This is a genomic window from Variovorax terrae (assembly GCF_022809125.1).
Taxonomy (GTDB): domain Bacteria; phylum Pseudomonadota; class Gammaproteobacteria; order Burkholderiales; family Burkholderiaceae_C; genus Variovorax_A; species Variovorax_A terrae.
The window spans coordinates 2,908,490-2,964,238 of record NZ_JALGBI010000001.1 but is presented as its reverse complement, the minus strand read 5'-3'; the positions used below and the strand labels follow the sequence as shown (position 1 = coordinate 2,964,238).

The following is a 55,749-nucleotide window of genomic DNA, read 5'->3' as shown; positions in this document are numbered from 1 at the left end:
ATCAATGAGGCCGGTGCCGAAAATACTCTGTCAACAAAAACATAAAGTCCCGCCAATGTACTTCCGTAATATAATGGAAGGAGAAAGATCGGAGTCTGGCTTGATGCAAAGTTAATTATATCGGCTGGAAGATCATATTTGGCGAAATTCAAGTTCTCTTTGAAGCTTGTTCTAATATTGTTCAGGAAGGTAGATCGCTGAAAGGGTAATTTTTCAAGCGTGATTTTCCGAGCCAGGATCATCTGGGATACATAGGTTCCCAAGAAATAGCCAGCCACCAAACCTACGCTAGCAAAGAATAAGAGGCATTGAACGATGTTTGTGAGAAAGGCTACGATAAATTTATTGTGAGCTAAAACACTGTACATGCCCTTGCGGCTAGCTAGTTGGGTAAAAAATTTCGTGCTAGATAGAAAAAAAGCAGAAAACCCAGCAAAAATCATCCATGAAGGTAGATGGCCCAGGAGGAAAGCTATGGCCATTCCCGCAGTAACTAGTACCGCACCTATTGCCGAGAATGCAATGCCTGTTCGGCACAGTGTCTCAGCTTTTTCATCGCTTTGACTGGTGACTACGGCAAATTCCAGGCGCGCCGTAAAGAGCATCGATAATATGGTTGTTATCGATACGAATAGCCCTAAATCTGCAAACCTTTCCGGCGGATAAAGCCTGGCTACCAAGGTTGCGAATAGAAAACTGATGCCATGAGCTCCGATATTTCCGGAGAACAGTATTTTAAAGTCTCGAGAGAACGTGCTTTTTTTCAATTGTCTCTCATTCAATTCTAGAAAGGCTATCTGCGAAGTGTTGAGCGAATGTTGTAGAGTGCTTTGGTAAAGTTATTCTTGTGTTTCCATATTTTTGAATAAGCGGTACGTGATGGACCAAAGCCGCGAAAATAAAACTCGATGGGCTTTATCATTGAACCTTCGAAATCAAACTTCCGTCCCCCATCTAGGGCACCTTTAATTGCTTCCCATAAGCAGAAAGTGAGAGCATTACTTTCTCGTAGAAGAGGATCAGATCCTGACATCAAATAATAGCTATAGTTCGCATCATTAACTATATACGCTGCAGCATGAATATTTCCCTGTGAGTCTTTTCCAAAATAAATTTTTCTTGCTCCGCGTGCTGCGCATGCGGTATCAAGGCGTCGTACTAGATCTTTTCTGTACGGTAAAGATCTGCCTTGCCGTAAAAAAGTCTTTTCATGCAAAATCAAAAATTGCTCAATGTCGTCGCTCTGAAAAACAGAAACTCCACCTTCATGCTCCCACTTCTTTATTGCATTTTTTATTCTCGGTTGCATGTTTTTGAAAACAAGATCTTTTGTTTCTTGCTCTCTAATGATGTATGTATATAAAGTTGTCTGCTCAAAATTTTGCCAATATAACGGTAGCCAGTTCGAAAATGAATGATGCATGCGTTGCATGAAGTAATCGTGCTTAGGAAGCATTCCTACAAGCTCATCTATCACTGCAGCCTCTTTTGAGCTTGCTGTGTTCACCCTGATTTTTTCGCTAATCCATGGACCCAGGGTTTGTGTCAAGGAAGGCATTCGAATTAGTCGAAATGGGCCTGTTTTATCTTGGACATAAGGCAATATTGCAATGCTGCTGCCATTGCTTTTTATCTCTGCTTTTCCCCAGCGGCCGGGGGCAACAGCATCTAGCCACCACGACTCTTCAAAGATTGAATTGGTAAAGCTCTGTGCTATGTTCTCGGTTTTCGTTCTAATAGCTACCGTCTCACAACACTGCTTTGATATTTCCATTTTCTTAAGTGTATTTCAAATCAATATCGGAGTGCATGGAGATTTTCACCTCAAGAGTTTTTGAGAGAATTTCTCAATTCACATTAAAATCGCTTACCGAAATTCTTCAAGTATTGCTGCGATTTTTGTTGCTGAATTCCCATCTCCATATGGCTTCTGAGCGAATAAATCCTCATCAAAATTTGAATTCAATAATGCTTTTGAAATTTTCTCGGATGATGCTCCTGTCAATGTATTAATACCAATGTCAACAAGCTCTGTCCACTCAGTCTCATCTCTAAGAGTAATGCACGGTTTTTGATGAAAGTAGGCTTCTTTTTGAACACCTCCTGAATCCGTGACTATTAGTTTGCAGTTTTGCTCAAGCCAGATCATTTCCAAATAACCAACTGGCTCCATAATATAAACATTGCGAGGAATTGGAATGCCAAATTCATTCAATTTTTTCCTCGTTCTTGGGTGGAGTGGGAGCACCACAAGTGCATCGATGCTTCCTAATCCTTCAAAGATGGACCGGAGGCGAGATGGATCATCCGTATTCTCAGCTCGATGAATAGTGCAGAGTATAAATTTGTCTCTTGAGATGCCTTCGAGCTTTTCCGGCATCTTAGAGAGTTTTGCGTAGAAAATGGCGGCGTCATACATGACGTCACCAACAATGTGGATAGAGTTTTGGGGCCTTCCTTCAGATTCCAGGTTTTTCCGTGCTTTATCTGTCGGGGCAAATAGTATATCTGATATATGATCGGTTACTATCCGGTTAATCTCTTCTGGCATTTTTCGATTGAAAGATCTTAGCCCTGCCTCTACATGAGCAATAGGTATTTGGAGTTTCACTGCCGCCAGCGCTCCTGCAAGCGTTGAATTGGTATCTCCGTAAACTACCATTAACTCGGGTTTTTCTTTGATTATTAGCGCTTCAATTTTTTCCAGCTGTCGCCCTGTCATTTCTCCGTGACTTCCTCCTCCAATTCCTAAATTGTAGTGGGGCGTAGGAATGTGCATTTGCTTGAAGAAAATATCTGACATATTTTCATCATAATGCTGACCTGTGTGAATAATTACTTCTTGAAATACAGCGCGCGCAGCAAGAGCGCGCGATAGCGCCGCTGCCTTGACAAGCTGAGGGCGAGCACCAACAATTGTAATAATCTTCCGCATGCTTATAATTGATTCTCAAACTCTTATGAAAATGGCTGACTATGGATTGCTGTGCATGATATGACTTACGAGATTTTCCTGATTGCAATCGAGAAGGTGATTTGAAGGCAATCTAGCAAATGGCCGCCACGATCCGGGTTTGATCTTTTTCGTTCAAATAGGGATGCATGGGTAAACTAAGTACCTGCTCTGCTGCTGTATCACCTACTGGAAGATCGATTTCTTTGTCTTCCACTGCCGGTTGCTTATTCAATGGAAGGGGATAATGAACCACAGTTGGTACACCAGCTAATTTCAGGCGCTCCTGCAGGAGTTCTCTGCTCTTGACACGAATTGTATATTGAGCATAAGTACTTTTATTATATGGTTCAATATACGGGGTGGCTTCAATATTTGCCTGTTTGAGTTGATTGCTGTATTCTGTGGCTACTTTTTGCCGGGCAGCGATTTCTTCGTCAAATATTTCCAGCTTCGACAGTAAAACTGCGGCTTGAATTGTATCTAGTCGACTATTAACACCGACGCAGACGTGGTGGTATCGGCGATCCTGCCCATGGCGTGCTATTTGTCTTATTTTTTTTGCAAGGAAATCATTGTTCGTGAAAATGGCTCCGCCATCTCCGTAGCAGCCTAGTGGTTTGCTGGGGAAAAAGCTCGCGCAGGCGATGGTTGAGAGATTGCAGCTTTTGCGTCCTTTGTATGTTGCACCGAAACTCTGTGCAGCGTCTTCAATGACAGGAATTCCGTGCCGTTCGGCAATTGCGTTGATGACGTCAAAGTCGGCGCATTGACCATACAGGCTGACCGGGATGATTGCTCTGGTCCGAGGGGTAATCGCCGCTTGCAATAAGGCGGGGTCCAGGTTGTAGGTTCGAGGGTCAATATCTACATACACAGGTCTGGCGCCGAGCAAAGCGACAGTTTCTGCGGTGGCAATGTAAGTAAAGCCGGGGGTAATGACTTCATCGCCTGGACCGATGCCCAGGGCCATTTGCGCTATCTGAAGTGCATCAGTGCCGTTGGCGACCGAGATGCAGTATTTGGCACCCGTGTAAGCCGCCAGCTTTTCCTCTAGCTCGCTCACCTCGGGTCCCAAGATGTATTGACCATGGGCCAATACCCGCTGGATTGCAGCGTCGATCTGCTCCTTGATGCGTGCTTGCTGAGTTTTAAGATCAATGAACTCAATCATAGGTTTATGTGGGTAGTTTGACTAGTGTGGTGCCACTTAAAATGTAGGAGGCACCCGTATGTTTGCAGATGACCTTGCCTTCGCCGCGCAGCGGTAGTTCAAGCCGCTCGCCAAATTCGCTCATCCAGCCAATCTGATGGGCAGAGACGCCCACCACGAGGGCATACGAGGGCACATTTCTGTTAACCACTGCGCCAGCGCCAACAAAGGCGTATTCGCCTATGGTTGTGCCACAGACAATGGTGCAATTGGCTCCAAGGGTGGCGCCTCGTTTAACCAACGTGTCGCGGTACTCGTTTTTGCGTTCAACCAAGGCTCGCGGGTTATAGACGTTGGTAAAAACCATACTAGGTCCGCAGAACACTCCGTCCTCAATCGTGACGTTGTCGTAAACACTGACGTTGTTCTGAATTTTGCAGCGGTCGCCAATGATGACCTTGTTGGCGATGAAGACATTCTGCCCAAGAGACACCTCTTTGCCGATGCGAGCTCCGGCGCAGACGTGAACGAAATGCCAGATCCGTGAGCCTTCTCCGATTCGGGCTCCTTCGTCAATAATGGCGCTGGGATGGACGGAGTAGGACATCACACCATCAAATGGTTGAGGAACGGGTGATGATCCCCTTGCATGCCGGTGGGCTTGGCATGGCGAATGCTGGCTACGGTTTCAATGGCTGTTCGATTGGCTTCTAGGCCAAAGCCTCGGCCCGCAAGAATTTCTTCGTAGCTGCGGACGTGCAGGTCGGTAAAACCGCCAGAAAACTCGATTTCCTGACCGTCTATGGTGATGGAGCGATAGGTCCGCTGGCCTGCTTGCAATTGAGTGGCGGGTACATCTTGCACATCGACAGACAGGAACCAGCGTACGCGTGCATTCTCGTATTCAAGGTATCCAGCCGCTCTGGTGTCGGATGTGTAGTGCACCACGTTGTTTTGGAGGTTGCCAAAGATGAAGTGGAGCATGTCGAAGAAATGCACCCCGATGTTAGTCGCGATACCACCAGATTTCTTGATGTCGCCCTTCCACGATTGCAGGTACCAGTGGCCACGCGAGGTGATGTAGGCTAGGTCTACCTCGTGCTTGGTATTCCGCTTTTCAGATTGCACCTTCTCTCGCAGGGCGACAATGGCGGGGTGCACGCGGAGTTGCAGGATGGTATTGATTTTCTTACCCGTGGCTTGTTCGATTTCGAGTAGGCCATCGATATTCCACGGGTTGAGCACCAAGGGTTTTTCGCAAATGGCATCGGCTCCAGCGCGTAGAGCGAAGCGCATGTGCGAATCGTGCAGGTAGTTGGGAGAGCAGATCGACACATAGCTCACGCGCTTGTCATGGTTGCCACGATGCAGCTTGTCGATATGCCGATCAAATCGCTCGAATTCAGTGAAGAAGTCAGCATTGGGAAAGTAGCTGTCAATAATCCCGACAGAGTCATTGGGGTCGAGAACCGCGACCAAGTCGTTGTGCGTGGCTTGGATAGCCTGCATATGGCGAGGGGCGATATAACCAGCCGCACCGATGAGAGCAAAGTTTTTCATGTCAGCTTTAAGTGTCAGAACGGGGAAATTACGTTTGTGTATTTCTGATGTACCACGGCATGGCTTGTTCAATGCCGGCCTGTATATGGTGTGTTGGCGAGTATCTCAGCAGGTTGATGGCTTTGGAAATGTCCGCCTGACTATGGCGGATATCACCAGGGCGGAAGTCGCGGTGGACGGGCTTTGCGTCTGATCTGACCCCATGAATTGCCAGGCTGTTGCGCAGCAAGACGAACAGGGCATTCAGGGTGGTGCGGCCGCTGACCGCCACGTTGTAGACCTGATTACGTGCTTGTGTCTTTTGTGCGGTAGCGGCTAGCAGGTTTGCTTGCACAGCGTTGGCCACGTAGCAGAAGTCGCGACTGGTTTCACCGTCGCCATTGATGTACACCGTCTGATTGCTCAGGAGCGCGGCGGTCCATTTGGGGATGACCGCGGCATAGGCGCCTTCAGGATCTTGTCGAGGGCCAAACACGTTGAAGTAGCGCAGGCCGACGGTATCGAAACCGTAGCAACGGGCGAAAATGTCGGCGTACAACTCGTTGACGTATTTTGTGACAGCGTAGGGACTGAGGGGTTTACCGATGGTGCCTTCGACCTTGGGCAGGCCGGGGTGATCGCCGTAGGTGCTGCTGCTGGCCGCATAGGTGAAACTCTTGGCCCTGGCGTCGCGGGCTGCAACCAGCATATTCAGGAAGCCGCTGATGTTGGCAGCGTTGGTGGTGATGGGATCGGCCAAACTGCGTGGCACGCTGCCAAGCGCGGCTTGATGCAGCACATGGTCAATCCCTTCGCACGCCCGTTGACAATCAACCAACTCACGAATATCACCCGGGATGAAGCTGAAATTGGCCCACTGCGTTGTTGTCACAAGGGTTTGCACTTCGTCAAGGTTGCGCTGATAACCGGTGGCGAAGTTATCGAGGCCGACCACGCGCTGGTTTAGCTTGAGCAAGGTCTCCAGCAGGTTGCTGCCTATGAAACCCGCTACGCCAGTCACTAACCAAGTACGGGGGGCTTCGGTTGCTAGTTTGATTTTGAGTTCGTCGTAGGCTGTAGCGTATGCCATCGCGTCGCTCACAACCTGCCGTCTGCCACACCCAATGGCAGAAGGCTTTTCACGTCATACAGCACGGCGCCGGGCTGACCCAGGCGCTTGATGCCTGCTTCCCCGAGCTCAGCAAACTCGCGGTGGCCTACCGCCAGCACCACGGCGGCATAGTGACCATTGAGGGGGAGTTCGCGCAGGCACTGCAGGCCGTATTCATGCTCAGCTTCGGCTACGTCGATCCACGGATCGAAGATGTCAACCTGGGCGTTGTAGCTCTTCAGCGTGCGCACGATGTCCACCACCTTGGTATTACGCAGGTCGGGGCAGTTTTCCTTGAAGGTCAATCCGAGAACCAGGATCTTGCTACCTAGCACCGGGAGATTCTTGCGCAGCATCAGCTTGATGGTCTCGTCCGCAACGTGGCTGGCCATGTTGTCATTGATGCGGCGTCCGGCGAGGATCACCTGAGGCGAATAACCCACCTGCTCGGCTTTGTGCGTTAGGTAGTACGGGTCCACGCCAATGCAGTGGCCACCTACCAGTCCGGGGCGGAAGGGCAGGAAATTCCATTTGGTGCCCGCCGCTTGGAGAACCTCTAAGGTATCGATGCCCAGTTTGTGGAAGATAAGGCTCAACTCGTTCATCAGCGCAATGTTCACGTCCCGCTGGATGTTCTCGATCACCTTGGCTGCCTCGGCCACCTTGATACTGCTGGCCTGATGGGTGCCAGCCGTGATGATCTGCGCATACAGGTCGTTGACTGCATTTGCAACTGCAGGTGTGCTGCCGCTGGTGATCTTGCGGATAGTGGGCAGACGGTGCTGTTTATCGCCGGGGTTGATGCGCTCGGGGCTGTAGCCGCAAAAGAAATCAATGTTGAACTTCTTGCCACTGAATTTTTCAAGTACGGGGACACATACCTCCTCGGTGGCGCCTGGGTAGACGGTGGATTCGTAGATAACCACTGCACCTGATCGCAGGGCCCGGCCCACAGTTTCGCTGGCTTTGACCAGTGGTGTCATGTCGGGGCGGTTGGCCTGGTCCACCGGCGTGGGTACAGTGACGATGAAGACTTGGCAGGTGCTCAGATCTTCTGCGGTACTGCTGAAACTCAGATGGCGGGCCGTCCGCAGTTCTTCTGCGCTGACTTCCAATGTACTGTCTTGGCAGGTTCGCAACTCGCCGATGCGAGCCGCATTGATGTCAAATCCAATAACTTGACGGGTCTTGCCAAATTCAACGGCCAGGGGCAAGCCCACATAACCCAAGCCAATGATGGCGATTTTTGCTTGCGATAACTCCATGATCTCCGGGGAAGCTTTCTCTAATGGACTGGTTAGTTCGAGGTATTGCTGGCAGTTTTCGACCCGGGCGAAGCCATGGTATGTGGTGCGAAGCACCAGCGGAACTGCGTGAGTCGGGCGTAGAGGGCTGCATAGGAAAATGCAGCCAAACATGCGCCAGTGATGAGGGCCGGGGTGTTATCAAAAAAAACAATGGCCCACGCACTGGGCAAGGCTGCGCAGAGCCAGGCCAGTGGGCTGGTCAAGCCGTTCTGCAGAACGCGGTCCAACTTGGGAAATGCCAGGCACACAATGCGGCGGTGCAAAAAGTGATGCAAGTGCGCGCGGTCGGGCTCACCCGGATGGTGGCCCTTGCGTCGCATGCGCCGGCGTACCGAGAACATCACTTCGATCACTGGATAAGCGCATACCAGCAGCGTGGTCCAGGCGTTGATTTCCGGGTGGCGCATGGGCAGCAGCACAGCCAGCCAGGCGAGAATGAAGCCCAGCAGGTAGGCGCCTCCATCGCCCAGAAAGATCTTGCCAAAAGGCCAGTTCACGGCGCCAAAGCCCAGGGACACCGCCGCTGCTGCAAAGGCCACGGTGGCCAGCGCCGTATCGTCAACTTGAAGAGCAATCAGCCCCAGGGCAGCCAGCATGATGGCAACGGCACCCGCGGCCAAGCCGTTGAAGCCATCGATGATATTCACCGCGTTGGCCACGCCGCCGACGGCAAATGCCGTGAACAGTACCGCCAACGGTGTGAATGCCAGCAGGGCGTCCACGCCCGAGAGGCCGGTATTGCGCATGGCCACACCCGTGATGGCCCAGGCCAAGACACCGCTGCACATGGTGGCCAACAGGCGGGGCAATACGCCCACCTTCTTGGTGAGGTCTTCATACAGGCCCGCGGCAAAGGCGGGAAGGCCGGCCACCAGCATGGGGTGCAGGATGGCCTCCACGGCGGGCGTTGCCAGGCAGTAGGCGGCAAGCAACCCCACCATGATGCCGACGCCGCCGATGCGGGGCGTGGGGGCGGTATGCAGCTTTTGCACGCCGAAATTGCTGTCCATGCTGTAGTGGCCATGCCAGCGCTGTGTCAGCACGAGGATCAGGCTGGTGAGAAAGGCCCCGGCGAAGGCGTAGAAGAAGAAAGAGAGAGACATGGCGGTGCGCAGTCAGAAAGAAGGCGCGCCGAAGCAAGGAGCGCGGTAGCTCAAGGGCCAATGGCTGGCCGCTGTGCAATGGATTGACTTTGGTCTTGAACGAGGTCGGGCTGTGCTGAGGGTGATGGAACGGCCCACTTGTTGTTGGCACCGATCCGGGCACGACCTGTTGAGTGTGGACTCGAAATCAGTCATGCCCACAGTGTGATGAAGTCCTGGCCGTACTCGCAACTGCATGTTCTCGCAGTCATGCGCTGCTGCGCAGCGAGAATCATCAGGTTGTCGGGGGCTCATGTCGGCATTCCACTTGGGGCGTTCAGGCGACCATGGGCCTGCAGCGCTCGCACATGCTGTTTCCTGATCTGCAACTGACGGGAAAAAGATGGGGCGGTGGACAGATACATGGTTGGCGCACTAAAAAACAAATTGTAACAATCGTACAACACGGGTGTGACAATTTATTACCGATCGCAATGCTTGCATAGTAGGCGAAAGATATCTTCAGATCTCTGAAAACTCCGTGAGAAATTCACGTCTTGGGTGCTTTCTGCCAGCTTTACAAGCTGATGTTCTGCCGCGGGTCAGTTTCTCGACAGGAATGCAACGTGGGCCGGGACGAGAAGGGTTGAATTCTTGCCAATCCGGAGGCCTTCGGGTAGATCTGTGCGCCTAGGCTCCGGCGCTCCGTGGTGTGAGCAAATGCGCAACCGAGTTTCGTCAAGTTCTTCACGCTTGTGAATAGTCCAAAGTGACTAGTGCGGAGGGCGCGCACGCTCGCGGCCTGTGGGTCGTTGGGTGACCGCTATGGCTCGGTAGGCGTTGGGCCCTGGGTTGCGCTTGCGCGCATTCGCCGAGGGCAGAGCCGCTGGGTGCTCCGTCCCCGGCGGGGGAGGGGGCGAAGGCTCAGGTGCTGGAAGGCGGCGCTGCCTCGAAGGGCAGCGTCATGTTGCGCAGGTCGCGCCGCGTTTCCACCAGGATCAGCGGCCCCTCATCCAGCACCACCGGGGCGGGACGCTCGCGTGGCACTCGCACGGGCTTGGGCTCGGCGGCGATGGCTGCTTGTGCAGAGGCGATCTTGTCGGCGTCGGAATTGACCCAGACTAGGCCCGAACCCTCGGCCACCTGGGCCAGGTCGGCCACGGGGAGCTGGAAGGACTGGACTTTGGGCAGGCCGGCAGGAACGGCGGGCGCCGGTGCCTGCACGGGGGCCGGCGCGGCCTGTGCGACAGGGGCGGCTACCGGTGCCGGCGCTTCGACGCTGCGGGCAGCAGCAGGCGCCTCTGCGTCGAGCGGGAGCGCGGCCTGGGCCGGCGCTTCCTGTGCCACGGGGCGTACGGCATCGAAGTAGCTGCTGCGCACGGGCTCGGCCGCTGCGCGCTCGGCACCCTCATCCGTGGTGCTGCCTTCTTCGGTGCGCGGCTGTTCGCTGCGCTCGCGGCGGTCGCGTCCATAGCGGTCGCGCGAACGGCGTTCACGGCGCTCGTCGCCTTCGGGGCGTTCCCGCTGGCCGTCGGCGCGCGGCGTGTCGTTGCCGCTGTCGGACGGCGTGCCTTGCGGGGCAGTGCTGTCCTGGGTGGCGGCAGAGGCTGCTGCAGCGGCAATGGCGGTGGTGGCTGCGACGGCGGCACCGGCGGCCAGGGCCTCCGGGCTGTTGCCGGCGGCATCACCACTGCGCGGACCGCGCTCGCCGCGGCGTTCGCCACGCTCACCCCGTTCACGGCGGCCTTCACCGCGCTCGCGGCGTTCGCCGCTGCGCGGCGGCCGGTCTTGCCGCTGCTCGCCGGATTGGGTGTCAGATACGGCGGAGGTCCCCGTCGCCTGGACATTGTTTGCTACGGTTTCTGTAGCGGCCGTGCGGTTGTCGGCGTCGCGCCGTTCGCGCGGGCCCTGGCGGTCGCCCCGGCCTTCGCGGTCCTGGCGCTCGCCACGGCGCTCGCCGTCACGGTTGCCACGGCCTTCGCCGCTGCGTGCCGGCTGGCCTTCTGCGCCCTCGGCTCGGCCCTCACCCCGGCGTCCATCGCGGCGCTCGCCGTCGCGCCGGCGCTCACCGCCGCGGCCTTCGCCCCGGCGTCCATCGCGGCGCTCGCCGTCACGGCCGCCGCGGCCTTCGCGTTTTTCTTCCTTCTTGGCGCCTTGCGCGGCCGGTGCGGGCGCGGGGGCCGGTGCGGGCTTGGCGCCGAACAGGTTCTTGATCCAGCCGAAGAAGCCGGTTTCCGCGGGGGCGGCCACGGGGGCCGGAGCGGCTGCCTGCTGCGGCTTGACCGGTTCGGGCTTGGGCACGGCCACCGGCGCGGGCGCGTCGGGCAGCACACCCTTGATCACGGGGGTCTGCTTGTTGGTGGGCTCCTGCGAGCGGCGCGTGACGGAGGTCGGGTCCTCGATCTCGTCGGCCATCTTGTAGCTGGCCTCGATGTTGTCCAGGCGCGGGTCGTCGTGCTTGAGGCGCTCGAGCCGGTAGTTCGGCGTTTCCAGCGTCTTGTTGGGCACCATCAGCACGTTGATGCGCTGCTTGAGTTCGATCTTGGCGATCTCGGTGCGCTTTTCGTTGAGCAGGAAGGAGGCCACTTCCACCGGCACCTGGCACAGCACGGAGGCGGTGTTGTCCTTCATGGACTCTTCCTGGATGATGCGCAGGATCTGCAGCGCCGAGCTTTCGGTGTCGCGGATGTGGCCGGAGCCGCCGCAGCGCGGGCAGGGGATGGAGGCGCCTTCGCTGAGGGCGGGGCGCAGGCGCTGGCGGCTCATTTCCATCAGGCCGAACTTGCTGATGGTGCCGAACTGCACGCGCGCGCGGTCTTGCCGCAGCGCATCGCGCAGGCGGTTTTCGACGTCGCGGCGGTTGCGCGACTCTTCCATGTCGATGAAGTCGATGACGATCAGGCCGCCCAGGTCGCGCAGGCGCATCTGGCGGGCCACTTCGTCGGCGGCTTCGAGGTTGGTGCGGGTGGCGGTCTCTTCGATGTCGCCGCCCTTGATGGCGCGGGCCGAGTTCACGTCCACCGAGACCAGCGCCTCGGTGTGGTCGATCACGATGGCGCCGCCGCTGGGCAGCTGCACGGTGCGGGCGTAGGCCGATTCGATCTGGTGCTCGATCTGGAAGCGGCTGAACAGCGGCGCGTCGTCGCGGTAGCGCTTCACGCGGGCGGCATGCTCGGGCATCACGTGGGCCATGAACTGCTGGGCCTGGTCGTAGATGTCGTCGGTGTCGATCAGGATGTCGCCGATGTCGTTGTTGAAGTAGTCGCGGATCGCGCGGATCACCAGCGACGACTCCTGGTAGATCAGGAACGCGCCCTTGCCGCCCTTGGCCGCGCCGTCGATGGCGCCCCAGAGCTTGAGCAGGTAGTTCAGGTCCCATTGCAGCTCGGGCGCGGTGCGGCCGATGCCGGCGGTGCGCGCGATGATGCTCATGCCGTTGGGATATTCCAACTGGTCCATGGCTTCCTTGAGCTCGGCCCGGTCGTCGCCCTCGATGCGCCGGCTCACGCCGCCGCCGCGCGGGTTGTTGGGCATCAGCACTACATAGCGGCCGGCCAGCGAGATGAAGGTGGTGAGGGCCGCGCCCTTGTTGCCGCGCTCTTCCTTCTCGACCTGCACCAGCAGCTCGTTGCCTTCCTTGATCACGTCCTGGATCTTGGCTTGGCTGACGGGCACGCCCTGGGCGAAATACTGCTTGGAGATTTCCTTGAACGGCAGGAAGCCGTGGCGGTCTTCGCCGTAGTCGACGAAACAGGCTTCGAGCGAGGGCTCGACGCGCGTCACGACCGCCTTGTAGATGTTGCCCTTGCGCTGCTCGCGTCCCTCGATCTCGATTTCATAGTCGAGCAGCTTCTGTCCGTCCACAATCGCCAGGCGGCGTTCTTCTGCCTGGGTGGCGTTGATCAGCATCCGTTTCATGATGCGTTCCCCTTGGTTTTCAAAAACATCAAACAGGCCCTGGATGAGCCAACGATGCCTGAACTGACGCCTGAGAAACGAAAGGAATTGCCGAAAGAGCCTGAGACTGCCAGAGCACTAGCTCAGCAGTCGGGGCGTGGGCGCGTGGATGGGGGCGAGGGGATGAGACTGTGGGATTGCTACAGAGTTTGTAGCGCCCCGCGCCCGGGGGGCGCGGACTTTGGGCGATTTCATGCCTGAAAGCGGGGGCAGCAGCCACCGCAGGCAGGTTTGAATCAGCGCCATCAACACAAGAGTTCTCGCTTCGATCCGTTCACGAGCAGCGTGCTTGCGAACTTGGGTATTCCGTATTCAGTGTTTCAAAATGCGTCGGCTCGAGCCGGCGGACTGCGAGCCACTGTCGGCGTTGGCCTTCAGTTTGCCGGCAATGCGCCTGGTGGCATCGACCTCCCAGCGCAGCCGTTGGCAGTGTGTGGACTAAACTCCAGACAAATCAACCACTTACGGCGTTACGCTAGTGAAACACATTATAGGGGGCAATCCGCCGCCTGCAACGCCCCAGGCCAAATTGCTGGCCGTCGATGAGGAATCGGCCGGCCAGCGGCTGGACAATTTCCTGATCCGCCACCTCAAGGGCGTGCCCAAGACCCATGTTTACCGCATCATCCGCAGCGGCGAGGTGCGCGTGAACAAGGGGCGGGCGGCGGCCGACACCCGGGTCGCGGCGGGCGACCTGGTGCGCCTGCCGCCGGTGCGGGTGTCCGACAGGGCCGCCGACAAGCTGGACAAGCCGGCGCCGGCGCGCGAATTTCCCATCCTGCTCGAAGACGAGCACCTGATCGCCCTCGACAAGCCGGCCGGCGTGGCGGTGCACGGCGGCAGCGGCGTGAGCTTCGGCGTGATCGAGCAATTGCGGCAAGCCCGGCCGGGCGCGAAGTTCCTGGAGCTGGTGCACCGGCTGGACCGCGAAACCAGCGGCATCCTGCTGGTGGCCAAGAAGCGCAGCGCGCTCACCGCACTGCAAGACCAGTTCCGCGAGCGCGAAACCGGCAAGACCTATCTCGCGCTGGTGGCCGGCGCCTGGCCCGCCAACCGCAAGGTGATCGACCAGCCCCTGCACAAATACCTGCAGGCCGATGGCGAGCGCCGCGTCAAGGTGGTGGCCAAGGACGATCCCGACGGCATGCGCTCCGTCACGCTGGTGAAGGTGGCGCAAAAGCTCGAGGGCTTCTCCCTGCTCGAAGTCACCATCAAGACCGGCCGCACGCACCAGATCCGGGTGCACCTCGCATCGGCCGGCCACGGCATCGCCGGCGACGACAAGTACGGCGATTTCGAACTCAACAAGGCGCTGCAGAAACAGGGGCTCAGGCGCATGTTTCTTCATGCGTGGCGGTTACAGTTCAATCATCCGGCCAGCGGCGAGCGCGTCGAACTGCTGGCGCCTTTGCCTTCCGAGCTTGAAGCCTTCGTTGCCCATGTCACGTCCACGCCGCTATGACCTGATTGCCTTCGACTGGGACGGCACGCTGTTCGATTCCACCCGCATCATCGTGCGCTGCATCCAGGCCGCGGTGCGCGACGTGGGCGGCACCGTGCCCAGCGACCATGCCGCGGCCTACGTCATCGGCATGGGCCTGATGCAGGCGCTGGCCTACGCGGCGCCCGACGTGCCGCCCGAGAAATATCCCGAACTCAACGCGCGCTACCGCCATCACTACCTGGCGCGACAGAACGACATCAGCCTGTTCGACGGCGTGCTGCCGCTGCTGGCGGACCTGCGCGCGCGCCACCACTGGCTGGCCGTGGCCACCGGCAAGAGCCGGCGGGGGCTCGACGAAGCCTTGCAGGCCGTGGAACTGCGGGGCATGTTCGACGGCTCGCGCACGGCCGATGAAACCGCCGGCAAGCCCGACCCGCGCATGCTGCACGAGCTGATGCGCGAATTCGGCACCGAGCCCGAGCGCACGCTCATGATCGGCGACACCACGCATGACCTGCAGATGGCCGTGAACGCCGGCTGCGCCAGCGTGGGCGTGAGCTACGGCGCGCACGAGCCCGACGCGTTCGAGGTGCTGCAGCCGCGCTTCGTGGCCCATTCGGCGCGCGAGCTGCACCAGTGGCTGCTGGACCACGCCTGAACCCGCCCATGGCCGCCATCGCGCTGTGCAACGCCGCCGACCTGGTCGAAGGCCGCGACGCCGTGCCGTTCGATGTGGTCTATGCCGGGCAGACCTGCCGGGCCTTCGCCATCCGTTTCCAGGGCCGGCCGCATGCCTACCTGAACCGCTGCACCCACGTGGCGATGGAGCTGGACTACCAGCCCAACCGTTTTTTCGATGACAGCGGCCAATGGCTGCTGTGCGCGACCCACGGCGCGGCCTATCGGCCCGACACCGGCGCCTGCGCGGGCGGCCCCTGCCGCGGCGGGCTGGTGCGCATCGAGCTGGCCGAGCATGACGGCGTGGTGCACTGGCATACTGCGTACAACCTCCAACCTGTCGAGTTCTGACATGACCGATCCGAATCAGCCCGAAAACCCGTCTTCAACGTCCGGACAGCCCGAGGTCCGCGTCGAGCCGACACGGGATGCTCCTAAAAAAGGAGCATCTCCGACCGAACGCCCCGGCTGGGAGCGCGCCACGCTGGAGCGGCTGGCGTTCGCCTCGCTCAACGAGCAGCGCGCCACGCGGCGCTGGAAATCCTTCGTGCGGCTGGCCTGGCTGGCGTTCTTCGTGTTCGTGGTGTGGGCGCTGCTGTACCGCGGCACGCCCAGCACCGACAAGAGCACGCCGCACACGGCCGTGGTCGAGATCAAGGGCGAGATCGCCTCGGGCGGCGACGCGAGCGCCGAATTCGTGGTGGCGGCCATGCGCAGCGCCTTGGAAGACGACGGCTCGCAGGCGCTGGTGCTGCTGATCAACTCGCCCGGCGGCAGCCCGGTGCAGGCCGGCATCATCAACGACGAGATCCGGCGTCTCAAGACCAAGTACAAGAAGCCGGTGTACGCCGTGGTGGAAGAGTCGTGTGCCTCGGCGGCCTACTACATCGCGGTGGCGGCCGACCAGATCTTCGTGGACAAGGCCAGCATCGTCGGCAGCATCGGCGTGCTGATGGACGGCTTCGGCTTCACCGGCCTGATGGACAAGCTCGGCATCGAGCGCCGCCTCATGACGGCCGGCGAGAACAAGGGCTTCCTCGACCCGTTCAGCCCGCAGACCGAAAGGCAGCGCGCCTATGCCCAGACCATGCTCGACCAGATCCACCAGCAGTTCATCGGCGCAGTCAAGGCCGGGCGCGGCAAGCGGCTCAAGGAAACGCCCGAAACCTTCAGCGGCCTGTTCTGGAGCGGCCAGCAGGCGGTGGAGATGGGCTTGGCCGACCAGCTCGGCAATCTGGATTTCGTGGCCCGCGAGGTGGTCAAGGCCGACGAGATCATCGACTACACGCGCCGCGAGAATGTCGCCGAGCGTCTGGCCAAGAAATTCGGCGCGGCCATGGGCGAGGGCGCTTTCCGGGCCATGAAGGCGGCGACGGTTTTGCGCTGAAACTGCAGTGGCGATGGTCGGCCGGGGTTTATTTATGGAATATAGGCGATTGAATACTTGATCAATCCTATAATCAAAACCCTCCGAACTTGTGATTTTAAAATATGGCTACTTATCTGGAATTGAAAGCGCAGGCCGATGCCTTGTATCAGCAAGCCGAGGAATTGCGCGACAAGGAGCGGTCTCAAGCCATCGCCGATATTCGCGAGAAAATGGCGAATTTCGAGATTACCCTGAAGGAACTGGGTTTGGATGGTAAACGTGCCAGTGCCAAGCCGGCCGCCAGCGCGGTCAAGACGCGCAAGCCGGTGGCCATCAAATACCGCGGCCCGGCTGGGCAGACCTGGACCGGGCGCGGCCAAAAGCCGGTATGGCTGGCCGAGCTGATCAAGCAGGGCCGCAAGCCCGAGGAATTCCTGATCTGAAAACCGTCGGTGCCTCTAGGGGGCACCGATGAGGAAGATACAGGGGTTTTGCAGGTCGATGCGGGTATTTTCGGCCTGCCATTTCGAAACCCTGGCCATGTGAATGGCGGCCTGCGGCAAAGTCAGGCCCGAGGCCAGGCCGAGCCGGGTTTCCCGCCCCAGTTGCCGCACCAGAGATTCCCACAGGCCCGCATTGCGATAAGGGGTTTCGATGAATAACTGGGTTTGCCCGGTTTTCAGGGCTAGCAATTCCAGTTCCCTGATTCTCCGGCTGCGCTCGGCGGCATCTTGCGGCAAATACCCCACAAAAGCGAAATTCTGGCCATTCAGGCCGCTGGCCGCCAGCGCCAGCAGCAGCGACACCGGGCCGACCAGCGGCACGACCTCGACGCTCAGATCGTGTGCGGCCCGCACCACCGACGAGCCCGGGTCCGCCACCGCAGGCATGCCGGCTTCGCTGGCCAGCCCCATGTCGTGACCCTGCAAGGCGGCCGCCAGCAAGGGCCTGGCGTCGAAGCTGCCGGTGTGGTCTCCCTTCTTGTGCACCTCGCGCGGCAATTCCTGGATCTGCAGCGCCTGCAGCGGCTGGGACAATGGTTGCAGCTCGTTGACGCGCTTCAGATAGGCGCGCGTCGACTTGGCGTTCTCGCACACCCAGTACCCCAGCCGCGCGGCGACTTGCAGCGTGCCAAGGGGCAGCACGTCCTGCAGCGGTGTCTGCACCTCGCAGCCGAAATCCAGCGGCGCCGGCACAATGTAGAGCCTGCCGGGTGCGGGGGCGCCCATCACAGCACCTTCACGCCCGCGGCGCGGATCATGCGGCAGGTGCGGATCAGCGGCAGGCCCACCAGCGCGCTCGGGTCGTCGTTGTCGATGGCCTCCAGCAGAGCGATACCCAAGCCCTCGCTCTTGGCGCTGCCCGCGCAGTCATACGGCTGCTCGGCCTGCAGGTAAGCCTCGATCTCCGCGTCCGTCAGGTCGCGAAACGTCACCCGGACCGGCGCAATGTCCGATTGCTCGAAGCCGCTGGCCTGGCACACCACGGCCACGGCGGTCTGGAAGATCACCGTCTGGCCGCGCATGCGGCGCAACTGCGCGGTGGCGCGCTCATGTGTGCCGGGTTTGCCCAGCGGTTCGCCGGCCAGGTCGGCGACCTGGTCGGAGCCGATCACCACGGCCTGCGGAAACCTGGCGGCCACGGCACGTGCCTTGGCCAGTGCCAGGCGGCTGGCCAGCGCCTGCGGGGTTTCGCCGGCCAGCGGGGTTTCGTCAACCTCGGGGGAGACCACGTCGAAGTCGAGGCGCAGGCGCGACAGGAGTTCGCGCCGGTAGCGCGAGGTGGAGCCCAGGATCAGGGCGCGGGGGGCAAGAGCATCGGTCATGCGGCGATTCTCTTACACTGCCCGCATGAAGAACGAGTTTGATGCTGCCCGGCTGGATGTGAAGGCGTTCGCGCAGGATGGCGGCGAGTTGTCCGGGCAGGACGCGCTGGGGCGCTACGAGCGCCTGATGGCCGAGACGCGGGGGCAGGGCGGTGATTCGCTGCTTGGCTGGACGGCTTCCGGCGAGCTGAAGCCGGTGCTGGGAGCGCCGGGGGAGATCTGGCTGCATCTGCGGGCCGAGGCCACGCTGCCGCTGACCTGCCAGCGCTGCCTGGGGCCGGTGCAATGGCCGGTGGTGGCCGAGCGCAGCTTCCGCTTCGTCGCCGACGAAGCCGCGGCGCTGGCGCAGGACGACGAGGCCGAGGAAGACCTGCTGGTGCTCAGCCGGGCCTTCGATCTGCGTGGCCTGATCGAGGACGAAATCCTGATGGCGCTGCCGCTGGTGCCGCGCCACGACATCTGTCCCACCGACGTGAAGCTGGCGGTGGCGGACGAGGCTTTCGAGGACGAGACCCAAGCCAAGCCCAACCCATTTGCCGTTCTGGCGAAGCTGCAGGGCCGCAAACCCAGTTAAATCAAGCAGTTGGGTTATAATCGAGGGCTTCGCGCGAAGACCTGCCAGGATTGGCTGTATCCGGGGCGACGCGCTTTTCACCAACCAGATACACACCCAGGAGCGGATCATGGCCGTCCAGCAGAACAAAAAGTCACCTTCCAAGCGCGGCATGCACCGCTCGCACAACGCACTCAACGTGCCGGGCATCGCCGTGGAACCCACCACCGGCGAAACCCATCTGCGCCACCACATCAGCCCGAACGGTTTCTACCGTGGCCGCCAGGTGCTGAAGAGCAAGACCGAAGCCTGATCACCCGTGATCCACCACAGGGGCCCGGTGCTACGCCAGTTGTGTAGCCACGGGCCTTTGTTTTAAGACTGCCCAACATCCCGGACCGCTCTGATCCTCCCATGATCACACTGGCTGTCGATTGCATGGGGGGCGACCACGGACCTCGCGTCACGCTGGTCGCGTGCCGGCAGTTTCTTGAACACCATGCCGATGCCGAACTCCTGCTGGTAGGCCTGCCTGCCAGCCTGGGCGCGTTGGTGCATCCGCGCGCCCGGATCGTTCCGGCCACCGAAGTGGTGACCATGGATGACCCCGTCGAGGTGGCCCTGCGCAAGAAGAAAGACTCTTCGATGCGCGTGGCGATCCGCCAGGTCAAAGACGGTGCGGCCCACGCAGCGGTGTCGGCAGGCAATACCGGTGCGCTGATGGCCATTGCGCGCTACCTGCTCAAGACCCTGGATGGCATCGACCGGCCCGCCATCGCGGCGCTGATGCCCAACGCCAAAGGTGAGGCCACCACGGTGCTTGACCTGGGCGCCAACGTGGATTGCACGGCCGAGCATCTGTTGCAGTTCGCGGTCATGGGCTCGGCCCTGGTGTCGGTGCTCAAGAACGACGCCACGCCGTCGGTGGGCCTGCTGAACATCGGCGAAGAAGTCATCAAAGGCAACGAAACCATCAAAAAAGCAGGTGAATTGCTTCGATCAGCTGGCAACTCCGGTGATTTGAATTTCTTTGGAAATGTTGAAGGCAATGATGTCTTCAAGGGCACGACCGAGATCGTGGTCTGCGATGGCTTTGTCGGCAACGTGGCACTGAAGGCCAGCGAAGGGTTGGCCAGCATGATCGTCGGTTTCCTGAAGGCGGAGTTTTCCCGCAACATTTTCACGAAAATTGCGGCCATCATTGCCTATCCGGTGTTATCTGCTTTGAAAAAGAAGATGGACTACCGACGCTACAACGGTGCGGCGCTGCTTGGCCTGCGCGGGCTGGTGTTCAAGAGCCATGGCTCGGCCGACGCGTTTGCTTTTGAGCAGGCCCTGAACCGCGCGTATGATGCAGCCCGAAACAACCTGCTCGACCGCGTTCAGACCCGCATTGCCCGCGCCGCACCGCTTTTGATGCCAGCGGCACCCGCAGTGCAGCCTGCCGAGGCGGCAACCTCCGACTGATGAGACGTTATTCCCGCATCACCGGCACCGGCAGCTACCTGCCACCGCGCCGAGTGACCAATGCTGCGCTGGCGGCCGAACTGGCCGCCAAAGGCGTTGAGACCTCCGATGAGTGGATCGTCGAGCGCACCGGCATCCGGGCTCGCCATTTCGCCGAGCCTGACGTGACCAGCAGCGACCTCGGCGCCGAGGCGGCCCGCCACGCGCTGCAGGCCGCCGGCCTCGAGGCCGGGGACATCGATCTGATCATCGTCGCCACGTCCACGCCGGACATGGTGTTCCCCTCCGCAGCCTGCATCCTTCAGAACAAGCTCGGCATCGCCGGCTGCGCGGCGTTCGATGTGCAGGCCGTGTGCAGCGGCTTCGTCTATGCGCTGACGGTGGCCGACGCGATGATCCAGACCGGCGCCGCCAGCAAGGCACTGGTGATCGGTGCCGAGGTGTTCTCGCGCATTCTCGATTTTTCGGACCGCACCACCTGCGTGCTGTTCGGCGACGGCGCCGGCGCCGTGGTGCTGGAGGCGTCCGACACGCCCGGCATCCTGGCCAGCGACCTGCATGCCGACGGCAAGCACGTGGGCATCCTGTGCGTGCCGGGCACCGTCTCGGGCGGGCGGGTGCTGGGCGACCCGTTCCTCAAGATGGATGGCCAGGCCGTGTTCAAGCTGGCGGTGGGCGTGCTCGAAAGCGCGGCCCGCACCACGCTGGCCAAGGCCGGCCTGACTGATGCCGACATCGACTGGCTGATTCCGCACCAGGCCAACATCCGCATCATGCAGAGCACCGCCAAGAAGCTGAAGCTGCCGCTGGACAAGCTGATCGTCACCGTGGATCAGCATGGCAATACCTCGGCCGCCTCGATTCCGTTGGCGCTCGATGCGGCGGTGCGCAGCGGCAAGATCCAGAAGGGTGACACGCTCATGCTCGAAGGCGTGGGCGGTGGCTTCACCTGGGGTGCCGTGCTACTGAATTTGTAGCATCAAAAGACCATCCGGCCTGGACATCGGGCCTATTTCCTGAAAATCTGACGATACAAGCATGAAACCGTTCGCTGTTGTCTTTCCCGGCCAGGGCTCGCAGTCCGTCGGCATGCTGGACGCCTGGGGCGACCATCCCGTGGTGGCTGAAACGCTGCGCGAAGCCTCCGATGCGCTGGGCGAGGACGTGGCCCGCCTGATCGCCGAAGGTCCGAAGGAGGCCCTGGCGCTGACCACCAACACCCAGCCGGTGATGCTGGTGGCCGGCGTGGCCGCCTACCGTGCCTGGATGGCGGAAACCGGCGTCGCGCCGGCCGTGGTGGCCGGCCACTCGCTGGGCGAGTATTCGGCGCTGGTGGCCTCGGGCGTGCTCACGCTGTCGCAGGCCGCGCCGCTGGTTCGTTTTCGCGCCGCCGCCATGCAGGAGGCCGTGCCGGTGGGCGTGGGCGCCATGGCCGCCATCCTCGGCATGGAGGCCGCCAAGGTGATCGCGGGCTGCGCCGAGGCGGCGGCAACGTTCGGGCCGGATTCGCGCGAAGTGGTGGAAGCCGTGAACTTCAACGATCCGGCGCAGACCGTGATCGCCGGCAGCAAGGCCGCCGTCGAAAAAGCCTGCGAAGTGCTCAAGGCGAATGGCGCCAAGCGCGCCCTGCCGCTGCCGGTGTCGGCGCCGTTCCATTCGAGCCTGATGCGGCCCGCGGCCGAGAAGCTCGAGGAAAAGCTGGCGTCGGTGGACTTTGCCGCGCCGCAGATCCCGGTGATCAGCAACATCGACGTCGCGCTGGAAGTCGACGCCGACCGCATCCGCGACGCGCTGTACCGCCAGGCCTTCGGGCCGGTGCGCTGGGTGGAGTGCGTGCAGGCGATCAAGGCGCGCGGCATCACGACCGTGGTCGAGTGCGGCCCCGGCAAGGTGCTGGCGGGCATGGCCCGGCGCATCGATGCGGAACTCACAGGCCTGGCGCTGTTCGACCCCGCCACGCTGGCGGAAACCCGCGGAGCGCTGGCATGAGCGAGGTGAAATTCGAAGGCCAGGTGGCGCTGGTGACGGGCGCCTCGCGCGGCATTGGCGCGGCGATCGCGCTGGAGCTGGCGCGCAAGGGCCTGAAGGTCATCGGCACGGCCACCAGCGATGAGGGCGCGGCCCGCATCAGCCAGGCGCTGGCCGCGTTTCCCGGCTGCAGCGGCGCGTCGCTCGACGTCAACGACGGTGCCGCGGCCGAAGCGCTGATCGACGCCATCGCCAAGGAACATGGCGGCCTGCAGGTGCTGGTGAACAACGCCGGCATCACGCGCGACATGCTGGCCCTGCGCCTGAAGGACGAGGACTGGGACGCGGTGCTCGACACCAACCTCAAGGCCGTGTTCCGCATGAGCCGCGCCGTGATGCGCACCATGATGAAGCAGCGCTACGGGCGCATCATCAGCATCACCAGCGTGGTCGGCGCCTCGGGCAACCCGGGCCAGGCCAACTACGCGGCGGCCAAGGCCGGCGTGGCCGGCATGACGCGCGCCCTGGCGCGCGAGCTGGGCAGCCGCAACATCACGGTCAACTGCGTGGCGCCGGGCTTCATCGAGACCGACATGACGGCCAGCCTGCCCGACGAGCAGCAGAAGGCGCTGCTGGGCCAGATCCCGCTGGGGCACCTGGGCAAGCCGTCGGATATCGCGCACGCGGTGGCGTATCTCGCCAGCCCGCAGGCCGCCTACGTGACGGGGCAGGAGCTGCACGTCAACGGCGGCATGTTCATGTCATAACGAAGAGTCACCATCAGGGAATCTCAGCCGGCATGTCCGCCCGGCAGCCAGACCGGAGTTCACCCTCCGGCCCGGCTAAAATCGCGGATTCATTTACAACCCTCCGAGGGAACCATGAGCGATATCGAAGCACGTGTCAAAAAAATCATTGCCGAACAACTCGGCGTGGAAGAGTCTCAAGTCACCAATGAAAAGGCCTTTGTGGCCGACCTCGGTGCCGACTCTCTCGACACGGTGGAACTGGTGATGGCGCTGGAAGACGAATTCGGCATCGAGATCCCGGACGAGGACGCCGAGAAGATCACCACGGTGCAGAACGCCATCGACTACGCCAACAGCCACCAGAAAGCCTGAGGCAGGGAACCATCGCATGAGCCGTCGCCGCGTCGTAGTGACCGGCCTGGGTTGCGTCAGCCCCGTGGGCAACACGGTCGCCGATTCCTGGGCCAACCTCATCGCCGGCCAGCCCGGCATTGACTTCATCACGAAGTTCGATGCGTCGAACTTCGCCTGCAAGTTCGCGGGAGAGGTCAAGGGGTTCCAGCTGGAGGAGTACATGACCGCCAAGGAAGCGCGGACGATGGACACCTTCATCCATTACGGCGTGGCTGCCGCCATGCAGGCCGTGGCGGATTCGGGCCTCCCCGTCGGCGACCAGCTGGGCGAGGAGCAGTCCACGCGCATCGGCTGCGTCATCGGCTCCGGCATCGGCGGGCTGCCGCTGATCGAGGACACCCACACCGAGATGGTCAACCGCGGCCCGCGCCGCATCACGCCGTTTTTCGTGCCGGCCTCGATCATCAACATGATCTCCGGCCATGTGTCGATGAAGTTTGGCTTCAAGGGCCCGAACATCGCCATCGTCACCGCCTGCACGACCGGCCTGCATTGCATCGGCGACGCCGGCCGCATGATCGAGTACGGCGATGCCGACGTGATGATCGCGGGCGGCTCGGAAGCAACGGTTTCGCCGCTGGGCATCGGCGGCTTTGCCGCGATGCGCGCGCTGTCCACCCGCAACGACGACCCGAAGACCGCGTCGCGTCCGTGGGACAAGGACCGGGACGGCTTCGTCCTGGGCGAGGGCGCGGGCGTGATGGTGCTGGAAGAGTACGAGCACGCCAAGGCGCGCGGCGCGAAGATTTACGGGGAGCTCGCCGGCTTCGGCATGAGCGCCGACGCCGGGCACATGACTGCCCCCAACATGGACGGCCCGCGCCGCGCCATGCTCGGCGCGCTGCGCAATGCCGGCATCAACCCCGACCAGGTCGATTACCTGAACGCGCACGGCACCTCCACGCCGCTGGGCGACATCAACGAATCCAATGCCATCAAGGCGGCGCTGGGCGACCATGCGAAGAACATGGTGGTCAGCTCCACCAAATCGATGACCGGCCACCTGCTGGGCGGTGCCGGCGGCATCGAGTCGGTGTTCACCGTGCTGGCGCTGCACCACCAGAAGGTGCCGCCCACGATCAACATCTTCAACCAGGATCCCGAGTGTGACCTGGACTACTGCGCCAACACCGCGCGCGACCTGAAGATCGACGTGGCCGTGAAGAACAACTTCGGCTTCGGCGGCACCAACGGCACGCTGGTCTTCAAGCGGCTTGCCTGAGCGGCCCGCTCAAGCGCCTTCCCGGCTTTCCGGTCCCGGCCCCCTTCCATGCACAGCGCCCCCTCGGTCACCTACCCGGTGGGGCGTTCGCGCTGGGCCGGGCGGCTGGCGCTCGCGCTCTGGCTGGCCGGCGCGGGTGCGGCGGCGCTGTGGCTGCTGCAGCCGGGGGCGGCCGGCTGGCGCCAGGCGCTGGCCCTGGCCGCCGTGCTGGCGGCCGGAGCCGCCGCCCTGCAGGCCTGGCGCACGGCGCCGCAGGGCGAGCTGCACTGGGACGGCCGGCAATGGCTCTGGAGCCGGCGCGGCGGGCCGCAGCAACCCGGGCTCGTGACGGTGCACCTCGACCTGCAGCGCTGCCTGCTGCTGCGCCTGCAGATTCTTGACGGCCGCGTCCGGTGGCTCTGGCTGGAGCCGTCGTTCCAGCCCGGGCGCTGGAACGACCTGCGCCGCGCGGTCTACTCGCGCGCCAGCCGGCAGGCCCCGGCCGACCTCCGCGACCGCCAGGCGGCCGCCCGTCCATGACCGCCGCTCCGCCCCTCGTTCCGCCGCCGCCTGCCGACAGCGACCTGCTGCTGGTCGAGCGCGCGGTCGCGGGTGACCAGCGGGCGTTTGAACTGCTGGTCATCAAGTACCAGCGCCGCATCGAGCGGCTGATCGGCCGGATGGTGCGCGACGTCGACCTGGTGGAGGACATCGCCCAGGAAACCTTCATCCGCGCCTACCGCGCGCTGGCCCAGTTCCGCGGCGAAGCCCAGTTCTACACCTGGCTGTACCGGATCGCGGTGAATACGGCCAAGAAAACCCTGGTAGACCTCAAGCGCAACCCGGTTATCACCGAGAGCGCGTTGCGCTCGGTGGATGACGACGATGAAACTTCCCGCCACGAGAACGAACTAACCAGCTCGGAAACACCCGATACGGTGCTGGCGGCCAAGGAAATCGCCGAAGCGGTGAACGCCGCGATGGAGGCTCTGCCCGAAGAGCTGCGCCAGGCGGTGACGCTGCGTGAAATCGAAGGTTTGAGCTATGAAGAGATCGCGGGTCTGATGAATTGCCCGATCGGGACCGTGCGCTCGCGGATTTTTCGGGCGCGTGAGGCCATCTCGGCCAAGGTCAGGCCCTTGCTGGAAAACCAGTCGGGCAAAAGATGGTGAACGCTTTGCGTGAGCAGGTGACGAGCATGAACATGAATGATGCCCTCGAGAATTGTGAGTCTGTCTCCGCGCTGGCCGACGGCCAGCTGCGCGGAGATGAGTTCGCGCGCGCCGTGCAGCTGGCGGCGCACGATGCCCAGGCGCAGGCGGCCTGGCGCACCTACCACCTGATCGGCGACGTGCTGCGCTCCGGTGAGCTGGCTGCCTGCGGCCGCGATGCCGCCTTCGTGCAGCGTTTCCAGGCCCGGCTGCAGCGCGAGCCGCTGCCGGCCGCGGCCATGCCTGCCATTGCCGAGGCGGCTCCCGAAAGCCGCCCGGTCAGCCGCCCCGCGCCGGTTGCCGAAGCGGCCAATGAATCCAGCTTCCGCTGGAAACTGGTGGCGGGTTTCGCCTCGCTGGCCGCGGTTGCCGCCATCGGCTGGAACTCGGCGGGCAGCCTGATGCGCCCCGAGGTTCCCACCCTGGCACTGGCGCCGCTGCCGGCCGCGCCGGCGCAGCAGCCGGTGGCCCTGGCCAGCAACGACCCGCAGGCGCAGGTCATGATCCGCGACCCGCGCCTGGACGAGCTGCTGGCGGCGCACAAGCAGCTGGGCGGCATGTCGGTGCTGCAGATGCCGGCCAGCTTTCTGCGCAACGCCACCTTCGACGGGCCGGCCCGCTGAGGCCCGGCACCAGGCCTCGAGGAAGCTGAAGCGATGAAGTTGCAGCCTTTTTGTCGTTATGTCCTTGCCCTGTGGGCCGGATCAGCTATCAATTTTGTAGCGGCCCAGGTGCCGGCGGCGGTTCCCGCCGCGCCGGCCGCCCCGGCCTCGGCCGACAGCAAGGCGGCCGAGCGCGGCGTGAGCGACTGGCTCATGCGCATGCACGAGGCCTCGCGCAAACGCGCCTACATCGGCACCTTCGTGGTCTCGTCATCGGCGGGCAGCATGGCCAGCGCGCGCATCTGGCACGCCTGCGACGGCGACCAGCAGATGGAGCGGGTCGAGTCGCTGACCGGCACGCAGCGATCGATCTTCCGGCGCAACGACGAAGTCATCACCTTCCTGCCCGGCAGCAAGGTGGCCCGCATCGAGAAGCGCGAGTCGCTGGGGCTGTTTCCCAATCTGCTCCAATCCAGCGAGTCGTCGATTCCCGAGTTCTATGCCGCCCGCAAGGTCGGCTACGACCGGGTCGCCGGGTTCGACGCGGAGGTGGTGCAGCTGGCGCCCAAGGACAACCTGCGCTTCGGCTACCGCATCTGGAGCGAAAAGAAATCGGGCCTCGTGGTCAAGCTGCAGACGCTGGACACCGACGGCCGCGTGCTGGAGCAGGCCGCCTTCTCCGAGCTGCAGATCGATGCGCCGGTGAAGTTCGACAAGCTGGCCCAGATGATGGGCAACACCGAGGGCTACAAGGTGGAGCGGCCCGAGCTGGTCAAGACCACGGCCGCGGCCGAGGGCTGGGTGCTCAAGAGCCCGGTACCCGGCTTCAAGCCGATGAGCTGCTACAAGCGGCCCACGACCGGCGGCGCGGTGCCGGACAGCACCATGCAATGGGTCTTCTCCGACGGCCTGGCCTCGGTGTCGCTGTTCGTCGAGGCCTATGACCGCCAGCGCCATGGCCAGGAGATGCTGCTGGCCATGGGCGCCACGCAGACGCTGACGCGCCGCCTGAGCGCCCCGGCGGGCGACAAGTCCGGCGATTGGTGGCTCACCGCCGTCGGCGAGGTGCCCCCGCAGACCTTGAAGGCCTTTGCGCAAGGCCTCGAGCGCAAGAAACAATGAGCCCGCTGATGGGCGCAGGCCGGCCCCGCGGGGCGGCCGCCGTCCTGCCCGGCCGGGCCGCTACAGTATGTTTGTCAAGGAAGGGTCGATGATGCTGCTTCAGATCGATTGGAAAAAACTGCGCTCTCCCGCGCTGGCGTGCGCGCTGGCGATCGGCGCCACGGCGGCGCTGGTGCCGGCCCGCCCGGCGATGGCCCAGTCCGCCATGGCGGGCCGGGCGCTGCCGGACTTCACGGACCTGGTGGAGCAGGTCGGGCCGTCGGTGGTCAACATCCGCACGCTCGAGAAAGTACGGCCCAATGGCGCGCCCAATGGCATGGACGAGGACATGCAGGAGTTCTTCCGCCGCTTCTTTGGCCAGCCGCTGCCCGGCGTCCCGCGCCAGCAGGCGCCGCGCCAGAACCGGCCCCAGCCTCAGGAGGAAGAGCAGCCCCGGGGCGTGGGTTCGGGCTTCATCCTCACGGCCGACGGCTACGTCATGACCAACGCCCACGTGGTGGACGGGGCCGACGAGATGGTTGTCACGCTGCCCGACAAGCGCGAGTTCCGTGCCAAGCTGGTCGGCTTCGACAAGCGCACCGACGTGGCCGTGGTCAAGATCGAGGCCAGCGGCCTGCCGGCCGTGAAGATCGGCGACGTCGGCCGCCTCAAGGTCGGCGAATGGGTCATGGCGATCGGCTCGCCGTTCGGCCTGGAAAACACCGTGACGGCCGGCATCGTGAGCGCCAAGCAGCGTGATACCGGCGACTACCTGCCGTTCATCCAGACCGATGTAGCCATCAACCCCGGCAACTCGGGCGGGCCGCTGATCAACATGCGCGGCGAGGTGGTGGGCATCAACAGCCAGATCTACTCGCGTTCGGGCGGCTTCATGGGCATCTCGTTCTCGATCCCGATCGACGAGGCGATCCGCGTCAGCGACCAGCTGCGCGCCAGCGGGCGCGTGACGCGCGGGCGCATCGGCGTGCAGATCGACCAGGTCACCAAGGACGTGGCCGAGTCCATCGGCCTGGGCAAGCCGCAGGGCGCGCTGGTGCGCAGCGTGGAGGGCGGCTCGCCGGCCGAGAAGGCGGGCGTGGAGGCCGGCGACATCATCATCAAGTTCGACGGCAAGTCCATCGACAAGGCCACCGACCTGCCGCGCCTGGTGGGCAACACCAAGCCCGGGACCAGGAGCACGCTGACGGTGTTCCGCCGCGGCGGCTCGAAGGACCTGAGCGTGACCATCGCCGAGATCGAGCCCGACAAGCCCGCGAAGAAGGCCGCCGACAAGGAAGACAAGCCCAAGCCCTCGGCAGCGGGCCAGTCGCTGGGACTGGTGGTGAGCGACCTGACCGATGCGCAGAAGAAGGAGCTCAAGCTCAAGGGCGGCGTGAGGGTGGACGCCACGGCCGATGCCGCCGCGCGCGCCGGCCTGCGCGAGGGCGACGTGATCGTGGCGATCGCCAACACCGAGGTCAACAGCGTCAAGGAGTTCGAGGCGGCGGTGGCCAAGATCGACAAGAGCAAGGCCGTCAACGTGCTGTTCCGCCGCGGCGAGTGGGCGCAGTATGCGCTGATCCGCCCCCTGCGCTGAATCTGTTGCACCCGTTCGCAAAGCCCCAGCCCGGACTCGGGTTTGGGGCTTTTTGACGGGAGCGGTGGGGGAAAAAGACGGTGCAAAAAAATATTTTCAGAGCCGCTCTGCGCCCGCCATAAGTTTGTATGCGCTAACTTAAAAATCGATTAACTACAAATCTCGATAGAATCGGGGTCTGGAAAAGGTGATTTTCGGCATATGGATCCGACCGGAGTTCACCATGCGAGACGATTTCAATCCGTCCACCGGCGATCCACAGATCACCCACAAGTTGTCCCAAAGACTGCCCACTAAAATTGTTGATAAGCTGTGAGTAAAATCCATGTTGCCGCGCTGCAACAACACCAACGAGCCGATTTCCGCGCTGTACTGCCGGGCCTTTTTGCCTACAATGAAGCTCCAACTATCGCAGTTGCCATAGATTGTTGGTTTAGGGCGCGTCACTACTCGACGCGCCCTTTTTTCTTGTGCGCTCCTATCTAATTCAATCACTTAAGCGTTCTCGTTGATGAATCACATCAGAAATTTTTCGATCATTGCGCACATCGATCATGGCAAGTCGACACTGGCGGACCGGCTGATCCAACGCTGCGGCGGCTTGAGTGATCGCGAGATGGAAGAGCAGGTGCTCGACTCCATGGACATCGAAAAAGAGCGTGGGATAACCATCAAGGCGCAGACCGCCGCGCTCAAGTACAAGGCGCGCGACGGCCAGCTCTACAACCTCAACCTGATCGACACGCCGGGCCACGTCGACTTCTCCTACGAAGTGTCGCGCTCGCTGTCGGCCTGCGAGGGCGCGCTGCTCGTTGTCGATGCGAGCCAGGGGGTGGAAGCGCAGACGGTGGCCAACTGCTACACCGCGCTCGAACTCGGCGTCGAGGTGCTGCCGGTGCTCAACAAGATGGATCTGCCGAATGCCGATCCCGAGAACGCCAAGGCCGAGATCGAGGACGTGATCGGCATCGACGCGGGCGATGCGATTCCCTGCTCGGCCAAGACCGGCATGGGCATCGACGAGATCCTGGAAGCGATCGTCGCCAAGATCCCGGCGCCGCGCGGCAATCCTCAGGATCCGCTGCGCGCGATGATCATCGACAGCTGGTTCGACAGCTACGTCGGCGTGGTGATGCTGGTGCGCGTGGTCGACGGCCGCCTGGCCAAGGGCGAGCGCATCAAGCTGATGGCCACCGGCGCGACCTACAACGCCGACAACCTCGGCGTGTTCACGCCGGGCAACGAGCCGCGCGAATCGCTGGAAGCGGGCGAGGTGGGCTACATCATCGCCGGCATCAAGGAACTGCAGGCCGCCAAGGTGGGCGACACCGTCACGCTGGAGAAGAAGCTGCCCAACAACGCCGGCCCCGCGGCCGAGGCGCTGCCCGGCTTCAAGGAGATCCAGCCGCAGGTGTTCGCCGGGCTCTACCCGACCGAGGCGAACCAGTACGACGCGCTGCGCGACAGCCTGGAGAAGCTCAAGCTCAACGACGCCTCGCTGCACTACGAGCCCGAAGTCTCGCAGGCCCTGGGCTTCGGCTTTCGCTGCGGCTTCCTCGGCCTGCTGCACATGGAGATCGTGCAGGAGCGGCTGGAGCGCGAGTTCGACCAGGACCTGATCACCACCGCGCCGAGCGTGGTCTACCAGGTGGTCAAGGCCGACGGCGAGGTGATGATGGTCGAGAACCCGGCCAAGATGCCCGACCAGGGCCGCATGATGGAGATCCGCGAGCCCATCGTCACCGTGCACCTGTACATGCCGCAGGACTACGTGGGCGCCGTGATGACGCTGGCCAACCAGAAGCGCGGCGTGCAGATGAACATGGCCTACCACGGCCGCCAGGTGATGCTCACCTACGAGCTGCCGCTGGGCGAGATCGTGCTGGACTTCTTCGACAAGCTCAAGTCGGTGAGCCGGGGCTACGCCTCCATGGACTACGAGTTCAAGGAGTACCGCGCGTCCGACGTGGTCAAGGTCGACATCCTGCTCAACGGCGAGAAGGTCGATGCGCTGTCCATCATCGTGCACCGCAGCCAGAGCCAGTACCGCGGCCGCGCCGTGGTGGCCAAGATGCGTGAGATCATCTCGCGCCAGATGTACGACGTGGCGATCCAGGCGGCCATCGGCGCCAACATCATCGCGCGCGAAACCATCAAGGCACTGCGCAAGAACGTGCTGGCAAAATGCTACGGCGGCGACATCAGCCGCAAGCGCAAGCTCCTCGAGAAACAAAAAGCAGGCAAGAAACGCATGAAGCAGATCGGATCGGTCGAAGTGCCCCAGGAGGCCTTTCTGGCCATTTTGCAGGTGGAAGAATGATGAGCGACGCACGGCGGCCCGACAGCGCAACAACCCTCGCGAGGGGCCGCGAGGCCCAGGCCGCGGCAACCCCGGGAGCCCGATGATGCAGATCCTGACTTCCCTGATCCTCGCCGCCTTCGCCGGCTACGCCGGGGCCTGGTATTTCGGCTACGTGGAAGGCAACTTCGCGCTGCTGCTGTTCCTGGTGACCGTGGTGACCGGAGCCTACTGGCTGGCCGAGCGTTTCCATTTCCTGCCGCAACGCCGCCGGGCCGCCGCCGCGCTGGAGCAGGAAGTGGCGCAGCGCCACGCCGAGCTGTCCCGCATGGGCATCAACCAGGTGGACGGCGACATCGCCCAGGCCAAGAGCCGCCTCATCATGCAGCCCTGGTGGCTGGACTGGACGGCTGGGTTGTTCCCGGTGATCCTGGCGGTATTCCTGCTGCGCTCCTTCCTGTTCGAGCCGTTCAAGATTCCCTCCGGCTCGATGATCCCGACGCTGCTGGTGGGCGACCTGATCCTGGTCAACAAGTTCACCTACGGCCTGCGCCTGCCGGTGCTCAACACCAAGATCACCGACGGCACGCCGCTGGCACGCGGCGACGTGGTGGTGTTCCGCTACCCCCCGAAGCCCAGCCTCGACTACATCAAGCGCGTGGTCGGCCTGCCGGGCGACGAGGTGGCCTACCTGAACAAGAAGCTCACCATCAACGGCCAGCCGGTGAGCAAGACCGCCGTGCCCGACTTCTTCGACGAAGACGCCATGCGCTACTTCAAGCAGTTCGAAGAAGACCTGGGCGGCCGGAAGCACCGCCTGCTCAACGACGACGAGCGGCCGGCCTTCATTCCCGGGGTGGAGGACTTCCCCAACCGGCAGAATTGCCGCTACAGTGTCGAGGGCGTGGTCTGCAAGGTGCCGGAGGGGCAGTATTTCATGATGGGCGACAACCGCGATAATTCGCTGGATTCGCGCTATTGGGGCTTCGTGCCCGACAAGAACATTGTCGGCAAGGCCTTCCTCGTCTGGATGAATTTCAGCAACCTCAAGCGCATCGGATCATTCGAATGATGGTTTTCCGGCAAAAAGGCAGCGTATGAAATCTCAGCTCAAGTCCAGGCAGCGTGGCATTTCCTTCATCGGCCTGATTTTCGTGGGCGGCGTGCTGGCGGTGACCGGCGTCGTGGCGGCGCAGGTGTTCCCCACCGTGCTCGAATACCAGGCCGTGCTCAAGGCCGTCAACAAGGCCAAGGAAGGCAGCACGGTGGCGGAGGTGCGCAGCACGTTCGACAAGGCCGCCGCGATCGACGACATCAAGTCCATCACCGGCAAGGACATCGAGGTCACCAAGGACGGCGACAGGATCGTGGTCAGCTTCGCCTACAACCGGGAGATCCACCTGACCGGCCCGGCCTACCTGCTGTTGAAATACAGCGGGCGCTCCAAGTAGCGTGAGCGTCGGCTTGTCAGGGCTGCAGGCGCGCCTGCAGCACGCGTTTTCCGATCCGCAACTGCTGCTGCGCGCCGTGACGCACCGCAGCTTTTCCTCCGACCACAACGAGCGCCTCGAATTCCTCGGCGATTCCGTGCTGAACCTCGCGGTGGCCGGCCTGCTGTACGAGCGGCTGAGCTCGCTGCCCGAGGGCGACCTCTCGCGCGTGCGCGCCAACCTCGTCAAGCAGGACACGCTGCACCGGCTGGCCGAGGGGCTGGAACTGTCCGAGGTGCTGCGCCTGGGCGAGGGCGAGGCGCGCTCGGGCGGGAACAAGCGCCCCTCGATCCTGGCGGATGCCCTGGAGGCCCTGATCGGCGCGGTCTACCTCGACGCCGGCTACGCCGCGGCCGAGGCGCTGGTGCACCGGCTGTTCCAGGCGGTCGAGATCAACCCCCACATGGCGGCCACCGCCAAGGACCCGAAAACCGAGTTGCAGGAATGGCTGCAGGGGCGCAAGATGAAGCTGCCCACGTACCGCGTGGTGGCCACGCTGGGGGCGGCTCACAAGCAAACCTTCGACGTCGAGTGCGTCATTCCCGAACTGGGCGCCACCGAGCGCGGCATTGGCGGCTCGCGGCGCGCGGGCGAACAGGCCGCGGCCGCCGCCATGCTGCTGGCCCTGAAAACGAAAGTCAAATGATGGATGCTACGAAAACTGTAGCGACAAACGACCAGCCGGTGCCGACCTCCGGCGAGAATGCTGGTGAAACGGTGGCAGGCCGGCGCTGCGGCCTGGTGGCCATCGTCGGCAAGCCCAATGTGGGCAAGTCGACCCTGCTGAACGCGCTGGTGGGCCAGAAGATCAGCATCACCTCGCGCAAGGCGCAGACCACGCGCCACCGCATCACCGGCATCCGCACGGTGGGGCAGACGCAGTTCGTGTTCGTCGACACGCCGGGTTTCCAGACGCGCCACGGCAATGCGCTCAACCGCTCGCTCAACAAGACCGTGGTGGGCGCGGTGGGCGACGTGGACCTGATCCTGTTCGTGGTGGAGGCCGGCAGCTTCACGCTGGGCGACGCCAAGGTGCTGTCGCTGCTCAAGGGCGGCACGCCCACGCTGCTGATCGCCAACAAGCTCGACAACATCCACCGCCGCGCCGAGATCGCGCCCTGGCTCAAGTCGATGCAGGAGCGCCATGCGTTCACCGAGTTCGTGCCGATGTCGGCCAAGAACGCGAAGGACATCGAGCGCCTGTTCGGCATCTGCGAGAAATACCTGCCCGAGCAGCCCTGGTGGCACACCGAGGACGAGCTGACCGACCGCAGCGAGAAGTTCCTGGCCAGCGAGATCATCCGCGAGAAGCTGTTCCGCCTGACCGGCGACGAGTTGCCCTACACCTCCACCGTAGTGATCGACAAGTTCGAGGAAGAGCCGGGCAAGACCGCCAGCCGCATGGTGCGCATCGCCGCCACCCTGATCGTCGAGCGCGACGGCCACAAGGCCATGGTGATTGGCGAGAAGGGCGAGCGCCTGAAGCGCATCGGCACCGAGGCGCGCCAGGAACTGGAAAAGCTCATGGATGCCAAGGTGTTCCTGGAGCTGTGGGTCAAGGTGCGCTCGGGCTGGGCCGACGATGAGGCGCGGGTGCGGTCGTTCGGCTATGAATAGGGCCCACCCCCAGGCTGCGCGCACTGCGTGTCGCTTCGCCTCCCCCCTGCAAGGGGGCGACGCCAGCGGCCTGGCCCAGCCAGTTCCGCGGCGTCTCCCGAACGGGCCGCGCTGCGCGGGCCGGGTTGGGGAATGAGCCTTGGCTTGGGTGCCCGTCCGGCGGGAGTCGTCAGCCATCCATCTGGTGTGAAGTGACCCGATGGCTGCCAAGCGCATCGCCGACGAACCCGCCTACGTGCTCCACCGCTACGACTGGAGCGAATCGAGCCTGATCCTGGAGGTCTTCACCCGCCACCACGGCCGCGTCGCGCTGGTGGCCAAGGGCGCGAAGCGGCCCAGCTCCAACTTCCGCCCGATCCTGCTGCCGCTGCAGCCGCTGCACGTCGCCTTCGGCGGCGATGCCGAGATCCGCACCCTCAAGGGCGCCGAGTGGATGGGCGGCCACGTGATGCCGACCGGCGACGCGCTGCTGTCGGGCTATTACCTCAATGAACTGCTGCTGCGCCTGCTGGCGCGCGACGACCCGCACCCCGCGCTGTTCGACGCCTACGCCCGCGCGGTGCAGGTGCTGGCCTCGGAGCATGGCGAGGCCCTGCAGCCGGCCTTGCGCGCCTTCGAGCTGCTGCTGCTGCGCGAGATCGGCCTGCTGCCGGTGCTGGACGCCCAGACCATGACGCTGGGCCCCCTCGACGCGGCCGCGGCCTACTGCCTGGTGCCCGAGGGCGGCCTGCGCGCGGCGCACCAGGACGACCGTGCCAGCCTGAGCGGCGCGCAGTGGCGCGCGCTGCAGCAGGCGCTGGACGACGAGGCGCCGTTCAGCGCCACCCTGCGGGCCTGCGCCGAGGTGGTGGCCGGGCTGCGGCCCCAGCTTCGCACCCTGCTGCACTACCATTGCGGGGTGAGCACGCTGCGCACGCGGCAGATGATGATGGACCTGCAAAACCTATGACCACCGCCCTTTCCGTCAACCTGAACAAGGTGGCCCTGGTGCGCAACACGCGGCACCTGGGCATTCCCAGCGTCACCCGGGCCGCTGCCCTGTGCCTGGAAGCCGGCGCGCACGGCATCACCGTGCACCCGCGGCCCGATGCGCGCCACATCCGCGCGCAGGACGTGCGCGAGCTGGCGGCGCTGCTCAAGGACTGGCCCCAGGCCGAGTTCAACATCGAGGGCAACCCGTTCCACAACCTGATGGACTTCGTGCGCGAGCTGCGCCCGCAGCAGGTCACCTTCGTGCCCGACAGCGAAGGCCAGTTCACGAGCGACCACGGCTGGAGCTTCCCCGCCGATGCCGGCCGGCTGCGCCCGCTGATCGACGAATGCCGCGCCCTGGGTGTGCGCGTGAGCCTGTTCATGGACGCCGACCCCGCCGCCATGGCCGCTGCCCGCGCCGTGGGCGCCGACCGCGTGGAGCTCTACACCGAGCCCTATGCCACCGACTGGGGCACGCCGCAGCAGGCCGCGGTGCTGGCGCAGTTCGCCGCCGCCGCGCGCGCCGCGCAGGCCGCGGGCCTGGGGCTGAACGCCGGGCACGACCTGAGCCGGCGCAACCTCACCGACTTCCTGCGCGCCGTGCCCGGCGTGCAGGAGGTCTCGATCGGCCATGCGCTGATTGCGGACGCGCTGGAGCTCGGCTACGCCGCCACGGTGCAGGACTACCTGCGCTGCATCGACGCCGCGGCGCTATGAAAAGAATAGCTGCCGAGGACCACTGCACCTGGACCTCGGGCCGATTTGGCTCATGATTTACGGGATTGGCACCGATATCTGCGACGTGCGGCGCATCCGCGCCAGCCTGGAGCGCCATGGCGAGCGCTTTGCGGCCAGGATCCTCAGCGACGCCGAGCTGGCCGTGTTCCAGGCGCGCAGCCAGCGCTGGCCCGAGCGCGGCGTGCGCTACCTGGCCACGCGCTTTTCCGCCAAGGAAGCCTTCAGCAAGGCCATCGGGCTGGGCATGCGCATGCCCATGAGCTGGCGGCTGTGCGAAATCAGCAAGCTGGCCAGCGGCCAGCCCGTCCTCGTGCTGCATGGCGGCCTCAAAGCCTGGTTCGAGGCCCGGGGCCTGAGCGCGCAGGTGAGCGTGACCGACGAAACCGACTACGCGGCGAGCTTTGTCGTCGTGGAACAGAAAGACCCCCCGACATGAGCCAACACGCCCCCCTGATCCTCGACGTCGCCGGCCTGAGCCTGAGCGCGGCCGACCGCCGCCGCCTCGCGCACCCGCTGACCGGCGGTGTCATCCTGTTCGGCCGCAACTGGAGCAGCCGCGCCCAGCTGGGCGCGCTGTGCGCCGAAATCAAGGCCGTGCGCCGCGACCTGCTGATCTGCGTGGACCACGAAGGCGGCCGGGTGCAGCGTTTTCGCACCGACGGCTTCACCCACCTGCCGCCGATGCGCGCACTGGGCGAGCTGTGGATGAAGGACGCCCTGCAGGCCACCAACGCCGCCACCGCCTGCGGCTATGTGCTCGCGGCCGAGCTGCGCGCCTGCGGCGTGGACTTCAGCTTCACGCCGGTGCTTGACCTCGACCATGGCGAGAGCGGCGTGATCGGCGACCGCGCCTTCCACCGCGATGCGCGCGTGGCCGCGCTGCTGGCCAAGAGCCTGATGCACGGCCTGCTGCAGGCGGGCATGGCCCACTGCGGCAAGCATTTTCCCGGCCATGGCTTCGTGAAGGCCGACTCGCACACCGACATCCCGGTCGATCGCCGCAGCCTCAAGGCCATCCTGGCCGACGACGCCGCGCCCTACGGCTGGCTCAACAGCTCACTGGCCAGCGTGATGCCGGCGCATGTGATCTACCCCAAGGTGGACGCGCGGCCCGCGGGCTTTTCCAGCCGCTGGCTCAACGACATCCTGCGTGGCCGCCTGGGCTTTGGCGGCACGGTCTTCAGCGACGACCTGAGCATGGCCGGCGCGCGCCGCCTCGACGGCCGCGAGGTCAGCTACACCGAAGCCGGCGTGGCCGCGCTGGCCGCCGGCTGCGACTTGGTGCTGCTGTGCAACCAGAGCCTGGGCGAGGGCAGGGCGGTGGACGAACTGCTCGACGGCCTGGCCGAGGCGCAGCTCAAGGGCCTGTGGCAGCCCGCCGAGGCCAGCGAGCAGCGCCGCCAGGCGCTGCTGCCCACGGCCCAGGCGCCCGAGTGGGAGGCCCTGATGACGCAGCCGGCCTACCTGCACGCGCTCGGGCTCATTCCCTGAGTGCCGCCCCCTGGGGCCGGGCCGGATCGGGCCATGCCAGCGGGCCGGCCAGATCAAGGTGCGTCAGGTACAGGCGCACGTCGAACTCGAGCTGGTGGTAGTCCGGCTCCATGTAGGTGCACAGCTGGTAGAACGCCTTGCCATGCTCCCGCTCCTTGAGGTGGGCCAACTCGTGCACGGCGATCATGCGCAGGAATTCGAGCGGCACTTCGCGGAACAGCGCGGCGATGCGGATTTCGCGCTTGGACTTGAGCCGGCTGCCCTGCACCCGCGAGACCGTGGTGTGCGTGCCCAGCGCCTGCTGGATGATCTGGAGCTTGTTGTCGAAGGCGACCTTGGCCACCGGCTCGGCGTTGCGCAGGAACTCGGCCTTGAGGCCGACCACGTAGTCGTACAGCGCGCGGTCGGTGCGGATGCCGTGCGGGCCGCCGCGGTATTTCTTCAGCAGCAGCTCGCCCAGGCGGTCCTGCTCGATCAACTGCCGCACCTGGGCCTGCAGGCTGTCCTGGTAGCCCGCGAGGTAGTTCAAGCTTCCCGGCGCAGCGCCGGGAACAGGATCACGTCGCGGATGCTGGGGCTGTCGGTCAGCAGCATCATCAGGCGGTCGATGCCCACGCCGCAGCCGCCGGTGGGCGGCATGCCGTATTCGAGCGCGCGCACGAAGTCGGCGTCGTAGAACATGGCCTCGTCGTCTCCGCTGTCCTTGGCCGCCACCTGGGCCGCAAAGCGCGCGGCCTGGTCCTCGGCATCGTTGAGTTCCGAGAAGCCGTTGCCGAATTCGCGGCCGGTGATGTAGAGCTCGAAGCGCTCGGTCACCTCGGGCCGCTCATCGTTGGCGCGCGCCAGCGGGCTGATCTCGGTCGGGTGCTCCATGATGAAGGTTGGCTGCCAGAGCTTTTCCTCCACCGTTTCCTCGAAGTACAGCACCTGCAGGCTGGCCAGCGAGCGGACGGAGAGCTTGTTCTTCTCCTCGTTCAGGCCCAGCTTCTTCAGCGCGTTGACCAGCCAGGCGCTGTCGTCCACGCCGGCGCCGGCCTCGGTGTACTTGAGGATGGCCTCGCGGATGGTGAGGCGCTCGAACGCCGGGGCCAGGTCCACCGGCTTGCCCTGGTAGCTGAGCTGCAGCGTGCCCACGGCCTTCTGCGCGGCGTCTCGGATCAGCGTCTCGGTGAAGTCCATCAGGTCGCGGTAGTTCCAGTAGGCCGCGTAGAACTCCATCATCGTGAACTCGGGGTTGTGGCGCACCGAGATGCCTTCGTTGCGGTAGCTGCGATTGATCTCGAACACGCGCTCGAAGCCACCCACGATCAGGCGCTTGAGGTACAGCTCGGGCGCGATGCGCAGGAACATCTCCTGGTCCAGCGCGTTGTGGTGCGTCTTGAAGGGCTTGGCATTGGCGCCGCCGGGAATCGGGTGCAGCATCGGCGTTTCCACTTCCAGGAAGCCGTGGCCCACCATGAACTCGCGCAGCGCGCTCACGGCCTTGCTGCGCGCGGCGAAGCGCTGGCGCGCGGATTCGTCGGTGATCAGGTCCACATAGCGCTGGCGGTACTTCTGCTCCTGGTCGGCCATGCCGTGGAACTTGTCGGGCAGCGGGCGCAGGCTCTTGGTCAGCAGGCGCACGCGGCTGGCGTGGATCGAGAGCTCGCCGGTGCGGGTCTTGAACACCTTGCCCTCGGCCGCCACGATGTCGCCCAGGTCCCAGTGCTTGAAGGCAGCATAGGCTTCCTCGCCCACGTCGTCGCGCGTCACATAGACCTGGATGCGGCCGCTGCCGTCCTGCAGTGTGGCGAAGCTGGCCTTGCCCATCACGCGCTTGAGCATCATGCGCCCGGCGATGGTGGCCGCCGTGCCTTCCTCGGCCAACTGTTCGGTGGGCTTGCCGCCATGGGCGGCCAGCAGGTCGGCGGCATGGTCGGCGGGCTTGAAGTCGTTGGGGAAGGCGATGCCCTGGGCCCGGATGGCCTTGAGTTTTTCCCGGCGCTCGGCGATCAGCTGGTTCTCGTCCTGGGGCGCGCTGGGAGTGTGGTGGTCAGACATGGAGTTGGGGCACGGTGTTGGAAGGGTCGGAAGGCCCGGGCGCGGGCCGGGGTTGCCGGGCGCGTGGGCCAAAACCTGCAATTTTATGTTTTTGCCGCTCCACCTGCCGTTTTGGGTGGCCCCACCTCGATAATCCGCGCCATGTTCTTGAAAGCCGGAGCCCTGTCGCTGGTCCTGCTGCTGGCCAGCCGCGTGCTGGGGCTGGTGCGCGAGTCCGCGCAGGCGGCCGCCTTCGGCACCTCGGGGCTGGGCGATGCGGCGGTGCTGATGCTGACGCTGCCCGACTGGCTGGCCAGCCTGCTGGCCGGCGGCGCGCTGGCCTATGTGCTGCTGCCGCACTGGGCCCACCAGACGCCAACGCAGCAGGCCCGCACGCAGCGCCGCGTGGCGCACTGGCTGCTGGGCGCCGGCGCGCTGCTGGCCCTGGCGCTGTGGCTGCTGCAGGCGCCGGCGGTGCGCCTGCTCGCGGGCGGCCTGCCGCCCGCGCTGCAGCCGCAGGCGGCGGCCGGCCTGGTCTGGAGCGCGCTGGCTGTGCCCGCGGCACTGCTGGCCGCGCTGTGGGTGACGCGCCTGCAACACGAGCGTGACTTTCTGGGCATGTATGGGGCCAATCTGGTGGTCAACGCACTGCTCATTGCTGCTCTGTTTTTCATAGCAAACTATGTCCAACCCACCTGGACCCTCATCGGATTGGGCTTGTTTTTGCTGCTGGCGATGCTGGCCCGGCTGGGCTGGCTGCGCTGGCGCCTGCGGGCAGCCTCTGCCCAGGCTGTGAGCCCGGCCGCGGGCGGCGAGCCGGCGCCCGTGGCGCAGCCGCTGCCGGCCGCCACCGTCTGGCTCTGGGCGGTGCTGGCGGCGGGCCTGCCGCTGGCGCTGCCGTTCCTGGCGCGCTCGCTGGCCTCGCAGGCGGGCGAGGGCGCGCTGGCCACCTTCAACTACGCCTGGAAGCTGGTCGAGCTGCCGCTGGTGCTGGCGATCCAGCTCGTGGCCAGCCTGGCGTTCCCGGCCATCACGCGCGCGCTGGCCCAGCGGCAGGACGCGGGCGACGCCGTGCGCGGCGCCTTCGCGCTGGCCTGGACCCTGGCCTGCGCCGCGGCCGCGGCCCTGCTGCTGGGCGCGCCGGCGGTGGCGCAGCTGCTGTTCGGCTGGGGCCGCATGGACCCCGCCGCCGTGGCGCGCGTGGCGGCCTGGGGCGCGGTGGGCGCCTGGGGGCTGCTGCCGCAGGCCCTGATCGCCGTCGGGCTGACCGTGCTGGCCACGCAGGGCCGCATGCAGGCGGCCGTGTGGGCCTATGCCGCGGCCCTCGGCGTGCTGGCGCTGGCCGGCGGCCTGGGCTGGCACGATGGGGCGCAGCTGATGCAACTGCTCAATGCCGTGCTGGCCGCCGTGGCGCTGCTGGTGCTGGCCGCCATGGCCTGGCGCCGGCCCGAGGCGCGGGCCTGGCTGCCCTGGCGGGCCGGGCTGGTGCCCGGGGCCCTGGTGCTGCTGGCGGGCGGCCTCTCGACGCGTTTTGCGGGCTTCCAGGGGCCGGCCGGGCTGGCCGCCGCTGTGCTGGTGGCGGCCGGCGTGGCGGGGGCCGCGGCGCTGGCCAGCCCGGTGCTGCGCGCGGCGCTGCGGCGATAATCGCCCACTGCTGTCGGGCCCCCCATGATCGAGCTGCTTCAAATCACCAACGACCCCGAATTCGCCCGCCGCTGCGATGCGCTGGAGGGCCTGCGCCTGTTCGTGGACCTGGAGCGCCTGGGCAAGGCCGAGCGCCAGGCCGGCCGCAACACCTTCATCAGTGCGCACCAGCTGGACGACGTGGGCCGCATCAAGGCGGTGTTGACGCGCTCCCGGCTGATGGTGCGCGTCAATCCCCTGAACCCTGCAACGAAAACCGAAGTGGACGCGGTGCTGGCGCAGGGCGCCGACCTGCTGATGCTGCCGATGTTCACCTCGGCCGACGAACTGCGGGCCTTCTCCGGCCTCGTGGCCGGCCGCGCGCCCATCGTGCCGCTGCTGGAGACGGCCGCGGCGCTGCAGACGCTCGACGACTGGATCGCCACGCCCGGCCTGGCCGAGGTGTTCGTCGGGCTGAACGACCTGCACCTGTCGCTGGGCTGCCGCTTCATGTTCGAGCCGCTGGCCGACGGCCTGGTGGAGCGCGTGGCGCGGGCGGCGCGGGCGCAGGGCCTGCGCTTCGGCTTCGGCGGCATCGCGCGGCTGGACGAGGGGCTGCTGCCCGGGCGCGACGTGCTGGGCGAGCACCTGCGGCTGGGCTCGCAGGCCGTGATCCTGTCGCGCACCTTCCACCGCAGCGACGCCGCCGCGCCGTTCGAGCAGGAGGTGGCCGTGCTGCGCGCCGCCGAGCGCGAGCTGGCCGAACGCAGCGCCGCCCAGATCGAGGCCGACCGGGCCCGCGTGAACGCCACCATCGAGGGCATCGCCGCGCGCATGGAGGCCGACGCATGAAGCGCCTGCTGGATGTGGTGCTTTCTCTGGCGGCGCTGCTGCTGCTCAGCCCGGTGCTGCTGGCCGCGGCGCTGGCGATTGCGCTGGAGAGCGGCCTGCCCGTGCTGTTCCGCCAGACCCGGCTGGGCCTGCACGGGCGCGAGTTCGGCATGCTCAAGTTCCGCAGCATGGTGAAGAACGCCGCCGCCATCGGCCCCTATTTCACGGCGGACAACGACCCGCGCATCACCCGCGTCGGGCGCTTCATCCGCCGTACCAGCATCGACGAGCTGCCGCAGATCATCAACGTGCTCAAGGGCGACATGAGCCTGGTCGGTCCCCGGCCCGACGTGCCGGCCCAGCGCGCGCTCTACAGCGACGCCGACTGGGTCCAGCGCTGCAGCGTGCGGCCCGGCATCACGGGGCTGGCGCAGGCGCTGCTGCGTTCTGCCGCGACGCCGCAACAGCGGCTGGAGATGGACTTGCGCTACACGCGCGAAGCCTCGGTCTGGTTCGACCTGAGGATCATGGTGTGGACCGTCGGCCGCCTCTCGGGCAAAGGAAGCAACTGACCATGTGCGGCATCTTTGGCTACTGGGACCGGGCGCGCGAGCCGCTGGCCGACGCGGCGCTGGGCGTGATGGCGCAGAAACTGTTGCATCGCGGCCCGGACGACGAAGGCATCTGGCATCAGCCGCAGCGCGGCGTGGCCATCGGCAACCGGCGCCTGTCCATCATCGACATCGGCGGCGGCCACCAGCCTTTCGTGAGCGACGACGGCCGGGTGGCCGTGGTGCAGAACGGCGAGATATTCAACTACATCGAACTGGCGGACGAGCTGCGCCGCCAGGGCGTGCGGCTCAAGACCGCGTCGGACACCGAGGTGATCCTGCGGCTGTACGAGCGCGAGGGCATCGGCTTCGTGAGCAAGCTCAACGGCATGTTCGCGATCGCCATCGACGATGCGCGCGAGGACGCGATGTACCTGATCCGCGACCGCATCGGTGTCAAGCCGCTGTACGTGGCCGACGACGGCCGGCGCGCGGTGTTTGCCTCGGAAATCAAGGCGATTCTGCCCATAGTCCAGGCGCAGCGGTCACAGAGTGCTATCGATTTGGTAGCAATCCACCACTACCTCACGTTCAACTACATTCCCGCGCCCTGGACCATCCATCAGGGTATCCGGCATGTGATGCCCGGCACCTGGATGAAATTCACGCGCAGCGGCGTGCAGACGCAGCGCTGGTGGAGCCTGGCCGACCAGCACGAGCGCGACCACGGTTTTGGCGAATGGGCCGAGGAGTTCATGGCCATCCTCGACGACGCGACCCGCATCCGCCTGCGCGCCGACGTGCCCTGGGGTGCCTTTCTCTCGGGCGGCGTCGATTCAAGCACCATCGTCGGCCTGATGGCGCGCCACGTGAAGGAGCCGGTGAAGACCTTCTGCATCGGCTTCGAAGACCCGCGCTACGACGAATCGGCCTTCGCCGCCGAGGCCGCGCGGCGCTTCGGCTGCGACCACACCATGGAGGTGGCCGAACTCAACATGCTGGCCCGCTGGCCCCAGGTGCTGTACCACCTGGACCAGCCGCATGGCGACGCCTCCTTCATGCCGACGCTGCGCGTGAGTGAGCTGGCGGCCAAACACGTGAAGGTGGTGCTGACAGGGGACGGCGGCGACGAGTTGTTCGCGGGCTACGACAAGTACGCGGCCTGGTTCGCCCGGCCCGGCGCCGGGGTGCTCGATGCCGCAGCCTTTCAGCGCGGCTATTTCGACTCGATCTCGCTGTTCAGCCCGCAGGCCAAGCTGGCCCTGTACCGGCCCGAGCTGGCGGCGCAGCTCAGAGACATCGACAGCTTCGAGATGGCGGCCCGGCCCTGGTTCGACGAAGCCGGCCATTTCGACCGCATCAATCAGGCGCTGTACCTCGACATGCAATTGCTGCTCTCGGGCAACAACCTGGTCAAGCCCGACCGCATGGGCATGGCCGTGAGCATCGAGGCGCGCACGCCGTTCCTGGACTGGCGCATGATGGAGTTCGCCTTCCGCTCGCGCGGCGCGACCAAGCTCGACATGGCCAGCGGCGACAAGAAGCACTGGTACAAGAAGGCCGCGGTGCCGCTGATCGGCGAGGACCTGGCCTACCGCAGGAAGCAGATGTTCACGGTGCCGGTGGGGGAGTGGTTCCGCGACGCGAGTTACCTGTGGCTGCGCGAGACCCTGCAGGGCAGTGAACTGCTGGGCCGAGTGTTCGACGGCGCGCGCATCACGGCGTTGCTCGAGGCGCACCGCCAGGGCACGGCCAACCACACGCGTGAGCTGCGCGCGATCGCCGCGCTGGCGCTCTGGGAGCACGCCGCATGAAGACGCAGGCGCAAGCGGGTGCGGCCGGCGGCGGCGTGCTCTTCGTGACCTACGGCAATGGCCACATCGCCAAGGTTGCGCCGGTCGTCAGGGCGCTCGAGGCGCGCGGCGTGCCCTGCGTGGTGATGGCTCTGACCCTTGGCTACCGCCAGGCCGTGCGGCTCGGTTTCACGCCGGTCGGCTACCAGGACTTCACCGCCCTGGTTGACCTGCCGCGCGTCATGGCCTATGGGCGGACGCTGCTGGACGGCAACTGCCATCCCGATGTCGACGAAGACGAGAGCGTTTGCTACCTTGGCATCAACTATGCCGAATGGGTCGACAGCTTCGGCGAGGCTGGCGCTGCCGAAAAATACGCGCTGATGGGCCGGCGCGGTTTCCTGCCGCTGAACTTCATCGGCAAGGTCATTGATCATTTGAAGCCGGCACTCGTCGTCAGCACCAGTTCGCCACGTTCGGAGCAGGCCGCGATCGAGGCGGCCGTCGCGCGCGGCATCCCGGCGCTGACGATGATGGACCTGTTCGCGCTGCCGCACGACAATTTCCTGCGACAGTCGGTCTATGCCGACCGCATCACAGTGCTTTCGGAGTTCGTCAAACACAATCTCGCGGCGGCCGGCGTGGACGCCGCGCGCATCGAGGTGACCGGCTGTCCGGCCTACGACGCGATGTTTGACACGGCGAACGCTGAAGCGGGCCGGAAACTGCGCGAAGCCCTGGGCTGGGAGCATTGCCGCGTGCTCATGTGGGCTGGCAACCTCGAGGAGGATGCGCCCAATGTCGACGACTGTTACCGCGGTACCGGGCTGGGTATGTTGGTTGAGGGGCGCCTGCGCCAATGGGTCGAGAGCCATCCGGATGCCGCGCTCTTGATTCGCTACCATCCCAATCAATACCACCTGTTTCCATTGCCGGCGCCGCATCCTCGTATCTATTTCAGCAACCCGGCGACGGACAGGCTCCAGCCACAGCTGCATGCCGCCGATATGGTGCTGGTGCAGACCAGCACCGTCGGTTTCGAGGCCGCGCTGATTGGCAAGCGCCTGTTGACATTGTCTTTTTCGCCGATGGTTATCAACTTCGATTTCGACTACGGGGTGCTGGGTCTCGGCGAGGGCATCGCCTCGCTTGATGAGCTTGTCTCCGTGATTGACCGGCCGCCTGGCCGTCGCGTCGACCGGAGCGCTTTTCCCCCGCCCGGCGCCGCGACGCCGCGCGTGGTTTCCGTGATCGAGAACTTATTGAAGCGCGCTCCGCGCACAGGACAGACATGACTTATAAAACCGAGCAGGAAGCCTTCTGGGCCGGAGAGTTTGGAACCGAATACATAGACCGCAATGTTGGCGATGTATTGCTAGGCGCCAATCTCGATTTTTTTGCCAAGGCGCTGCGCCACGCTGCGGGTGTTGAGAGCTGCATCGAGTTCGGCGCCAATGTCGGCATGAACCTCCGCGCACTGCAGCTGTTGTACCCGCGGCAGCTGCATTTCGGCATCGAGATCAATCCCGAGGCGGTCGCGCGACTCGCGCATCATATTCCGGCGGAGCATATTTTCCAGCAGTCGATCCTCGACTTCGAGCCGCCGCGGATCTATGACCTGGTGCTGATCAAGACTGTATTGATCCACATTAATCCGGAGTTTTTGCCGGCCGTTTACGATGCGATGTACCGCAGTGCTGGGCGCTATATCCTGCTTGCCGAGTATTACAGCCCTACACCGGTCGAAATCAGCTACCGAGGTCATGCGGGCAAACTGTTCAAGCGCGATTTTTGCGGCGAAATGTTGCAGGCCTACAGCGACCTGAAACTTGTCGACTACGGCTTCGCCTACCGCAATGACCCGGTTTTTCCGCAAGACGATATCAACTGGTTTTTGATGGAAAAAAAGTCCTAGATCAAACTGCGAGAACGCCATGAGCAGCTTCAAACCACCTTTCCAGGGACGACCTTCGACCTTCACCGTGTACACCGACGAAAAGAATGCGCATGCGGACAAGCCGTTCCCGAAACTCCAGTATTGCGTGCGCTGCTGCGTGCCGCAGACCCAGGAAGGCGTGGTGTTCGACGAGCTGGGTGTTTGCCAGGCCTGTCAGTCGGCGGAGCAAAAGATCCATATCGACTGGGCTGAGCGCGAGCGCGACCTGCGCGCTACGCTGGAGGCCGCCAAGGCTCAGGCCGGCAACAACTACGACTGCATCATCCCGATCAGCGGTGGCAAGGACAGCACTTTCCAGCTCCATGTGTTGACCAAGATCTACGGCATGAAGCCGCTGGCGGTGACCTTCAGCCACAACTGGTATAGCGAAACCGGCTGGTACAACCTGCAGAACTCGCTGGAGCAGTTCAACGTGGACCACATCATGTTCACGCCCAACCGCAGCCTGGTGAACCGCATCGCCAAGCATTCCCTTGCTGGCATTGGCGACTCGTGCTGGCATTGCCACGCCGGCGTCGGTGCGTTTCCGCTGCAGGCCGCCGTGCGCTTCAATATTCCGCTGCTGGTCTGGGGCGAGTCGATCGCCGAAAGCTCGGGCCGCGCCTCGTATAAAAACCCGGTGCGTAAGTTCGACCGCGAGTACTTCACGAAGGTTTCGGCCAAGCTACGGCCCGACCAGATGGTGCGCGATGATCTCAGCGAGCGTGACCTCTACCCATTCAACGTGCCCTCGGCCGAGGAGTGCGAGCGCGTTGGCGTCTATGGTATCCATCTCGGTGACTACATCTTCTGGGACGACGAACGCCAGACCGAGTTCGTGCGCGATGTCTATGGCTGGCGTGAGACGCAGATCGAGGGCTCGTACAAACGCTACAAAAGTGCCGAGTGCATCATGCCCGGTGTGCACGACTACGCCAATTACCTGAAGCGCGGTTATGGCCGGGCGACCTTTCATTCGAGTGTCGACGTACGCGCCGGCCTGCTGAGCCGCGACGAGGCTTGGCAGCTGATTCGCGACAACGACGGCGTGCGTCCCGAGGGCCTCGACTATTACCTCAAGATCACGGGCATGACCGAAGAGGAGTTTCACGCGACGATGGAGGGCCATCGACGGCCGGAGCTCAAGAACGTGGTGATCCCGATCTATCCGAAATCGTCACCGAACGAGGAAAAACTCGTGCCACATCCGCAGCAGCTCATCGAGAAGGTGCAGGCCGAAACCGCCGTCCCACAGGCCCCGGCCGACGACAAGGCTGGCCCATGAACGGCCGTCTGCCAAGCATTGCCGCGATCCTGCAGGGCTACCGCGACGCCAGCCTGACGCCGCTCGACGTGGCACGGCACTACATCGAAGCCTATCGTGAGCAGGAACCGCGCTACCACGCGTGGGAGTGTTTCGACGAGGCGTTGTTCCTCGCGCAAGCGCAGGCCGCGACCGAGCGCCTGCGCGCCGGCGAGGCGCCGCGCGCGCTCGAGGGTATACCGTTCGCCGTCAAAGACATCTTCAACACGGCCGACTTTCCGACCCAGATGGGCAGTGCGCTTTGGAAGGGCTTCACGCCCGGCAACGACGCGCGCGTGCTCTACGACATCAAGCGTCTCGGTGCAATCGTGCCGGGCAAGACGGTGACGGCCGAGTTTGCCGTGCACTCGCTTGGCAAGACGATCAACCCGCACGCGGCCGACCGCACGCCGGGCACTTCGTCGAGCGGTTCGGCCGTTGCAGTGGCCTCGGGCATGGCGCCGGTCGCGCTCGGGACGCAGACCGCCGGCTCGATTATCCGGCCCGCGAGTTTTTGCGGGATCTGGGGTTGCAAGCCCTCGTTCGGCCTGGTGCCGCGCACGGGGATCCTGAAGACCACCGACAGCCTCGACAGCGTCGGGTTTTTTGTGAATCACGCGGCCGACCTCGAACCGGTGTTCGACGCTCTGCGCGTGCATGGTCGCAACTTCCCGATCAGCGACGCGGCGCTCGGCGACGCGGCGCGTCAGGCCGCGCCTGAGGGCCGGCCTTGGAAGGTCGCGCTGGTCCGGCCGCATGTGTGGCGCCATGCGCCGGCTTACGCGACCGAGGCCTTCGACGCTTGGTGTGCGCGGCTTGCCGCGCATCCGCGCTTCGAACTGCGCGAGGCAGCGCTGCCCGCCTCGATGGCGCGTTCGCATGTCGTGCACGAGACCATCTACAACAAGGCGCTGGCCTATTATTTTCAAGAGGAGTTCAAGCGTGCCGAGCTGATCTCGCCGGTCATGAACCGGCTCATCACGGCCGGCCAGCTTGTGACACCGGCCGAGTACCAGGCCGCGCTTGCCGAGCAGGTCGCGATGGTGCGCGACATGGACGATTTTTTTGCCGATGCCGATATCGTTGTGACCCTGAGCACGGCCGGTGAGGCGCCGCCACGAGAGCAGGAGGAGGCGCCCGACTCGGCGCTCATGTGGACATTGACGCAACTGGCAGCCGTCAGCGCGCCGGTATTCTCGTCGCCGGCCGGCCTACCATTCGGTCTGCAGCTGGTGGCGCGCCGGTACAACGATCCGCTGCTGTTCCGGTTTATCGCCGAGGCTGGCGCGCACGGGCTGATGACGCCGACCGCGCCGGTTTAGGGCGGCGCCGAGAGTTCGCGCAGATGCCGCAGGCCGGCCTGCGGCAGGCGGCACGGCGGCGCCGCCGGCGGCAAGGTCGAGAGGGTCTTGCGCCCGGCGCCGAGCGCGATCACCAACGCCGTGGTTTCGCAGCCCGCCACCCATTCTGCCCAGCCTATCGCCGCAGCCAGATTCGGCGAATCGTCGAGCGCGATATCGAAGCCTGGCTGCCGGCTCAGCCAATCATCGTATTTTCCAGCCCTGTCGGACGGGTGCGGGCGCAGACGTATCGACCAATCGCGCCGTTCGCCGAGCCGGTCGAGGTTAGCGAGAAAATAATCGAGTGCCTCGAACTCCCCGGCCTGGGTCGCGCCGCGCCAGCTGTAGCGTATCGGTTCCAGCACATAAAGGATGTGGCCGGCTTGGCTGGGGGCAGGCGCGGCGATCGCGGCGATCTGCTGGCTGAGGTAGAGGTTCGGAATCTGCCGCAGGCGCGTGCCAGCGAAGGTACGCGCGGCGATAGCGAGTGCATCGGCATCGCCGACCCAGATCTCGTCGGGCAGCACCTGTTCGCCTGCGCGTTCGAAACGCTCGGCGTAATTGACCCAATGGTCGATGACCGCAACGCTGGGCAGCCCGCTGGCTTTGGCACAGCGTCTGGCCTCGTGTTCGAGATCGCTGGCCCATCCGGTACCGCTGAGCAATGAGCCGGCGCCGGCCAGCGCGGTCTTGAGTGGCAGCGTGCACGCTGGTGCCAAACCGCTGGCTTGCCAGAGCGCGGCTGCCGGCCCCTGCATTACCGGCAGATACAACCGGTCCGGCTCGGCGCGCAGCGTGGCCAGGATGATGTTGGCCGCACCGGCATCGTGACAGACCACGGCGACCGGTTCAGCCAGTTCAAGCATCGCGGAACCGCGCGAAGTACAGGATGTCCTGCGGTGCGCCATTGACGATTTCCTGCTGTCGGCGCACACCCTCGGCCTCCATGCCTGAGTCGTGGACAAGCCTGAGCATCGAGGTATTGCAGGCCAGGGTGCCGGCCGTGACCTTGCGCAGGCCCTGTTTGGCGAGTAGCCAGGCCATCAGGGTGCACCATGCGTCAAGCCCGACGCCGCGGCCGCGTGCTTCTGCTGCACCGATCAGGATGCCCATGTCGGCCGTGCCGTGGTGCGGCGAAACATAGGCGGTCATGGTGCCGAGCAGTCGGTCGTTGGCGCGGTCGCGCACGCTCAAGAAGAAATTCGGAGAGTCTTCGAATGACGCAAGGTAGCGCAGGCTGCTTTGCCGGTTGTGGTGCGCGAAGCGCTGGTTGCTGTAGCGCATCAGCAGCGGGTCGTTGAGCCAGCCGAGGTAATCGTCGCCGATGTCGCCAGCGCTGAAGCGCCGCAGGGCAACCTTTGCGCCTTCGATCAAAAGCTCGGGCATGGACGAACTCAGGCCGCCGCGCGCAGTGCGTCGAGATTGTTCCAGACCTTCTCGAACGCACTGATCACGATCCTGACGTCGTCGGCCGAGTAGTCATTGAGGCAGATGTTGATACCCATGAAGGTCTCGGCGTGCAGCCTTTCAGCGACCGGGCAGATGCCGCGCGCGTAGCTGATCTCGCGCTCGCAATACGGAGAGTTCCATGGGAAGCCTTGGCTGCCATAGGCGATGCGGTTCTGGAACAGCGGATAGAGGTGGACGTTCTGGTAGCCGCTCATGATGCCCGGCAGGCCTTCGGCGCGCAGCGCCGCGACGATCTTTTCGCGCGGCACGCCGAGTGCGGCCGTGTCGAGCGTCATGCCGTAGACGTAATAGACATGGGTGCAGCCGTCTGCGACGCGCGGCGTCGTGAGGCCGGGCAGGGCCGCCAGCCCGGCATTGAACTGCGCTGCGACGCGTTGGCGGCCTTCGATATTGGGGCCGAGCTTCTTGAGCTGCTCGGTCGCGATCGCGGCCTCAATCTCGCCGAGCCGGAAGTTGTAGCCGAGCATGTTCGAGAGCTCGTGCGGATCGTTGCTGTCGATCACCGCTTCCGCGTGATTGCGGATCAATCGCAGGCGCTCGGCGTAACGATCGTCTTCTGTGACCAGGATACCGCCTTCGCCGCAGTGGATGTGCTTGTGGTAATTGAGGCTGAAGCCGCCGATGTCGGCCAAGGTGCCGGTGGCCTTGCCATAGTAGGTCGCGCCGGGCGACTGCGCGGTGTCGCAGAGCAGCTTGAGCTTGTGGCGCGTGGCGATGTCGCGCAGCGCACGTATGTCGCAGGACTGGCCGAAGATGTCGACCGCCATGATCGCGCGCGTGCGCGGCGTGATGAGCTTCTCGACGCTGGCTGGATCGATGTTGAAGGTTTGCGGGTCGATGTCGGCGAACACCGGGATGCCGTTCCAATGCAGCACGGCCGTGGCCGTCGCGACCATGGTCCAGGGGCTTGTGATGACCTCGTCGCCGGGTTCAAGGCCAATCGCGCCGACTGCCGCGATCAGGCCTGAGGTCCACGAGTTGACGGCGATTGCATGTCTGACGCTGAAATGCTTCGCCGCGGCATCTTCGAACGCACGTACCCTGGGGCCGCCCATGAACGCCGCGCCCGGCGCGCCAATATAGGCCGATAGTACGCCGCTGCGAATGACGGATGTTGCGGCCGCGATCTCTTCATCGCCAATGGTGTTGAACGGCTTGAATTCGGTCTGCACCACAGGGGTGCCGCCGAGCAGTGCCAGGGTTTGTTGGTTCATTCGGTAAGCCTCAAGATGTCCCGGTGCCTCGGGAGGTGTGGAGCGATGCTGATTCTAGTGATGCGGAACGCAGGCGTTCGCAAACGCGCTGCGCCGCGAGTGCACTGTCACCGGTGCTTGCGAGCGCCGCGCCAGCGTGCAGCGCGCCGTGCAGGTTCGCGACCGCGTTTGACATCGTGTGCAAATAGCCGCCGGGGCGAATGCTGCCCTCGGGAAGCGCGCGATAGCCCGGGAAGTGCGGACTCGGCGCGGCCAGCCGCAGGCGCCAGCGCATGCCACCGTCCTCCATCGCAATGACCGCGTGCTCGGTCACGAGCTGTATCTCGAACAGCGAATAATCGGCGGCGTGGCCGGCATTGAGACTGACCTCGGCGCCGTCGCGCGTGCGCAGCAGCGCTGGTACGGTCGGGTCGTCGCGCCAATAGTCAGCCAGCGGCGCGCCGACATGCTGCAGTTCAAGCGAACCGAGCAGATCGTGCAGCAGGTCGATCATGTGGCTGCCGTTGTTGAGAACCCCCTTGTTGTAGTGGCAACTGACCGAACGCAATGCGCCCCAAGCGCCGCTCGCGAGTTCTTCGCGCAGGCGCACGATTTCGGGGTCCCAGCGGCGGTTGTGGTTGACCGCGAGCAGTACGTCCTGCGCGGTGCATCGCTGCACAAGGTCTTCGGCCTGCGCGAGGTTGGCACAGATCGGCTTTTCGCAGAACACCAGTCGCGGCCGTAGCGCGAGCGCGGCCAGCGTGTCGTGATGGTGGGCCGTGGTCGGTGAGCAGATGCTGATCACGTCGAACTCCGTGCCGATGGCCCCGGCGATGTCCGCATGGCCTCGCGCCACGTTCCAGCGCTGCATGAAGGCCTCGCGTTTCGCCGTGTCGGGCTCGATGCAAGCCTCCAGGCTGAAACCGCCATGCGCGAGGTAGGCCCCTGCGTGTGTGCGCGGCGGCGTGCCCGGGGCGGCGTCTGTGTCGAAGCCTCCGGCAATATTGCCGCAGCCGATCAGCAGTACTTTGAGTTTTGCCGTGGCGGAACTCATAGGGAGAGCGCGAGCGCGCGGAAAATCTTGAGGTTGGCCGAGAGCTTGCGGCCGAAGCGCGGCTCGCCGACGCGATCGCGCACCTTGACCGGCACGCTTGCGAGCCGATAGCCGTTGCGCGCGGCGAACAGCGCGAGCTCGGACCCTATCGATCGATAGGCATCGAAGTGCCCAAGCGCGCGATAGACGTCGATGCGATAGGCCTTCATGCCGCAGAGCGGGTCGGCGATGCCGAAGCGCCGCGTATACCAGGCGAACACATGCTCGGCCAGCCGCGCTTTGCGGTCGCGCACGCCGAGCACGACGGCGGCGCCGGCTTTTAGCTTGGCAACGAATTCGACGAGCAGTTCAGGGGTGTGCTGGCCGTCAGCGTCGAGGGTGATGACGACCTCGCAGTCCATGCGGTCGGCCTCGCGAAAGCCGCTATCGAGCGCCGCGTCATAGCCGCGGTTGGCGGGGTGGCTGACGACCAGCGCACCGGCCGCGCGCGCGGCCTCGGCGGTGCCGTCGCTCGAGCCGTCGTCAACCACGATGCACCGACCATAGGCGCACGCGGCGGCGACGACACCGGCAATGCTCGCGGCCTCGTTGAGCGCAGGGATCACCAAGGCTATTCGAGATCGGTCCATTTGAGGTGGCTTCCAGTGACCACGTCGTGACGCAGCTTGCGTCCGACGACTTCGGGCAAGAGGTAAGGCGGGATCGCGTCGGCTGGGCACGGGCGCAGCACCTCGAGGTCGGTTTCCTCAATCAATGCGCCAGCGCTGAGCGCAGTTTTTGCCCGGATCGCACGGCGTTGCAGCACCACGGTCTGGCGTTCGTTGGGTTCGACCAGCTTGACGCCGTTGCCGAGAGCGTTTTCGAGTTCGCGCGTGCGCTCGACCATCTCGCGCCAAGTGCGCGGATCCATCGAGAACTTGTGGTCGGGGCCGACACGGTCGACATCGTCGGTGAAGTGCTTTTCGATCATGCGCGCGCCGAGCGCGACCGCACCCAGCACTGTCGCGTGGCCCGGCGTGTGGTCGCTGAGGCCGAGCACGAGATCCGGGTACATCGAGCGGTAGGTGTTGAGCACATTGAGCTTGATGTAATGAAAGTTCTCAAGGCTCGCGGTGTAGTTGGTGTTGCATTGCATCAGGCACATTTGCGGGTTGACAGCCAGTCCGGCCGATACCGCGCGATGCACGTCGTCGAAGGTCGAGGCGCCACTGGCCAGGATATAGGGCTTGCCCTTGCGCGCGATGTATTCGATCATCGCGGTCCAGGTGATGTCGCCCGAGCCGATCTTGTAGGCTGGCACGAAGGGGTCGATATGCTCGACCAACGCCATCGAATACGGGCTCGTGAAAAATGCGATGCCGGCCTGGTCGCAGGTCTCCTTGAGTGTCTCGGTCCAGTCGAGGCTGATGCTGGCGTCCTTGTAGACCTCGAACACGGATTTTTTCCAGCTGGCCTGATGCGATTGGTCACCACCAAGGCTGCGAAAGCCGTGGTCGCTGACGATGGTCGACGCCGTAAAGTGCTGAAACTTGGCTGCGTCGGCGCCGGCCTCGGCGCACAGATGGATCAGTTCCTTCGCGCGCCCGAGGTCGCTGTCATGGTTGGCCGCGATGTCGGCGATGAAGTAGGTCGGGAAGCCCTTGCCGATGGCCTTGCCGTTGATGTGGAGGGTGTTTTCAATGGAGCTCACGGTAGTCCTTTGCGGCGCGTTCAATCTCGGCTTCGAGGTCGGGCAGGGTCTGGCCAAAGACTTGCTCGAAGCGGTGGCTGTCCATGCACATGGCCTTGGGCCGCCAGGCTTTCAGAAAGGTCGCGTTGGCAGCCAGGCCCCGGCTCATGGTCGTTGTCGCGAGCCCGAGCGTGCCTGCGAACGTGAATGCGAAATCCGCCTTGCTCATGCCGCCGCACGAACCGAGATTGAAGATGCCGTGCTGGCGCCGCAGCGCGACGGCTTCTATCATCTCGCAGAGCGTGGCCATCGACAATGGTGAAAAACGCACATCGTCGAAGACCTGCAACGGCTGGCCTTTGGTGAGTGCGTTGAACAGCCAGTCGGTCAGGCTGCGCCGCGTCGGGTGCCGGCTCAAACCGAAAAAGTTGCTGCGCAACACGGTCGCACCAGCGCCGAGTGCGGCCAATTCGCCGGCGTACTTACTCATTGCATAGTGGTTGCCGGGACAGGCCTGGCTCTCGTTGTTCGAGGGAGCCTGGTCGTAGACCTGGTCCGTCGAGATCTGGATCAGGTGCGCACCAACGGCCGCGCTGGCGGTTGCCGCGTTCTCGGCTGTCAGAACGTTGGTCAGCCAGGCTTCCTTGGGATGGGACTCGCAGCGGTCGACATCGGTCAGTCCGACCAGGTTGATGACCGCTTCAGGAGAAACCCGGCGCAGCAACATCAGGGTCTCGCCCGCGTTGCCGAGGTCGGCAGCCCACTCACCACGCCGGCCGTGGCTAGCGACTTGATGGCCGCACGCTGTGAGATGCGGCACCAGGCTAGCACCTAGCATGCCGCTTGCACCAAGTACCAGAATCTTCATCGTCAACGTGGCGCGCCGGAGCCGAGTGCCTGGTAGATCAGTTCTGCGCGGCGCCAATCGTCTTCAGAGTCGATGTCGACGACGCGCCAGTGCGGGATCGGCAGGCCGAGGCCGGCCGTATGCATTTTCTTGTGCGCAAGCCACGCTGAGGCCTTGCCCCAGTAGAACTGGCCGGCGTCGTGATAACTCTTTTCGAGGTCCTGCGTTCGCG

General features: G+C 64.0%; 58 protein-coding genes (2 of these 58 only partly in view). 35 read left to right on the top strand and 23 right to left on the bottom strand.

All coding sequences use genetic code 11. From position 1 onward, the window contains the following. The 10 genes from MMF98_RS14010 to MMF98_RS13965 form a co-directional block, all read right to left on the bottom strand. Positions 1-767: the 5' portion of a lipopolysaccharide biosynthesis protein gene (locus tag MMF98_RS14010; protein WP_243306934.1), read on the bottom strand. It extends 535 nt beyond the left edge of the window; 767 of the gene's 1,302 nt are visible here — the first part of the coding sequence; it begins with the start codon at positions 765-767; its stop codon lies beyond the left edge, outside the window. 26 nt (positions 768-793) lie between these two features. Continuing rightward, the gene (locus MMF98_RS14005; protein WP_243306933.1) at positions 794-1,774 is read right to left on the bottom strand and encodes a GNAT family N-acetyltransferase; all 981 of its coding nucleotides are present in this window, start codon (positions 1,772-1,774) and stop codon (positions 794-796) included. Positions 1,775-1,867: 93 nt separating this feature from the next. Beyond that, a complete protein-coding gene (gene wecB / locus MMF98_RS14000; protein WP_243306932.1) occupies positions 1,868-2,935 on the bottom strand; it encodes a non-hydrolyzing UDP-N-acetylglucosamine 2-epimerase in 1,068 nt (355 codons plus the stop codon). 112 nt (positions 2,936-3,047) lie between these two features. Then, positions 3,048-4,127 (bottom strand): DegT/DnrJ/EryC1/StrS family aminotransferase, encoded by a 1,080-nt coding sequence (locus MMF98_RS13995; protein WP_243306931.1) that lies wholly within the window; start codon positions 4,125-4,127, stop codon positions 3,048-3,050. A 4-nt stretch (positions 4,128-4,131) separates the two neighbouring features. Next, positions 4,132-4,713 carry an acyltransferase gene (locus MMF98_RS13990; protein ID WP_243306930.1) on the bottom strand — a complete coding sequence of 194 codons (582 nt, stop codon included), beginning with the start codon at positions 4,711-4,713 and terminating at the stop codon, positions 4,132-4,134. Then, on the bottom strand, positions 4,713-5,666 hold the full coding sequence (locus tag MMF98_RS13985; RefSeq protein ID WP_243306929.1) for a Gfo/Idh/MocA family protein: 954 nt from the start codon (positions 5,664-5,666) through the stop codon (positions 4,713-4,715). Before MMF98_RS13985 ends, MMF98_RS13990 begins: the two co-directional genes overlap by 1 nt. A gap of 28 nt (positions 5,667-5,694) precedes the next feature. Beyond that, entirely contained in the window at positions 5,695-6,735 is a 1,041-nt protein-coding gene (locus MMF98_RS13980; RefSeq protein WP_243307401.1) for an NAD-dependent epimerase/dehydratase family protein, read from the bottom strand. An 8-nt stretch (positions 6,736-6,743) separates the two neighbouring features. After that, complete coding sequence (gene tviB / locus MMF98_RS13975) at positions 6,744-8,021, bottom strand: Vi polysaccharide biosynthesis UDP-N-acetylglucosamine C-6 dehydrogenase TviB (RefSeq protein WP_279343570.1); 1,278 nt, start codon at positions 8,019-8,021, stop codon at positions 6,744-6,746. Between the two features lie 32 nt (positions 8,022-8,053). Next, positions 8,054-9,166 carry an MraY family glycosyltransferase gene (locus tag MMF98_RS13970; protein ID WP_243306927.1) on the bottom strand — a complete coding sequence of 371 codons (1,113 nt, stop codon included), beginning with the start codon at positions 9,164-9,166 and terminating at the stop codon, positions 8,054-8,056. A gap of 903 nt (positions 9,167-10,069) precedes the next feature. Then, a complete protein-coding gene (locus MMF98_RS13965; protein WP_243306925.1) occupies positions 10,070-13,063 on the bottom strand; it encodes an Rne/Rng family ribonuclease in 2,994 nt (997 codons plus the stop codon). Between the two features lie 517 nt (positions 13,064-13,580). Between MMF98_RS13965 and MMF98_RS13960 the strand changes: the two genes are divergently transcribed. The 5 genes from MMF98_RS13960 to MMF98_RS13940 all read left to right on the top strand — a co-directional run bounded on the left by MMF98_RS13960 (position 13,581) and on the right by MMF98_RS13940 (position 17,036). Beyond that, positions 13,581-14,564, top strand: coding sequence for an RluA family pseudouridine synthase (locus MMF98_RS13960; protein WP_243306924.1), 984 nt, complete (start codon positions 13,581-13,583; stop codon positions 14,562-14,564). Beyond that, positions 14,542-15,204, top strand: coding sequence for an HAD family hydrolase (locus MMF98_RS13955; RefSeq protein WP_243306922.1), 663 nt, complete (start codon positions 14,542-14,544; stop codon positions 15,202-15,204). The genes MMF98_RS13960 and MMF98_RS13955 overlap by 23 nt, the downstream gene beginning before the upstream one ends. An 8-nt stretch (positions 15,205-15,212) precedes the next feature. Beyond that, on the top strand, positions 15,213-15,575 hold the full coding sequence (locus MMF98_RS13950; RefSeq protein ID WP_243306921.1) for a Rieske (2Fe-2S) protein: 363 nt from the start codon (positions 15,213-15,215) through the stop codon (positions 15,573-15,575). A 1-nt stretch (position 15,576) separates the two neighbouring features. Further along, positions 15,577-16,611: a S49 family peptidase gene (locus tag MMF98_RS13945; RefSeq protein WP_243306919.1), complete on the top strand. Its 1,035-nt coding sequence runs from the start codon at positions 15,577-15,579 to the stop codon at positions 16,609-16,611. Between the two features lie 104 nt (positions 16,612-16,715). After that, positions 16,716-17,036, top strand: a complete 321-nt coding sequence (locus MMF98_RS13940; protein WP_243306917.1) for an H-NS histone family protein — start codon at positions 16,716-16,718, stop codon at positions 17,034-17,036. 15 nt (positions 17,037-17,051) lie between these two features. Here MMF98_RS13940 and MMF98_RS13935 read toward each other — a convergent pair whose 3' ends face one another. Together MMF98_RS13935 and MMF98_RS13930 are read right to left on the bottom strand one after the other, a co-directional pair. Continuing rightward, entirely contained in the window at positions 17,052-17,822 is a 771-nt protein-coding gene (locus MMF98_RS13935) for an SAM-dependent methyltransferase (protein ID WP_243306916.1), read from the bottom strand. Then, positions 17,822-18,418: a Maf family nucleotide pyrophosphatase gene (locus MMF98_RS13930; protein WP_243306914.1), complete on the bottom strand. Its 597-nt coding sequence runs from the start codon at positions 18,416-18,418 to the stop codon at positions 17,822-17,824. The genes MMF98_RS13935 and MMF98_RS13930 overlap by 1 nt, the downstream gene beginning before the upstream one ends. A gap of 25 nt (positions 18,419-18,443) precedes the next feature. Here MMF98_RS13930 and MMF98_RS13925 point away from each other — a divergent pair, with 25 nt between their 5' ends. The 13 genes from MMF98_RS13925 (at position 18,444) to MMF98_RS13865 (ending at position 29,281) form a co-directional block, all read left to right on the top strand. Then, positions 18,444-18,992 (top strand): YceD family protein, encoded by a 549-nt coding sequence (locus MMF98_RS13925; protein ID WP_243306912.1) that lies wholly within the window; start codon positions 18,444-18,446, stop codon positions 18,990-18,992. A gap of 109 nt (positions 18,993-19,101) precedes the next feature. Further along, a complete protein-coding gene (rpmF, locus tag MMF98_RS13920) occupies positions 19,102-19,284 on the top strand; it encodes a 50S ribosomal protein L32 (RefSeq protein ID WP_243306910.1) in 183 nt (60 codons plus the stop codon). A 101-nt stretch (positions 19,285-19,385) separates the two neighbouring features. Further along, on the top strand, positions 19,386-20,438 hold the full coding sequence (gene plsX, locus MMF98_RS13915) for a phosphate acyltransferase PlsX (protein ID WP_243306908.1): 1,053 nt from the start codon (positions 19,386-19,388) through the stop codon (positions 20,436-20,438). Then, entirely contained in the window at positions 20,438-21,415 is a 978-nt protein-coding gene (locus tag MMF98_RS13910; protein ID WP_243306906.1) for a beta-ketoacyl-ACP synthase III, read from the top strand. The genes plsX and MMF98_RS13910 overlap by 1 nt, the downstream gene beginning before the upstream one ends. A 61-nt stretch (positions 21,416-21,476) precedes the next feature. Next, positions 21,477-22,427, top strand: coding sequence for an ACP S-malonyltransferase (gene fabD / locus MMF98_RS13905; protein WP_243306904.1), 951 nt, complete (start codon positions 21,477-21,479; stop codon positions 22,425-22,427). Further along, positions 22,424-23,173 (top strand): 3-oxoacyl-ACP reductase FabG, encoded by a 750-nt coding sequence (gene fabG / locus MMF98_RS13900; RefSeq protein ID WP_243306902.1) that lies wholly within the window; start codon positions 22,424-22,426, stop codon positions 23,171-23,173. The genes fabD and fabG overlap by 4 nt, the downstream gene beginning before the upstream one ends. A gap of 114 nt (positions 23,174-23,287) precedes the next feature. Next, the gene (acpP, locus tag MMF98_RS13895; RefSeq protein WP_243306900.1) at positions 23,288-23,527 is read left to right on the top strand and encodes an acyl carrier protein; all 240 of its coding nucleotides are present in this window, start codon (positions 23,288-23,290) and stop codon (positions 23,525-23,527) included. 16 nt (positions 23,528-23,543) lie between these two features. Then, the gene (fabF, locus tag MMF98_RS13890) at positions 23,544-24,791 is read left to right on the top strand and encodes a beta-ketoacyl-ACP synthase II (RefSeq protein ID WP_243306899.1); all 1,248 of its coding nucleotides are present in this window, start codon (positions 23,544-23,546) and stop codon (positions 24,789-24,791) included. Between the two features lie 48 nt (positions 24,792-24,839). Continuing rightward, positions 24,840-25,310 carry a hypothetical protein gene (locus MMF98_RS13885; RefSeq protein WP_243306896.1) on the top strand — a complete coding sequence of 157 codons (471 nt, stop codon included), beginning with the start codon at positions 24,840-24,842 and terminating at the stop codon, positions 25,308-25,310. Next, positions 25,307-25,942, top strand: a complete 636-nt coding sequence (gene rpoE, locus MMF98_RS13880; protein WP_243306895.1) for an RNA polymerase sigma factor RpoE — start codon at positions 25,307-25,309, stop codon at positions 25,940-25,942. Before MMF98_RS13885 ends, rpoE begins: the two co-directional genes overlap by 4 nt. Before the next feature lie 32 nt (positions 25,943-25,974). Next, the gene (locus MMF98_RS13875) at positions 25,975-26,604 is read left to right on the top strand and encodes a sigma-E factor negative regulatory protein (RefSeq protein ID WP_243307399.1); all 630 of its coding nucleotides are present in this window, start codon (positions 25,975-25,977) and stop codon (positions 26,602-26,604) included. 33 nt (positions 26,605-26,637) lie between these two features. After that, positions 26,638-27,705 carry a MucB/RseB C-terminal domain-containing protein gene (locus MMF98_RS13870; RefSeq protein WP_243306894.1) on the top strand — a complete coding sequence of 356 codons (1,068 nt, stop codon included), beginning with the start codon at positions 26,638-26,640 and terminating at the stop codon, positions 27,703-27,705. Between the two features lie 91 nt (positions 27,706-27,796). Further along, positions 27,797-29,281 (top strand): DegQ family serine endoprotease, encoded by a 1,485-nt coding sequence (locus tag MMF98_RS13865; protein ID WP_243307398.1) that lies wholly within the window; start codon positions 27,797-27,799, stop codon positions 29,279-29,281. Between the two features lie 153 nt (positions 29,282-29,434). On the opposite strand, the gene MMF98_RS13860 is transcribed toward MMF98_RS13865, so the two are convergent. Then, on the bottom strand, positions 29,435-29,776 hold the full coding sequence (locus MMF98_RS13860) for a hypothetical protein (protein WP_243306893.1): 342 nt from the start codon (positions 29,774-29,776) through the stop codon (positions 29,435-29,437). Between the two features lie 16 nt (positions 29,777-29,792). Here MMF98_RS13860 and lepA point away from each other — a divergent pair, with 16 nt between their 5' ends. The 9 genes from lepA to nagZ all read left to right on the top strand — a co-directional run bounded on the left by lepA (position 29,793) and on the right by nagZ (position 37,888). Next, positions 29,793-31,601 carry a translation elongation factor 4 gene (gene lepA / locus MMF98_RS13855; RefSeq protein ID WP_243306892.1) on the top strand — a complete coding sequence of 603 codons (1,809 nt, stop codon included), beginning with the start codon at positions 29,793-29,795 and terminating at the stop codon, positions 31,599-31,601. 85 nt (positions 31,602-31,686) lie between these two features. Further along, positions 31,687-32,652, top strand: a complete 966-nt coding sequence (gene lepB, locus MMF98_RS13850; RefSeq protein ID WP_243306890.1) for a signal peptidase I — start codon at positions 31,687-31,689, stop codon at positions 32,650-32,652. A gap of 25 nt (positions 32,653-32,677) precedes the next feature. After that, positions 32,678-33,031 carry a DUF4845 domain-containing protein gene (locus MMF98_RS13845; RefSeq protein ID WP_243306889.1) on the top strand — a complete coding sequence of 118 codons (354 nt, stop codon included), beginning with the start codon at positions 32,678-32,680 and terminating at the stop codon, positions 33,029-33,031. 1 nt (position 33,032) lies between these two features. Then, entirely contained in the window at positions 33,033-33,716 is a 684-nt protein-coding gene (gene rnc, locus MMF98_RS13840; RefSeq protein ID WP_243306886.1) for a ribonuclease III, read from the top strand. Further along, positions 33,713-34,687 (top strand): GTPase Era, encoded by a 975-nt coding sequence (era, locus tag MMF98_RS13835; RefSeq protein WP_243306885.1) that lies wholly within the window; start codon positions 33,713-33,715, stop codon positions 34,685-34,687. Before rnc ends, era begins: the two co-directional genes overlap by 4 nt. Positions 34,688-34,886: 199 nt before the next feature. After that, positions 34,887-35,636 carry a DNA repair protein RecO gene (gene recO / locus MMF98_RS13830; protein ID WP_243306884.1) on the top strand — a complete coding sequence of 250 codons (750 nt, stop codon included), beginning with the start codon at positions 34,887-34,889 and terminating at the stop codon, positions 35,634-35,636. Continuing rightward, the gene (locus MMF98_RS13825; protein ID WP_243306883.1) at positions 35,633-36,376 is read left to right on the top strand and encodes a pyridoxine 5'-phosphate synthase; all 744 of its coding nucleotides are present in this window, start codon (positions 35,633-35,635) and stop codon (positions 36,374-36,376) included. Before recO ends, MMF98_RS13825 begins: the two co-directional genes overlap by 4 nt. A 52-nt stretch (positions 36,377-36,428) precedes the next feature. After that, positions 36,429-36,833, top strand: a complete 405-nt coding sequence (gene acpS, locus MMF98_RS13820) for a holo-ACP synthase (RefSeq protein ID WP_243306882.1) — start codon at positions 36,429-36,431, stop codon at positions 36,831-36,833. Next, positions 36,830-37,888 (top strand): beta-N-acetylhexosaminidase, encoded by a 1,059-nt coding sequence (gene nagZ, locus MMF98_RS13815; protein WP_243306880.1) that lies wholly within the window; start codon positions 36,830-36,832, stop codon positions 37,886-37,888. Before acpS ends, nagZ begins: the two co-directional genes overlap by 4 nt. Here nagZ and MMF98_RS13810 read toward each other — a convergent pair. Both MMF98_RS13810 and lysS read right to left on the bottom strand, forming a co-directional pair. Continuing rightward, complete coding sequence (locus MMF98_RS13810) at positions 37,878-38,417, bottom strand: M48 metallopeptidase family protein (RefSeq protein WP_243306878.1); 540 nt, start codon at positions 38,415-38,417, stop codon at positions 37,878-37,880. The two genes, nagZ and MMF98_RS13810, sit on opposite strands and share 11 nt — an antisense overlap. Beyond that, positions 38,414-39,928, bottom strand: coding sequence for a lysine--tRNA ligase (gene lysS / locus MMF98_RS13805; RefSeq protein ID WP_243306877.1), 1,515 nt, complete (start codon positions 39,926-39,928; stop codon positions 38,414-38,416). Before lysS ends, MMF98_RS13810 begins: the two co-directional genes overlap by 4 nt. A gap of 141 nt (positions 39,929-40,069) precedes the next feature. On the opposite strand from lysS, the gene MMF98_RS13800 reads away from it, so the two are divergent. The 8 genes from MMF98_RS13800 to MMF98_RS13765 are packed head-to-tail and all read left to right on the top strand — an operon-like array spanning position 40,070 to position 49,266. After that, complete coding sequence (locus MMF98_RS13800) at positions 40,070-41,551, top strand: lipid II flippase MurJ (RefSeq protein ID WP_243306875.1); 1,482 nt, start codon at positions 40,070-40,072, stop codon at positions 41,549-41,551. A 24-nt stretch (positions 41,552-41,575) separates the two neighbouring features. Then, positions 41,576-42,382, top strand: a complete 807-nt coding sequence (locus MMF98_RS13795; RefSeq protein ID WP_243306874.1) for an aldolase/citrate lyase family protein — start codon at positions 41,576-41,578, stop codon at positions 42,380-42,382. Beyond that, positions 42,379-42,933: a sugar transferase gene (locus MMF98_RS13790; RefSeq protein ID WP_243306873.1), complete on the top strand. Its 555-nt coding sequence runs from the start codon at positions 42,379-42,381 to the stop codon at positions 42,931-42,933. The genes MMF98_RS13795 and MMF98_RS13790 overlap by 4 nt, the downstream gene beginning before the upstream one ends. A 2-nt stretch (positions 42,934-42,935) precedes the next feature. After that, a complete protein-coding gene (gene asnB / locus MMF98_RS13785) occupies positions 42,936-44,726 on the top strand; it encodes an asparagine synthase (glutamine-hydrolyzing) (protein ID WP_243306872.1) in 1,791 nt (596 codons plus the stop codon). Continuing rightward, positions 44,723-46,000, top strand: coding sequence for a UDP-glycosyltransferase (locus MMF98_RS13780; RefSeq protein ID WP_243306871.1), 1,278 nt, complete (start codon positions 44,723-44,725; stop codon positions 45,998-46,000). The genes asnB and MMF98_RS13780 overlap by 4 nt, the downstream gene beginning before the upstream one ends. Then, complete coding sequence (locus MMF98_RS13775; RefSeq protein ID WP_243306870.1) at positions 45,997-46,620, top strand: pseudaminic acid biosynthesis-associated methylase; 624 nt, start codon at positions 45,997-45,999, stop codon at positions 46,618-46,620. Before MMF98_RS13780 ends, MMF98_RS13775 begins: the two co-directional genes overlap by 4 nt. Positions 46,621-46,639: 19 nt before the next feature. Beyond that, positions 46,640-47,926, top strand: a complete 1,287-nt coding sequence (locus tag MMF98_RS13770) for an N-acetyl sugar amidotransferase (RefSeq protein ID WP_243306869.1) — start codon at positions 46,640-46,642, stop codon at positions 47,924-47,926. After that, positions 47,923-49,266, top strand: coding sequence for an amidase (locus tag MMF98_RS13765; protein WP_243306868.1), 1,344 nt, complete (start codon positions 47,923-47,925; stop codon positions 49,264-49,266). Before MMF98_RS13770 ends, MMF98_RS13765 begins: the two co-directional genes overlap by 4 nt. Here MMF98_RS13765 and MMF98_RS13760 read toward each other — a convergent pair. The 8 genes in view from MMF98_RS13760 to pseF are tightly spaced (at most 10 nt apart) and all read right to left on the bottom strand, a layout consistent with a single transcriptional unit that may run on beyond the window. After that, positions 49,263-50,150, bottom strand: a complete 888-nt coding sequence (locus MMF98_RS13760; RefSeq protein ID WP_243306867.1) for a hypothetical protein — start codon at positions 50,148-50,150, stop codon at positions 49,263-49,265. The two genes, MMF98_RS13765 and MMF98_RS13760, sit on opposite strands and share 4 nt — an antisense overlap. Then, positions 50,143-50,670 carry a GNAT family N-acetyltransferase gene (locus tag MMF98_RS13755; protein WP_243306865.1) on the bottom strand — a complete coding sequence of 176 codons (528 nt, stop codon included), beginning with the start codon at positions 50,668-50,670 and terminating at the stop codon, positions 50,143-50,145. Before MMF98_RS13755 ends, MMF98_RS13760 begins: the two co-directional genes overlap by 8 nt. 8 nt (positions 50,671-50,678) lie before the next feature. Then, the gene (locus tag MMF98_RS13750) at positions 50,679-51,968 is read right to left on the bottom strand and encodes a DegT/DnrJ/EryC1/StrS family aminotransferase (RefSeq protein ID WP_243306864.1); all 1,290 of its coding nucleotides are present in this window, start codon (positions 51,966-51,968) and stop codon (positions 50,679-50,681) included. Between the two features lie 10 nt (positions 51,969-51,978). Next, on the bottom strand, positions 51,979-53,001 hold the full coding sequence (locus MMF98_RS13745) for a Gfo/Idh/MocA family protein (protein ID WP_243306861.1): 1,023 nt from the start codon (positions 52,999-53,001) through the stop codon (positions 51,979-51,981). Then, complete coding sequence (locus MMF98_RS13740) at positions 52,998-53,606, bottom strand: glycosyltransferase family 2 protein (RefSeq protein WP_243306860.1); 609 nt, start codon at positions 53,604-53,606, stop codon at positions 52,998-53,000. The genes MMF98_RS13745 and MMF98_RS13740 overlap by 4 nt, the downstream gene beginning before the upstream one ends. Before the next feature lie 5 nt (positions 53,607-53,611). Next, entirely contained in the window at positions 53,612-54,691 is a 1,080-nt protein-coding gene (locus tag MMF98_RS13735) for an N-acetylneuraminate synthase family protein (RefSeq protein WP_243306859.1), read from the bottom strand. Continuing rightward, positions 54,678-55,538 (bottom strand): dTDP-4-dehydrorhamnose reductase family protein, encoded by an 861-nt coding sequence (locus MMF98_RS13730; protein WP_243306858.1) that lies wholly within the window; start codon positions 55,536-55,538, stop codon positions 54,678-54,680. The genes MMF98_RS13735 and MMF98_RS13730 overlap by 14 nt, the downstream gene beginning before the upstream one ends. Before the next feature lie 2 nt (positions 55,539-55,540). Next, positions 55,541-55,749, bottom strand: the 3' end of a protein-coding gene (gene pseF, locus MMF98_RS13725) for a pseudaminic acid cytidylyltransferase (RefSeq protein WP_243306857.1). It continues 487 nt past the right edge of the window; the window shows 209 of its 696 coding nt (coding positions 488-696); its start codon lies off the right edge, out of view; the stop codon is at positions 55,541-55,543.

Coding starts and splice junctions, on each gene's coding strand:
- MMF98_RS13925 (WP_243306912.1), top strand. CDS start 18,444: ATGAAGAACGAGTTTGATGCTGCCCGGCTGGATGTGAAGGCGTTCGCG.
- tviB (WP_279343570.1), bottom strand. CDS start 8,021: ATGGAGTTATCGCAAGCAAAAATCGCCATCATTGGCTTGGGTTATGTG.
- lepB (WP_243306890.1), top strand. CDS start 31,687: ATGCAGATCCTGACTTCCCTGATCCTCGCCGCCTTCGCCGGCTACGCC.
- fabF (WP_243306899.1), top strand. CDS start 23,544: ATGAGCCGTCGCCGCGTCGTAGTGACCGGCCTGGGTTGCGTCAGCCCC.
- MMF98_RS13730 (WP_243306858.1), bottom strand. CDS start 55,538: ATGAAGATTCTGGTACTTGGTGCAAGCGGCATGCTAGGTGCTAGCCTG.
- asnB (WP_243306872.1), top strand. CDS start 42,936: ATGTGCGGCATCTTTGGCTACTGGGACCGGGCGCGCGAGCCGCTGGCC.
- plsX (WP_243306908.1), top strand. CDS start 19,386: ATGATCACACTGGCTGTCGATTGCATGGGGGGCGACCACGGACCTCGC.
- MMF98_RS13995 (WP_243306931.1), bottom strand. CDS start 4,127: ATGATTGAGTTCATTGATCTTAAAACTCAGCAAGCACGCATCAAGGAG.
- nagZ (WP_243306880.1), top strand. CDS start 36,830: ATGAGCCAACACGCCCCCCTGATCCTCGACGTCGCCGGCCTGAGCCTG.
- MMF98_RS13910 (WP_243306906.1), top strand. CDS start 20,438: ATGAGACGTTATTCCCGCATCACCGGCACCGGCAGCTACCTGCCACCG.
- MMF98_RS13980 (WP_243307401.1), bottom strand. CDS start 6,735: ATGGCATACGCTACAGCCTACGACGAACTCAAAATCAAACTAGCAACC.
- MMF98_RS13795 (WP_243306874.1), top strand. CDS start 41,576: ATGATCGAGCTGCTTCAAATCACCAACGACCCCGAATTCGCCCGCCGC.
- MMF98_RS13800 (WP_243306875.1), top strand. CDS start 40,070: ATGTTCTTGAAAGCCGGAGCCCTGTCGCTGGTCCTGCTGCTGGCCAGC.
- MMF98_RS13750 (WP_243306864.1), bottom strand. CDS start 51,968: ATGAACCAACAAACCCTGGCACTGCTCGGCGGCACCCCTGTGGTGCAG.
- MMF98_RS13940 (WP_243306917.1), top strand. CDS start 16,716: ATGGCTACTTATCTGGAATTGAAAGCGCAGGCCGATGCCTTGTATCAG.
- MMF98_RS13780 (WP_243306871.1), top strand. CDS start 44,723: ATGAAGACGCAGGCGCAAGCGGGTGCGGCCGGCGGCGGCGTGCTCTTC.
- MMF98_RS13760 (WP_243306867.1), bottom strand. CDS start 50,150: ATGCTTGAACTGGCTGAACCGGTCGCCGTGGTCTGTCACGATGCCGGT.
- MMF98_RS13935 (WP_243306916.1), bottom strand. CDS start 17,822: ATGGGCGCCCCCGCACCCGGCAGGCTCTACATTGTGCCGGCGCCGCTG.
- lysS (WP_243306877.1), bottom strand. CDS start 39,928: ATGTCTGACCACCACACTCCCAGCGCGCCCCAGGACGAGAACCAGCTG.
- MMF98_RS13950 (WP_243306921.1), top strand. CDS start 15,213: ATGGCCGCCATCGCGCTGTGCAACGCCGCCGACCTGGTCGAAGGCCGC.
- acpS (WP_243306882.1), top strand. CDS start 36,429: ATGATTTACGGGATTGGCACCGATATCTGCGACGTGCGGCGCATCCGC.
- MMF98_RS13770 (WP_243306869.1), top strand. CDS start 46,640: ATGAGCAGCTTCAAACCACCTTTCCAGGGACGACCTTCGACCTTCACC.
- MMF98_RS13970 (WP_243306927.1), bottom strand. CDS start 9,166: ATGTCTCTCTCTTTCTTCTTCTACGCCTTCGCCGGGGCCTTTCTCACC.
- MMF98_RS13845 (WP_243306889.1), top strand. CDS start 32,678: ATGAAATCTCAGCTCAAGTCCAGGCAGCGTGGCATTTCCTTCATCGGC.
- MMF98_RS13765 (WP_243306868.1), top strand. CDS start 47,923: ATGAACGGCCGTCTGCCAAGCATTGCCGCGATCCTGCAGGGCTACCGC.
- era (WP_243306885.1), top strand. CDS start 33,713: ATGATGGATGCTACGAAAACTGTAGCGACAAACGACCAGCCGGTGCCG.
- fabG (WP_243306902.1), top strand. CDS start 22,424: ATGAGCGAGGTGAAATTCGAAGGCCAGGTGGCGCTGGTGACGGGCGCC.
- MMF98_RS13745 (WP_243306861.1), bottom strand. CDS start 53,001: ATGAGTTCCGCCACGGCAAAACTCAAAGTACTGCTGATCGGCTGCGGC.
- wecB (WP_243306932.1), bottom strand. CDS start 2,935: ATGCGGAAGATTATTACAATTGTTGGTGCTCGCCCTCAGCTTGTCAAG.
- MMF98_RS13870 (WP_243306894.1), top strand. CDS start 26,638: ATGAAGTTGCAGCCTTTTTGTCGTTATGTCCTTGCCCTGTGGGCCGGA.
- MMF98_RS13965 (WP_243306925.1), bottom strand. CDS start 13,063: ATGAAACGGATGCTGATCAACGCCACCCAGGCAGAAGAACGCCGCCTG.
- MMF98_RS14005 (WP_243306933.1), bottom strand. CDS start 1,774: ATGGAAATATCAAAGCAGTGTTGTGAGACGGTAGCTATTAGAACGAAA.
- lepA (WP_243306892.1), top strand. CDS start 29,793: ATGAATCACATCAGAAATTTTTCGATCATTGCGCACATCGATCATGGC.
- acpP (WP_243306900.1), top strand. CDS start 23,288: ATGAGCGATATCGAAGCACGTGTCAAAAAAATCATTGCCGAACAACTC.
- MMF98_RS13930 (WP_243306914.1), bottom strand. CDS start 18,418: ATGACCGATGCTCTTGCCCCCCGCGCCCTGATCCTGGGCTCCACCTCG.
- MMF98_RS13955 (WP_243306922.1), top strand. CDS start 14,542: ATGTCACGTCCACGCCGCTATGACCTGATTGCCTTCGACTGGGACGGC.
- MMF98_RS13945 (WP_243306919.1), top strand. CDS start 15,577: ATGACCGATCCGAATCAGCCCGAAAACCCGTCTTCAACGTCCGGACAG.
- MMF98_RS13875 (WP_243307399.1), top strand. CDS start 25,975: ATGAATGATGCCCTCGAGAATTGTGAGTCTGTCTCCGCGCTGGCCGAC.
- MMF98_RS13885 (WP_243306896.1), top strand. CDS start 24,840: ATGCACAGCGCCCCCTCGGTCACCTACCCGGTGGGGCGTTCGCGCTGG.
- MMF98_RS13775 (WP_243306870.1), top strand. CDS start 45,997: ATGACTTATAAAACCGAGCAGGAAGCCTTCTGGGCCGGAGAGTTTGGA.
- recO (WP_243306884.1), top strand. CDS start 34,887: ATGGCTGCCAAGCGCATCGCCGACGAACCCGCCTACGTGCTCCACCGC.
- rpoE (WP_243306895.1), top strand. CDS start 25,307: ATGACCGCCGCTCCGCCCCTCGTTCCGCCGCCGCCTGCCGACAGCGAC.
- MMF98_RS13990 (WP_243306930.1), bottom strand. CDS start 4,713: ATGTCCTACTCCGTCCATCCCAGCGCCATTATTGACGAAGGAGCCCGA.
- MMF98_RS13755 (WP_243306865.1), bottom strand. CDS start 50,670: ATGCCCGAGCTTTTGATCGAAGGCGCAAAGGTTGCCCTGCGGCGCTTC.
- MMF98_RS13985 (WP_243306929.1), bottom strand. CDS start 5,666: ATGAAAAACTTTGCTCTCATCGGTGCGGCTGGTTATATCGCCCCTCGC.
- MMF98_RS13825 (WP_243306883.1), top strand. CDS start 35,633: ATGACCACCGCCCTTTCCGTCAACCTGAACAAGGTGGCCCTGGTGCGC.
- MMF98_RS13790 (WP_243306873.1), top strand. CDS start 42,379: ATGAAGCGCCTGCTGGATGTGGTGCTTTCTCTGGCGGCGCTGCTGCTG.
- MMF98_RS13865 (WP_243307398.1), top strand. CDS start 27,797: ATGCTGCTTCAGATCGATTGGAAAAAACTGCGCTCTCCCGCGCTGGCG.
- fabD (WP_243306904.1), top strand. CDS start 21,477: ATGAAACCGTTCGCTGTTGTCTTTCCCGGCCAGGGCTCGCAGTCCGTC.
- rpmF (WP_243306910.1), top strand. CDS start 19,102: ATGGCCGTCCAGCAGAACAAAAAGTCACCTTCCAAGCGCGGCATGCAC.